The following is a 57,671-nucleotide window of genomic DNA, read 5'->3' as shown; positions in this document are numbered from 1 at the left end:
AGGGGTACGCCCAGGGCCAGTACCCCGCAACCGGCGGGTACGGCGGCGAGACCCCGGCCAGTGGCGTGTGGGTCCCCCAGCAGCGCACCGACGAGTCCTACGGCGGCGAACTCCCGCCGGAGCAGTCCTACCCGTACCAGGGCAACGGGCAGGGCCAGACGCAGCACCAGACGCAGCACGGCGCGGGCTTCGACGAGCAGTACCGTTTCTGAACCAGCAGTACCGTTTCTGGAGCCGGGCACTTCCCCCGCCGTGGGCGCCGTCGGCCCCGGTGGACGCTCACTGCGAACCCCGGAACTGGGGTCCCTCCACGATCAGTCCCGCGACCAGGGCGCCCGACATGCCGGCGTGCGGGAGGCCGCCGCCGGGGTGCGACCAGCCGCCGACGGTGAACAGGCCGGGCAGTCTCGTGACGTTCGACGGGTGCAGCAGGCGCCCCGCTGCCGCGGCGAGCGACGGCCCGGGAACGGCTCCGCCCTCCGCTCCGGTCACCTCCGCGATGTCGACCGGGGTCCTGACCTCGTGCCACAGCAGCCGGTCACGGAGTCCGGGCAGCGCCCGCCCGGCGGCGGTGATCAAGCGGTCGGCCTGCGCGTGCAGGGCCTCCTCTTCCGCTCCTTCCCGCCCGGACGTCAGTGCCGGAACCGTGGCCGTGAGCGTGACCGCCTCATGGTCCGCGTCCGGGGTGAGCGCCGGGTCGTCGGGACGCAGCACAGTGACCGTGGGGTCCGCCGGCAGCCCGGGTGCCGGGCCGAACAGCGCGTCCAGCTCTGCGGCGCGGTCCCCGGTGTGCACCACAGTGCGGTGCGCCGCCCCCTCGGGACGGCCACCGCGCAGCGCCAGCAGCACCGTCAGCCGGCTGAGCGCTCCCGGCTGCGGGGGCACCTCACCCTCGCCACGCAGCGCGGTGCCACGGGTGGCCCGCCCGAGGGCGCCGGGGCAGATCCCGGCGACCACGAACTCCGCCTCCGCCACCGTCCCGTCGGCGAGCTCCACTCCCGCCGCCCTGCCGTCCTTCTCCAGCACCCGCGTGACCTCGGCACCGAAGACGAACTCCACCCTGCGGGCCACGCACCGCTCGTACACCGCACGGGCCAACTCACGTAGGCCGCCACGGACGTACCAGGTGCCGAAGGCATGCTCCAGGTACGGCAGCACGGCCGCGCTCGCCGGGGCGGTCCGCGGATCGAGACCGTGGGCGAGGGCGTGGCTCTCCAGGAGCGCCGCGAGGCGCGGATCGCGCAGTTCCCAGGCACCGACCTCGGCGAGCGTGCCGGCCCGGCGGGTGCGCAGCAGGCGCTTGTGCGGCACCGCCGGATAGGGCTCGCGTTCGGCCAGCACCGGCCAGTTGGGCCACAGGGGCTCCTCCAGCAGCGGCCGGCGGGTGCGGTCCCAGGCCTCCCGCGCCCGCACCAGGAAGTCGCCCCAGCGCTGCCCGGCGCCCGCCCCGAGGGCCTCGTCCAGGGCCGCGACCACACCCGCGCGGGAGGCGTTCGGCAGCGACACCCGGGTGCCGTCCGCGAAGACGTGCGCCGACGACGGGTCGACCTGGACCAGCTCGACGCACTCCTCCAGCGGCTCCTTGCCGGTCTTGACGAACAGGTCGCGGTAGACCGCGGGCAGCGGGAGCAGCCCGGGGCCGGTGTCGAAGGCGAAGCCGTCCCGCTCGAAGCGGCGCACCGCTCCGCCGTACGTCTCCGTCCGCTCGTACACCGCCACCCGGTGGCCCGCGACGGCCAGCCGGGCAGCGGCCGCCATCGCGCCCGTGCCGGCGCCGATCACCGCAATCCGTGCCATGTCTGCGACTTTATCGATCCCCACCGACAATCCCGATCGCGGGGCTGCGACCTGTGGTTTCCCCATCCGGGCGCGGCGGGGACACCTCGTTTGCGCTCTTGACCCGGGGATGAGCGCGCAGGCCTGAGTATCCGTACCTAGTCGGTGAGATGAGTACGCGCGCGGATGGGGCCCGTCCGCGCGGACGAGAGAGTGGAGGCACGGGAAGGGGCACGGCGCCGGCACCGCCGACACGGGGCGGCGGAACGGCGTGGCCCTCGACCGCTCCTTCCGCCGGCCGGCGTCGGCGGGAGCGAGACACGGGGGGACCCGGGGGAACGACCGTACGGGGGCCCGACAGGGGAAAACCGGGGGAGTACCCGGGAGGCGCCGGTGCGCGGTGCCCTGCGGGGGCAGGGACACGGCGCACCGGCGCTTTCCGGTGCCCGGCCGCCGAAGGCGACCCGTGGCACGGCGGGACCGGCACCGGCTCAGCGGACGCCGCTCACCCGGCCCTGGAGCAGCCGGGACAGTGCCGCGTGCACATCGTCCAGGGAGCGCTCCGGCTGGAAGGACTTCCAGTCCAGCGCAGCCACCAGCACCATGCCGACCAGCGCGGCCGCGGTCAGCTGGATGTCGATCTCCGGACTGAACTCGCCGTTCTCCACGCCGTCCCGCAGCACGCCCTCGACGACCGCGACCGCCTGCTGCCGGACCACCATGAGCGTGGACTGCCAGGCCCGGTTGGTACGCCACAGCTCGGCCACGTACAGCTGGGTGAAGGCCGGGTAGCGGTCGATGAAGACGAGCCCGGCCCGGACCATCGCGTCCAGGGCGTCGACCTTGCTGCCGCCCTCCCGCGCGGTCCGCTCGCCGGCCTCCCTGAGGGAGGCGGTCAGCAGGCCCACACCGTGCCGCAGCAGCTCCTCGAAGAGGACGGACTTGCTCGCGAAGTTGTAGTAGACCGTGCCCTTGGCGACGCCGGCCCGCTCGGCGATCTCGTCGACCGTGGTGGCGGAGAAGCCCTGCTCGGCGATGAGCGTGACGGCCGCCTCGTAGAGCTTCTGCCGGGTGGCCTCGCGGCGGGTGCGGCCACCCGCCGTGGCGCTGCTGCTTTCCATGGCCCCGATTCTCACAGGAACGGGCTCCCCGCAGTGGGTGGAGGGGAGCGAGGGCACGGACGGGATCACAGACTCAGCTCCGGATGCAGCCGGTCCAGCGTCCACACCTGCCGACGGCGGGCCGACAGCGCGGTCAGTGCGAGGGCCGCCGCGGTGAAGCCGGAGAGCACCGCACAGGCCAGCCAGACCGGGCCGAGACCGCCGCCCGTGATGAGCCTCCTGAGGGCCTCGACGATGTAACTCATCGGCAGGAAGGGGTGGATGGCGTTGAAGAAGCCCGGACTGGTCTGCACGGGGTACGTACCGCCCGCCGACGTCAACTGCAGCATCAGCAGCGCGAGGACCAGGATGCGGCCCGCCGGCCCGAAGCGGGCGTTGAGCCACTGCACGATCGCCCCGAAGCACGCCGCCACCAGGAAGAGGAAGCCCATCGTGCCGGCGGCGCGGGTCATCTCCAGGCCGATCGCCCAGTGCAGCACCGCCATCAGGGCGGCCGTCTGCAGCACCCCGACCGCCGCCACCGGCAGCCAGCCCGCCAGTGCGATCCGCCAGGACGAGGCACCCGCGGCGAGGGCGCGCCGGTTCATCGGCGGGATGAGCATGTACGCCACCATGGCGCCCACCCACAGGGACAGCGGAATGAAGTACGGCGCGAAGCCGGTGCCGTAGTTGGGCGCGTGGTGCAGGTCCCGCGCCGCCAGCTGCACCGGGTCGGCCATGACGCCGGTGCGCTGGTCGCGGTCCTTCTTGCCGTAGTCGGGGATCTGCCGGGCGCCGTCGTGCAGCCCGCCGGCGAGCTTTCCGGAGCCGTCGACCAGCTTGAACATGCCGCCGTTGAGGTCCTGGGCACCCGTCTCCAGCGCGCCGACGCCGTCGTCGAGGTCCGCGGCGCCCTTCGTTGCCGTGCCGATCCCCGTGTGCAGCTTCTTCGCGCCCGCGGCGACGTCTCCCGCGCCCTTGTTCAGCTTGTTGATCTTCTTGACGGCGTCGTCGAGGTCCTCGGACAGGCGCGGTGCGCGGGCGGCGAGCGCCTCGGCCTGCGTCTGGAGGGTGCCGAGGTTCTTCTTGAGCGTTTTCAGATCGCCGTTCTGGTCCGCGATCAGCGTGTTCACGTCATCGGCGACGGTGGCCACGTCGGCCGCGGCCTGCTTGGCCTTCTTCAGGTCGGCGCAGGCGGTGTCGGGCAGCACCGGCTGCTCGCAGCGCCGGGCGTAGATGTCGTCCAGCGCGGCGGAGGCCAGGTGGGCGCCCTCGGCGGCGATCGGCGCGTTCTTGACCAGGGTGTCGAGGTTGTCGCGGACCGCCTTCGCCGAGTCGGCCACCAGCTGGGCGGTGTCCCCGATGCTCTTCTCGTTGTCCTTCACGAACGGGCCCGCCGTGCCCGCGACCCCGTTGACCCGGTCGGCCAGCGCCTGCGTGCCGTCGGCGACCTGCTGCGAGCCGTCCTCCAGGGTGCCCGCGCCGGTGTTGAGCTTATTCAGGCCCTTGGCCAGCTTGCCGCTGCCCTTCTTGGCCTCCGCCAGCCCGTCGGCGAGGTCCTTGGAGCCCTTCTCCGCCTTGCCGATGCCGCCCTTGAGCTGGTCGGCGCCGTCGGCGGCCTTGACCGTCTGGCCGTGGATGTCGGAGAACGAGATGAAGATCTTGTCCAGGAAGGACCGGGACGCCTTGGTGGACGCGGCGGTGCGCACCTCGTTGAAGACCGTCTTCGAGATCTGCCCGACGATGTAGTTGTTCGCGTCGTTGGTGCGGACCTGCAGGGCGCTGGTCTCCGGGGAGCCGCCCGCGCTGGAGGCGATCCGCCTGCTGAAGTCGGCGGGCATGGTCAGCGACAGGTAGTACGTGCCGTCCTCGACGCCCTTGCGGGCCTCCGCGGCGCTCACCCGGTGCCATTCGAAGACCTTGCTGTCCAGCAGCCCCTTGGTGAGGTCGTCGCCGGCCGTGATCCTTCTGCCGTCGGCGGTCGCGCCCCGGTCGTCGTTCACCAGCGCCACGGGGATGCGGTCCAGACGGCCGTACGGATCCCAGAAGGACCACAGGTACAGGGCGCCGTACAGCAGCGGCAGCACCAGCAGTGCGACCAGGGCGGCGCGCGGCAGCTTCCCCCTGCCGAAGCGCCTCAGCTCAAGCGCGGCCAGTCTCGGCGAGCGCATCGGCCGCCTCCTTCGCTTCGTCGTCTGCCTTCTTCAGGCGGGTGTCGTGACCTTCGGCGTTCGTGCCGGGGGCGTCGGCTGCGGCGTTCGTGCCGGGGGCGTCGGCTGCGGCGTTCGTGACGGGGTTGTCGCCCGGCACCTCCGCGTGGGGTGCGTCGCCTTCGGACTCCGTGCGGGGTGCGTCGCCTTCGGACTCCGCGCAGGGTGCGTCGCCCGTGGCCTCCGCACCGGGTTCGTCGCCGGCGGTGGTCTGCGTGCCGGCCTCGTCCCGGGCCCTCTTCTCGGCCGGTTCGTTCTGGGTGGTGTTCGGTTCGGGGGTTCTGGTGGACACCACCACCGCTCCCTCCGGCGCCTCGCTGCAGACCGCGACGACGGTCGTGCCCGACGCGGCGACGGACTTCAAGAGAGCCCAGATCCGGGCCCGTTCGGCGTCCGAGAGCTTGAAGTCGGCGTCGTCGACGGCGAGCAGCCGCGGGCGTGCCATGAGCGCCAGAGCGATGGACAGGCGCAACGTCTCCGTGCGCTCCAGGTCGCGCACGGCGGTGCGGGAGCCCTTGGGCAGGGCCGCCAGGTCGAGACCGGCGGCGCGCAGGGCCGTGTCGATCAGCAGCTTCCCCTCGGCTCTCCGCTCGGCACGCGGCCGCAGCAGCCCGCGCAGGGAGCTGCCGAACCTGCGCTGCAGCAGTGCCCGTTCGCGCAGGTGCTCCGCGACCGTCAGGGCCGGGTCGAGGTCGGTGACCCCGGCGACGTTGGCGAGCGCGCTGACCCGGCGCAGGGCGGACATCTGCCGGGGCGGTTTGAAGCCGCCCACATCGGCCACTCCCTCGGTGGGCCGCATCCGGCCGGTGAGCGCGAGCAGCAGGCACGTCCGGCCCGACCCGGACGGGCCCACCACCGCGATCAGCGAACCGGGCTCCGCATCGAGGCGGATGTCCCGGAACGCCCACCCGCGTGGCCCCCGCAGCCCGAAGTCGCGGGCCGTGACACCGAGGCCGGATGCCGGGTCGTGAGGGCTCTCCTGCGGGCCGTCCACGGCTTCCCCTCCCCCTGAATTTTTTTGAACTGACTGGTCAGTGCAAAAGCTACCGTGAACCTTCGATCGAAGCAAAAGGCCAGGTCAGAACGGATTGTCAGTGCCATACCTCACGATGGGCACATACGGCACCTGTGCCGTCACACAGACGACAGGAGGTTTGTCATGGCCAACTCCTCCGCAGCTGCCGCCCGTCGGCGCCGCGCCACCGGCCCTGCCCCCTCACTGACCGGCCCGGCGAGCGACGTGCACCCCGTGCTCCGCCGGGCCACGGCCCCGCCCGCCGCCCTCGAACTGCTCGCCCAGGCCCGTGCCGGACTCGACGAGGCCGCCGTCCTGGAGACGCCCAACGAGCGGTACGCCACGGCCCACCTCGCCGCCCTGCGCACCGCCGCCGCCGTACTCGCCGCCCGGGGGCGCCCGGAGACCACGCCCCGACGCCGGGCACGCATCAGGAGCGCCTGGGAAGTGCTACCCGAGATAGCGCCCGAACTCGCCGAGTGGAGCGCGCTGTTCGCCGCGGGTGCCCGGCGCCGCGCCCTTGCCGAGGCCGGCATCCAGGGCGCGGCCGGCCGCCGGGACGCCGACGACCTGATACGCGACGTGGCGATGTTCATCCGTCTCGTCGAGCGCATGCTGGTCCTCCAGCCGGTGCTGCCGCAGCCGCGTCGGGACGCGGGCGAGGCGGAGGCCTCCCGCTCGTCCGGCACTCCGCGCGACATGCCGGACGCGGGCTGAGAGGTCCGCGGCCGGGAAGCCACGCCGACGGGAGGCGGCCGGGTGCCGCGACGGGAGCCGGCCGGGATTTTGCGACGGCAGTCGGCCGAGTGCCGCGACGGGAGCCGGCCCAGTGCCGCACGAGTACCGTGACGGACGCGTGCGCAGGCGGGGCCCCGTGCCACGGCCGTGAGGCGAGGGGCAGGCCGGGCCCCGGAGGCAATAGGGTGGGGGGCGCCTGAAGCCTTCCCACTTCCGCAACCGGGCCGGGGAGGCAGCCCGATCGCTCCGCCGCGCAAGAGGCGGTGCCGCGCCGAGGAGTCAACTGCCGTGTCGGACCCGATGCGCCCCCGCGCTTCTCTCCGTACCGCCGTGGTCTGGGAGGTCCTCCAGGACGCCCTGGACCGCCGGGTCAAGGCCACGGGCCGGGAGTCACTGGACGTCCTCGACACCGGTGGCGGCAGCGGCAACTTCGCCGTGCCCGCCGCCCGCCTCGGCCACCGGGTCACCGTCGTCGACCCCAGCCCCAACGCCCTGTTCGCCCTGGAACGCCGGGCGGCCGAGGCCGGGGTGGCGGACCGGGTGCGGGGCGTGCAGGGCGACGCCCACGGGCTCTTCGACGTGGTCGAGCGCGGCGGCTACGACGTGGTGCTGTGCCACGGCGTACTGGAGTACGTGGACGACCCGGCCGAGGGCGTCCGCAACGCGGTGGCGGCCCTGCGCGCCGAGGGCGTCCTCAGCGTGCTCGCCGCCGGGCTCGGCGGCGCCGTGCTGGCGCGTGCCCTGGCCGGGCACTTCAAGGAGGCCAAGCAGGCCCTGGACGATCCCGACGGGCGCTGGGGCGCGGGCGACCCGATGCCGCGCCGCTTCACCGCCGAGCAGCTCACCGCGCTCGTCGAGGGCGCCGGTCTGCGGATCGGCGCGGTGCACGGCGTGCGGGTCTTCGCCGATCTGGTGCCCGGTGTACTGGTGGACACCGAGCCCGGCGCCCTCGACGCGCTGCTGAAGCTGGAGGCCGCGGCGGCCGAGCTCCCGGCGTTCCACTCCGTGGCCACACAGCTCCATGTCCTCGGCGAGACCCAGGGAGCCGCCGAGGCCTGAGCCGCCCTTCGGGGCGGCCCGTTGGCCGGCGTCCCGGCCGGGGATGGAGTGCGCCACAGGCCCCCCGGCCGGAGACTTTGCGCCGTATGATCGAGGGAGATGGCCCGGCATGACGGGCCGGCCGCCGGGGAATGGAAGCCTCAGCGACCGGGTCGGCCATGGCGGATCCGGTTGGCCAATTGGCGCAGAGGGGCGGGTTTCACGGGGGCGATTCCCTGCCTATCCTGAAGGGACCCCCCGGGTCGCCCCCCGGCGACTGCACGATGAGGAGGACTCCGTGCCGCTCTCGGAGCACGAGCAGCGCATGCTCGAGCAGATGGAGCGAGCGCTGTACGCCGAAGATCCCAAGTTCGCGTCGGCGCTTGAGGGAAGCGGGCTGCGTACGTACACCCGGCGGCGGGTCTACCAGGCGGTCGCGGGCTTCCTCGTGGGAATCGCGCTCCTCATGGCAGGTGTGATCGCCCAGCAGATCTGGGTGAGTGTGGTCGGCTTCCTCGTGATGCTGGGCTGTGCCGTGCTGGCCGTGACCGGCTGGCGCAAGGCCCCCAAGCCGGGTGAGCAGCCCGTCGGCGGCCCGCATGTTCGCCGTCAGGCCCGGCCGAAGCGGTCCGTGATGGACCGTATCGAGGAGCGCTGGCAGCGCCGCCGCGACGAACAGGGCCACTGACCCGCCGAGCGGCTCCCCAAGACATGATCGAGGGGGTGACCACCCCAAGGTGGTCACCCCCTCGATCATGTCCGCACTCCTGCTCCCGTGCTCTCGCCGGAGCGGGCCCCGCGCGGCCGTCCGCGCGCCGAGGGTGCGTGCCTGCCCCCGCGGAGGCACCCCCTGGGACCTGTCCGGCGGATCATGCCGCAGGGAAGTGACGGCATCCGATCGGCCCCCGCGTCTGCGGCATGATCCAACGACACCCCCTAGCCCTGCTGCCCCGACGGTCTGCGCAGGCTCGGCCGGGTGGCCGAGGCGTGTGCCTTCAGCGAAGCCCACCGGGCCGAGAGCGCCCAGGCCAGCCGCGCCGTCGAGCGCGGGACGAACGTGGCGCGCAGCCGGGCGCCGCGGCCGGCCGTGCCGCGCAGGCCCGCGGTGACGCGGCGGACCTCCTCGGCGAGCCCTGCCACCGGGCGTGGGCGCGGCGCGTAGAGCACCTGCTCCACGGCGTCCGCCAGCCGGTGCACCGATGCCGCGGTCACCGGGTCGAGGTGCCCGAGGCGGACGATCCGGGCGGCGGCCTTGCGCGGGGTCTGCGACTCGTCGGGCGGGATACCGAAGTCCCAGGCCGTGTCGGTCAGTTCCTGCCACACGGCGAGGGTGTGGGCCGCCGCGTCCGCCTCGCCGCGCCCGTGTGGGCCGAGGCGGACCGACCGGACGCGGGAGCGCCACAGCAGCGGCGACAGCGGAAGTACGAGGACGGCCAGGCCGCCCAGCGTCCACGTCAGGACCGCGTACCACTTCGGGCCCTTGTCGTCCCGGTGCGGCGCGGCCTGGGCGGCCGGGCTCGCGCACTCCTGCAGTTTCCTCATCACCGGCGTGCAGCCCTGGCTCGCCGAGGGCGCGGTGGACGGCGCCGCGCTCGCCGCATGGGACGGCACCGTCTGGTCCGGCAGCGTGCTGCCCGGGATGTCCGACCGGGTGTAGGACGGCACCGTGCCACGGCTCGGAGTCGGCTCGAACCGGGTCCAGCCGATCCCCTCGAAGTACAGCTCGGGCCAGGCGTGCGCGTCCTTCAGGCCCACCGACACAGTGCCGTCGCCCTGCGGCGCCCCGGGCGCGAAGCCCACGGCGACCCGGGCCGGGATGCCGAGCGTGCGGGCCATCGCGGCCATCGCGAAGGAGTAGTGCACGCAGAAGCCGCGCTTGTCCTTCAGGAACCGCGAGATCGCCTGCGGGCCGCTGCCCACCTCCACCTGGGTGTCGTACTGGAAGCCGCCGGTCGCGGCGAACCAGTCCTGGAGCTTGACCGCCTGCTCGTAGTGGTTCGCCGACCTCGCGGTGACCCGGCGGGCGGTCCTGGCGACGTCCGCCGGAAGTGACGAGGGCACCTTGGTGTACTCGGTCTTCAGGGCGGGCGGCGGCTCCGGTGCCGCGGCGAGCTGGCCCGGCGTCGGCTGCACGTCCAGGCTCTTCACCGTGTACGTCAGGCCGCGCGTGTTCTGGCCGTGATCGCCGACGAGCGTCATGCCGACGGGTTCGTAGCGCCAACTGCCCTTGATGCGAACGCCGCTGGGCGGGTACGGCATCGGCAGCCAGTCCTGGGCGTACCAGTCGGCCGCCGCGATGACGGTGGTGGTCTCCGTGCGTTTGACGTCGCGCCCGAGGCCGGGCGGCGTGGGGAACGAGTCGGGCACGCCGATGATGTGCCGCTGGGACGGCCTCCAGGTGGTGCCGTCGAAGTCGTCCAGGGACACTATGCGCAGATACAGGTCCGAGGTGTTGCCGTTGTCGGTGCGCAGGCTCATGACCGTGCGGTCCTCGTCGACGTTCAGGCTGTCGCGCAGCGACACCAGCGGGTTCACCGCCGAGATCGTGCCCCCGTCGCCGACGCCCGCACCGACGCCGGCCCCGGCCGCGTTCAGCAGGCCGCCCCGCATCGCCGGCAGCGCGAGCGGCACCACCAGGGCCACGCCGAGCGCGACCGCGCCGATACGGCGTCCGGTGCGCGCCGGGGCGACCGCGCTGCTCGGCTCCCCGCCGGCCGCGCGTGACGTCCCGCCGAACACCCGGCCCCACTGGGAGAGCCGGTCCCGCCCCTCGGCCAGCAACAGCATGAGATAGCCGGCGGCCGCGACCAGGAACCACAGCCAGTCGGCGCCGCCGCTGGACAGTCCCGCGGCCACGGAGTACAGCGCGAGCAGCGGCAGTCCCGCCGGAGCCGCGCTGCGGAACGTCACCGCGAGGGTGTCCACGATCAGCCCGATCACCAGGACGCCACCGACCAGCATCAGCCGGATGCCCCCGGTCAGCGGTGCCGGGATCGCGTACCGCCCGACGTCGTCGGAGCCCTGCTGGAGCAGGTCGGCGAAGTGACGGAAGGCGTCCGGGCCGGGGACCAGCCCGGCCAGGGCCTGGCCGCGGGCGAAGACCAGGGTCAGCAGCAGGAGGGTGACCAGGGCCTGCGCCGCCACGGTCAGGGGCCGGGCCAGAGGTACCCGCCGCGCCGCCGCGCCCACGCCCGACTGCACCGCCAGCAGCAGGGTGGCCTGCAGGATCCAGGTCGCCGGGGAGACCAGTGGCAGCAGGGAACACGCCGCCATCAGCGTGGCCGCGGCGGCACACAGCGACAGTCGAGTCCGCCCGCTCATCCCTGTCCCTCCCCAGGGCCCGACGCGCCCACCGCGCCCAGGCCGACCGCGCGGAGGCCCGACGCGCCGACCGCGTCGAAGCCTGCTGCGCCGACCGGGCCGAGGTTCGTGCGCTCCCGGTCCGCCTGGCGCCACACCTCGTCCAGCGAGATGCCCCGCGGCACGCCCACGGCCGTCCAGCCCGCCTCGCGCAACATCCGCAGCCGCTCCTCCGTCCTGTTGCCCGCACCCGGCACGTCGGTCGGCTCCCGCACCCATGCGTCGCTGTCCAGCACGAGGGCGACCGCGCCGCCGCTGCGCTGGCGCATCCTGGCGGCGATGGCCGCCTGCTGCTCGTCGAGATCGCCGAAGAAGGCCACCAGCAGCCCCTCGTTGCCGCCGCGCAGCACGTCGTACGCGCGCGACAGGCCCGCCCCGTCCGAGTGGTCGATCACCGCGAGGGTGTCCATCATCAGACCGGCCGCGTCCGCCGACTCCTGGCTGGCGCCGGCGAACCCGTCGGCGCCCTCGCCGGGCACCGAGCTGCCGGTGTCGGTCAGCAGCCGGACCGAGAAGCCCCGCTCCAGCATGTGCACCAGGACGGACGCGGCGCCGGAGACGGCCCACTCGAAGGCCGAGTCCGGACCCGCACCCCGGAAGGCGAGGCCCCGGGTGTCCAGGAGCACCGTGCAGCGGGCGCGCTGCGGCTGCTCCTCGCGGCGCACCATCAGCTCGCCGTAGCGCGCGGTGGAGCGCCAGTGCACGCGGCGCAGGTCGTCGCCGTAGCGGTACCCGCGCGGGATCACGTCGTCCTCGCCCGCCAGGGCCAGGGAGCGATGCCTGCCGTCCCCGTACCCCTTGGCCTCGCCGCTCAGCCGTACCGGCGGCAGCGGCTCCACCCGCGGGATGACGGTCAGGGTGTCGAACGTCGAGAAGGACCGGGTCAGTTCGCACATCCCGAACGGGTCGGTCAGGCGCAGCTGGAGGGGGCCCAGCGGATAGCGGCCGCGCAGGTCCGAGCGGACCCGGTAGGACACCTCGCGGCGGCCGCCCGGCTCCACCCGGTCGAGTACGAAGCGGGGCCGGGGCCCCAGCACGTACGGAACCCGGTCCTGGAGCATCAGCAGGCCGGTGGGCAGCCGCGAGACGTTGTCCATCCGCAGATGGACCCGGGCCTCGCTGCCCGCCGGCACGCGCGCGGGGGAGAGGCGGCGGCTGCCGGCGACCCGGTAGCGCGTGCGGTAGAGCACGGTCGCGCACACCAGCGGCAGCACCGCGAGCAGCAGGCCCACGCGGAGCAGATCGGGCTGCCCCAGGACGTAGGAGCAGACCGCGGCCGCGACTCCGGCGGCGAGGAAGGAGCGTCCGCGGGTGGTCAGCCCGGTCAGCGCGGTGCGGACGCCGCCCTCCTCGCGCCGGTCGTCCTCCGCGTGCGGCGCGCCCGCGATGGTCATCACAGCCTCCGCGGCGGCTGCTGGCCGAACGCCGGCGTGCCGGTGCCGAGGCCGAAGCCGCCCTGCTGCTGCGGCCCGGCGGGCACCGGGGTGCGCTGCAGGATCTCCTGGACGACCTGCTCCGACGTGCGGCGGTTGAGCTGGGCCTGGGCGGTGGGCAGCAGCCGGTGGGCCAGGACGGCCACGGCGAGGGCCTGCACGTCGTCCGGCAGCGCGTACTCCCGGCCGCTCAGGGCGGCGGACGCCTTCGCCGCGCGCAGCAGGTGCAGCGTCGCGCGCGGCGAGGCGCCGAGTCTGAGGTCGGGGTGGGTACGGGTGGCGGCGACCAGGTCCACCGCGTAGCGCCGGACCGTTTCGGCGACGTGCACGCCTCGTACCGCCTCGACCAGCTTGACGATCTCGTGCGCGTGCGCGACCGGCTGAAGGTCGTCCAGCGGGTTCACCCCGCCGTGGATGTCGAGCATCTGCAGTTCGGCGTCCGGGCTCGGGTAGCCGATGGAGACGCGGGCCATGAAACGGTCGCGCTGCGCCTCGGGCAGCGGGTAGGTGCCCTCCATCTCGACCGGGTTCTGCGTGGCCACCACCATGAACGGACTGGGCAGTTCGTACGTCTGCCCGTCGATGGTGACCTGGCGTTCCTCCATCGACTCCAGCAGGGCCGACTGGGTCTTGGGCGAGGCGCGGTTGATCTCGTCGCCGATCACGATCTGCGCGAAGATCGCGCCCGGCTTGAACTCGAAGTCCCGGCGCTGCTGGTCCCAGATGGACACACCGGTGATGTCCGACGGGAGCAGGTCGGGCGTGAACTGGATGCGCCGCACCGAACAGTCGATGGACCGCGCCAGCGCCTTGGCGAGCATCGTCTTGCCCACGCCGGGGACGTCCTCGATCAGAAGATGTCCCTCGGCGAGCAGCACGGTCAGCGAAAGCCGTACGACCTCGGGCTTGCCCTCGATCACTCCTTCCACCGAACTGCGGACCCGCTCCACAGTGGCAGTCAGATCACTAAGGCTCGCTCGATCGTCATAGGTCGTCACCCGGCCCTCCTCGGCCCGTTCTTTCCGGGCCGACGCTCTGCGATGCGGACCGGCCCACCCCGAAACACGGACACCACGCGGGAATAGTTCCGCGTGACGCCACACCCCGCATTCTTGCTGCCGTTACCGATTCGTGTCACTCGCCTGTGGACAACTGGCCGCGATATGTCGGGTCTTACGGCCTTTTGCGGGTGATGAGGGCGCGAACTGTGCGGGTTTTCCGGGGTGGGTACGGCGGTCAGGCGGGGTCGATCTCGCGCAGCCGGCCCGTCTTCACATCGAAGACGAAACCACGCACGTCGTCGGTGTGCAGCAGGAACGGCGAAGTGCGCACCCGCTGCATCGACTGCCGCACGTCCTGGTCGACGTCCCGGAAGGCCTCCACGGCCCATGCCGGACGCTGGCCGACCTCCATCTCCAGGTCGTGCCGGAACTCCTCGGTGAGGGACTCCAGGCCGCAGCCGGTGTGGTGGATGAGCACGACGCTGCGCGTGCCCAGGGCCCGCTGGCTGATGGTCAGCGAGCGGATCACGTCGTCGGTGACGACACCGCCCGCGTTGCGGATGGTGTGACAGTCACCGAGCTTCAGGCCGAGCGCGGCGTGCAGGTCGAGGCGGGCGTCCATGCAGGCCACGACGGCGACGCCCAGGACGGGGCGGGCGTCCATGCCGGGGTCGGTGAAGGCGGTGGCATAACGCTCGTTGGCTTCGACCAGGCGATCCGTGACGCCGTCCGTTATGGCGCCTTCGGACCCGGTGGGAACTGCTGCAGAAGTCGTCATACTCATGACGTTACTGGTCACCGGTGGTCCAGTCCTGCTGTGAAGGGGGACAAAGAACGCGGGCGTGGCTTGTTGTGAGCGACTCCACACCCTGGGCAAACCGCATCCGTACGGGTGAATGTTTTCGATTCGCGGTGTCGCGGACACTCCGGCGGGCGACGCGCAGGCCGGTTGATTGACCGGGAGACAGGGTGGACTAAAGTGACGCGAAGCGGGAGGCGCGTGCTCTCCCTGCTGGACTGCAATTTCCGGAGACCCCGGCACGCGCCCGGACGGTCTCCCCACGTGCGCGGCGCGTACGTACGGCTCGGCCTCCTCCCGCTCCCGGTCGGCTGACGCCTCCGGCGCCGGCAGGCCTCCCCTTCACCGGGGACACCTTCGGCGTCAGCCGGGGACGGGCGGGGACCCGGCGGTGCGTACCGCCCGCGCCGGACCTGAGAGGCCCCCTTGAGCCAGAGTCGACACGTCCCGGTGATGCTCCAGCGGTGCCTGGATCTGCTGGCTCCCGCCCTGGAGCGGCCGGGAGCGGTGGTCGTCGACTGCACCCTCGGCCTCGGTGGTCACAGCGAGGCGCTGCTCACCCGCTTCCCCGAGGCGCGGCTCGTCGCCCTGGACCGCGACAAGGAGGCGCTGCGCCTGTCCGGCGAGCGCCTCGCCCCGTTCGGTGAGCGCGCCACCCTGGTGCACGCCGTCTACGACGAGTTGCCCGAGGTGCTCGACAGGCTCGGCACCCCGCGCGTGCGGGGCGTGCTGTTCGACCTGGGCGTCTCCTCCATGCAGCTCGACGAGGCCGACCGCGGCTTCGCCTACGCCCAGGACGCGCCCCTGGACATGCGCATGGACCAGACGACCGGCGTCAGCGCCGCGGAGGTCCTCAACACCTACCCGGCCGGCGAACTCGTCCGGATCCTGAGGCAGTACGGCGAGGAGAAGCAGGCCAAGCGGATCGTGGCCGCGATCGTGCGCGAGCGGGAGAAGGAGCCGTTCAGCAACAGCGCCCGGCTGGTGGAGCTGATCCGGGACGCACTGCCGCAGGCCGCCAAGCGCACCGGCGGCAACCCGGCCAAGCGCACCTTCCAGGCGCTGCGCATCGAGGTCAACGGCGAACTCGCCGTCCTGGAGCGGGCCGTCCCGGCCGCGGTCAAGGCGCTCGACGTGGGCGGGCGGATCGCCGTGCTGTCGTACCACTCGCTGGAAGACCGCCTGGTGAAGCAGGTGTTCGCGGCCGGTGCCACCTCGACCGCGCCGCCCGGGCTGCCGGTTGTCCCCGAGCGCTACCAGCCCCGGCTCAAGCTGCTGACGCGTGGTGCCGAACTTCCCACCGAGGAAGAGGTCGCCGAGAACCGGCGGGCGGCACCGGCCCGGCTGCGCGGGGCCGAGCGCATCAGGGAGGACGTCGAGTGAGGCAGGTGACGGGGCGGCCGTGCGGGTTCGGCGGCGCCGCTCCCGCGCGGTGGGTGAGTGGGAAGAGCGGACTCGGGGGGGATGGGTGAACGGGAAACCCGAACTGAGGGGCCGTGCCGCCCGGCTCGCGCGGCTGCTCCCGGCCGGCCGGGGACAGGCCGCCCGCGCCCCCTTCGTCCTCCTCGTGGTGCTTCTGCTCGGCGGCGGCCTGATCGGGCTGCTGGTGCTGAACTCCGCGCTCAGCGAAGGCGCGTTCCAGCTCGACGACCTGCACAAGGACGCCAAGAACCTCACCGACGAGCAGCAGGCCCTGCAGCGGGACATCGACTCCTACTCCGCCCCGGACGCCCTCCAGCGCCGCGCCCGTGCGCTCGGCATGGTGCCCGGCGGCGACCCGGCCTTCCTCAACCCCGACGGCACCGTCAAGGGCGTCCCCTCGGCCGCCCCCGCCGAGCAGTCCGCCCTGGAGGACGTCCCGGTGTCCCTGCGGCCGCCCGAGGCGCTCGAGACCCCGCCGCCCGCCACGGACGGCACACGCCCGAGCGCGCCGCAGACCACGACGCCGACGTCCCCGCAGACCGCGACACCGACCGCCCCGCAGACCGTGCCCCCGGCCCTTCCCCAGGCCGCGCCGCCGGCTCTCCCGGGGAGTGCTCCACCCCCCTACCCGGCCGCTCCGGCCGCCCCGCTGACGACCCAGCCCGCCACGACCCCGACCCCCGGCAGGTGACGGAAGTGTCCGACAGGGAACCGCCGCGCCGCCGCGTGCCCGGACCCGCCAGGCCCGCACGCCCCGGCAGCCGACAGCGCCCCGGCCCCGGCGCCCGCCCCGCCTACCGGCCGACCCCGCGCCGTCCCCCGCCCCCGCGCGTCATCCGGCTCGGCAGCCCGCGGCCGCGCCTGCGCATGGTCGCCCTCGCGCTGACGCTGGTGCTGCTCGTCTTCGTCGTACGGCTGCTCCAGGTGCAGGCCGTCGACGCGAGCGCGTACGCCGCCAAGGCCGACGAGAACCGCTACGTCGTGCACACCCTCGCCGCCGAGCGGGGCGGGATCACCGACCGCAACGGCGTGGCCCTCGCCACCAGCGTCGACGCAGACGACATCACGGCCGACCCCACCATGTTCACGCGCGAGCAGCTGAAGGTCGGCGACGGGCCGGAACAGGCCGCCGCGCTGCTCGCCCCGATCCTCGGCCAGGACCAGGCCGCGCTCGCCAGGAAGCTGCGGACGCGGAACACCCGGTACGTCCTGCTCGCGCGCCGGCAGACCCCGCAGGTCTGGAAGCAGATCAAGGACCTGAAGGCCGCGCTCGTCAGGAAGGCCCAGACCGACAAGACCACGGTCAACGTCCTGGCCGGTGTCTTCGCCGACCCCAGCAGCAAGCGTGTGTATCCCAACGGCGCCCTCGCCGCCGCGATACTGGGCTGGGTCAACGCCGACGGCCGGGGCGGCGGCGGGATCGAGCAGCAGCTGAACAAACAGCTGTCCGGCAAGCCCGGCAAGATCCGCTACGCGCAGTCCGGCGGACGCGAGGTGCCCACGGCCGGTTCCACGGAGACGCCCGCGGTGCCGGGCTCCGACGTCGAGCTCACCATCGACCGCGACATCCAGTGGGCCGCCCAGAACGCCATCACCGAGCAGGTGGAGAAGTCCGGCGCGGACCGTGGCTACGTGATCGTCCAGGACACCCGGACCGGGGAGATCCTCGCCATGGCGAACGCCCCGGGCTTCGACCCCAACGACCTGGCGCACGCCAATGCGGCGGCGCTGGGCAACGCCGCCGTCCAGGACGCCTACGAGCCCGGCTCCACCGCCAAGGTCATGTCGATGGCCGCCGTCCTGCAGGAGAACGCGGCCACGCCGCTGACACATGTCGTCGTGCCCAACCGGCTGCACCGCGGCGACCGGCTGTTCCACGACGACGTCGACCACGACACCTGGTACCTCACGCTCAACGGCGTGCTCGCCAAGTCGAGCAACATCGGCACCATCATGGCCACCGGCCAGCTCGGCAGGACCCAGGCACAGGCCAACCAGGTCCTCTACTCCTACCTGCGCAAGTTCGGCATCGGCAGTCCCAGTGGACTCGGCTTCCCCGGCGAGACCAGGGGCATTCTCGCGCCCCCCGGCCAGTGGTCCACCTCGCAGCAGTACACGATTCCTTTCGGCCAGGGCGTCTCCATCAACGCCATGCAGGCGGCGTCCGTCTACTCGACGATCGCCAACGGCGGCGTCCGCATCCAGCCGACGCTGGTCCGCGGCACCAAGGGGGCCGACGGCCGCTTCACGCCCGCCGCCAAGCCCGCGAAGACGCGGGTGGTGAGCGCGTCGACGGCGAAGACGCTCGCGCAGATGCTGGAGTCCGTGGTGGACGACGAACAGGGCACCGGCATCAAGGCGCGCATCCCCGGGTACCGGGTGGCGGGCAAGACGGGCACGGCCAACCGCGTGGATCCGGCCACCGGCAGGTACCGCGGCTACACCTCGTCCTTCGCCGGGTTCGCCCCCGCCGACAACCCCCGGATCACCGTCTACTGCGCGATCCAGAACGCCACCAGGGGCAGCTACTTCGGCGGCCAGATCTGCGGCCCGATCTACAAGCAGGTCATGGAATTCGCGCTGAAGACGCTCCAGGTGCCGCCGACCGGGGCGCAGCCGGCGAACCTGCCCGTCGACTACAAGCCGTGACCCACCAGCCCTGACCGGCACCGCGCCCCGCACCGCCGGAAGCACCGACCAGGAACCAGCCAGTGACAACGATCACCCCGGACCCCGGGAACAGCACCCCCCTCCCGGGCTCACTTCGCCCGCAGGCGGGTACGCCCGGTACGCTCACCGCCGTGCCACACGCTGATCAGTCCCAAACCACCCAGAAGGGCGCTTCCGTGACATATCCGGGACCGCCGCGACCGGATCGGGTCTCCGCCACACCCCTCGCGGAGCTCGCCGGTCAGCTGGGCGTGACCGCACCGGAGAGCCCGGAGAACGCCGTCGAGGTCACGGGCATCACCCACGACTCGCGCGCCGTGCGCCCCGGCGACCTGTACGCGGCCCTGCCCGGCGCCCGCGCCCACGGCGCGGACTTCGTCACGCAGGCGGCCGGCCTCGGCGCCGTCGCCGTGCTGACGGATCCCACCGGCGCCGACCGGGCCGCCGCGACCGGCCTGCCGGTCCTGGTCGTCGACGACCCGCGCGGACGGATGGGTGAGCTGGCGGCCACGATCTACGGCCGTCCCGGCCGTGAGCTGCTCCAGATCGGCATCACCGGCACCTCCGGCAAGACCACCACCGCCTACCTGGTCGAGGGCGGCCTGAAGACGGTGCGGCCGACCGGACTGACCGGGCTGATCGGCACCGTCGAGATGCGCATCGGCGAGGAGCGCATCAAGTCCGAGCGCACCACCCCCGAAGCCACCGACCTGCAGGCCCTGTTCGCGGTCATGCGCGAACGCGGTGTCGAGGCGGTCGCCATGGAGGTCTCCAGCCACGCCCTGGTGCTCGGGCGCGTCGACGGCTGCGTCTTCGACATCGGCGTATTCACCAACCTCAGCCCGGAACACATGGAGTTCCACTCCGACATGGAGGACTACTACCGGGCCAAGGCGCAGCTGTTCACGCCGGAACGCAGCAAACTCGGCGTGATCAACCACGACGACGAGTACGGACGCCGGCTGGCCGGCGAGGCCACGGTCCCCGTCGTCACCTTCTCCGCCGGGGGCCACCCCGACGCCGACTGGCGCGCCGAGGACGTCCAGGTCGGGCCGATGGACTCGACGTTCACCGTGCTCGGCCCCGAGGGACAGCGGATCAGCGCCAAGTCGCCGCTGCCGGGTCCCTTCAACGTCGCCAACACGCTCGCCGCGATCGTCGCCCTGGCCGCCGCCGGGCTCGACCCGCAGGCCGCAGCCGACGGCATCGCCGCCGTGCCGGGCGTGCCGGGCCGGCTGGAGCGCGTGGACGCCGGACAGCCGTACCTCGCGGTCGTCGACTACGCCCACAAGACGGACGCCGTCGAGTCGGTGCTCAAGGCGCTGCGCAAGGTCACCAAGGGCCGGCTGCACGTCGTGCTCGGCTGCGGCGGCGACCGCGACAGGACCAAGCGCGCGCCGATGGGCGCCGCCGCGGCCCGGCTCGCCGACACGGCCGTACTGACCTCCGACAACCCCCGCTCCGAGGACCCGCTCGCGATCCTCGCGACCATGCTCCAGGGTGCGGCGTCCGTGCCCGCGCACGAGCGCGGCGAGGTGTTCCTCTTCGAGGACCGGGCCGCCGCGATCGCCGCCGCCGTCGGCCGCGCACACCCCGGGGACACCGTGCTGGTCGCGGGCAAGGGCCACGAGCAGGGCCAGGACATCGCCGGAGTGGTCCGTCCCTTCGACGACCGCCAGGTGCTTCGCGAAGCTATCCAGAAGACCCAGGGATGAACTTGTGATCGCCCTCTCTCTCGCCGAGATCGCAGCAGTCGTCGGCGGGCAGACGCACGACATACCGGATCCGTCCGTCCAGGTCACCGGACCCGTCGTCCGGGACTCCCGCGAGACGGTGCCGGGCAGTCTCTTCGTCGCCTTCGTCGGTGAGCGCGTGGACGGCCACGACTACGCGTCCGCGGTGGTGGAGGCGGGCGCGGTCGCCGTGCTGGCGTCGCGCCCCGTCGGCGTGCCCGCGATCGTCGTCGAGGACGTCCAGTCCGCCCTCGGCGCCCTCGCCCGCCACGTCGTACGACGGCTCGGCGCGACCCTCGTGGCCCTCACCGGCTCGGCCGGCAAGACCAGCACCAAGGACCTCGTCGCCCAGGTGCTGCGGCGCAAGGCGCCGACCGTGTTCACGCCCGGCTCCCTGAACAACGAGATCGGGCTGCCGCTCACCGCGCTCAGCGCCACCGAGGAGACCAGGTTCCTCGTGCTGGAAATGGGCGCCCGCGGCATCGGCCACATCCGCTACCTCACCGAGCTGACCCCGCCGCGGATCGGCCTCGTGCTGAACGTCGGCACCGCGCACATCGGTGAGTTCGGCGGTCGCGAGCAGATCGCGCAGGCGAAGGGCGAGTTGGTCGAGGCGCTGCCTGCCGCGGAGGACGGCGGTGCGGCGATCCTCAACGCCGACGACCCGTTGGTCCGGGCCATGGCCTCCCGAACGAAGGCCAAGGTGATCCTTTTCGGAGAGTCCGGCGAAGCGGACGTACGCGCCGAGAACGTGAGACTCACGGACAGCGGACAGCCCGCATTCAGGCTCCACACACCCTCCGGTGCAAGCGATGTGACCATGCGCCTGTACGGTGAGCACCACGTGTCGAACGCGCTCGCCGCGGCCGCCGTCGCTCATGAGCTGGGCATGTCCGCGGAAGAGATCGCCACCGCGCTCTCCGAGGCGGGCTCCCTCTCCCGCTGGCGGATGGAGGTCACCGAGCGCCCGGACGGCGTGACCATCGTCAACGACGCCTACAACGCCAACCCCGAGTCCATGCGGGCCGCCCTCCGGGCGCTCGCGGCCATGGGCAAGGGGCGCCGCACGTGGGCGGTGCTCGGCAAGATGGCCGAGCTCGGGGACGAGGCGCTCGCCGAGCACGACGCGGTCGGGCGGCTCGCCGTCCGGCTCAACGTCAGCAAGCTCGTCGCGGTCGGGGGGATCGAAGCCTCCTGGCTGCAACTGGGCGCATATAACGAGGGTTCGTGGGGTGAGGAGTCGGTGCACGTGTCCGACGCACAGGCGGCGATCGACCTGTTGCGCAGCGAGTTGCGCCCGGGGGACGTCGTACTCGTGAAGGCGTCCCGTTCGGTCGGCCTGGAAAGCGTCGCCCAGGCGCTCATCGAGACCGGTGCCGAGGGTGAGGTCGCCGCCCGATGATGAACCAGATCCTGTTCTCGGGAGTCATTGGCCTCTTCCTGACGCTGGTCGGCACCCCGCTGCTGATCAAGCTCCTGGCCCGCAAGGGCTACGGCCAGTACATCCGTGACGACGGCCCGCGCGAGCACGCCAGCAAGCGGGGTACGCCGACCATGGGTGGGATCGCCTTCATCCTGGCGACGATCGCCGCCTACTTCCTCAGCAAGGTGATCACCGGCAAGCCGCCGACGTACTCCGGCGTGCTGGTCCTCGGCCTGATGTTCGGTATGGGCCTGGTCGGCTTCCTGGACGACTACATCAAGATCGTCAAGCGCCGGTCACTGGGTCTGCGGGCCAAGGCCAAGATGGCCGGCCAGCTGATCGTCGGTATCGGCTTCGCGGTGCTGTCGCTGATGTTCTCCGACGCGCGCGGCAACACCCCGGCGTCCACGAAGCTGTCGTTCATCACGGACTTCGGCTGGTCGATCGGCCCGGTGCTGTTCGTGCTCTGGGCGCTGTTCATGATCCTCGCGATGTCGAACGGCGTGAACCTGACGGACGGCCTGGACGGTCTGGCCACCGGCGCCTCCGTGCTCGTCTTCGGCGCCTACACCTTCATCGGCGTGTGGCAGTTCCAGGAGTCCTGCGCCAACGCGCAGACCCTGACCAACCCGAACGCCTGCTACGAGGTGCGCGATCCGCTCGACCTCGCCGTCGTCGCCTCCGCGCTGATGGGAGCCTGCCTCGGCTTCCTGTGGTGGAACACCTCACCCGCCAAGATCTTCATGGGTGACACCGGTTCGCTCGCGCTCGGCGGTGTCCTCACGGGCCTGGCCATCCTCTCCCGCACGGAGCTGCTGGTGGCCATCATGGGCGGTCTGTTCGTCCTCATCACCATGTCGGTCGTCATCCAGGTCGGCTCCTTCCGGCTCACCGGAAAGCGGGTCTTCCGGATGGCGCCACTCCAGCACCACTTCGAACTCAAAGGCTGGTCCGAGGTTCTGGTGGTGGTCCGCTTCTGGATCATCCAGGGCATCTGTGTGATTGTCGGACTGGGCCTCTTCTACGCGGGATGGGCAGCGGAAAAATGACCTCCTCGGTGCCTTCCGGGCCTCGTGAGCCCTCCGAGTTCCAGGGCAGGCGCGTCACCGTCGCCGGCCTCGGCGTCTCCGGCGTCCCGGCGGCCAAGGTGCTGCACGGGCTCGGCGCGGCGGTCACCGTCGTCAACGACGGCGACGACGAGCGCGCCCGGGCGCAGGCCGCCGAACTGGAGGCCCTGGGCATCACGGTGCGCCTCGGCGACGGGGACACCCTGCCCGAGTTCACCGAGCTGATCGTCACCGCGCCCGGCTGGAAGCCGGACAAGCCGCTGTTCCACGCCGCCGAGAAGGCCGGCGTGCCGGTCTGGGGCGACGTGGAACTGGCCTGGCGGCTGCGCGGCCCCGACGCCCCGCCGTGGCTGGCCGTCACCGGCACCAACGGCAAGACCACCACCGTGCAGATGCTCGCCTCCATCCTGAGGGCGGCGGGCCTGCGCACGGCGGCGGTCGGCAACATCGGTGTCTCGCTGCTCGACGTGGTGCTCGACGAGGAGCGGTACGGAGAGCTCGACGTACTCGCCGTCGAGCTCTCCAGCTACCAACTGCACTGGGCGCCCTCCCTGCGGGCGCACTCCGCGGCGGTGCTCAACCTGGCCCCCGACCACCTCGACTGGCACGGCTCCATGGAGGCCTACGCCGCCGACAAGGGCCGTGTCTACGAGGGCAATCGGGTCGCCTGCGTCTACAACGTCGCCGACCGGGCCACCGAGGACCTGGTCCGCGAGGCGGACGTCGAGGAGGGCTGCCGGGCCATCGGCTTCACCCTCGGCACCCCCGGCCCCTCCCAACTCGGCGTGGTGGACGGCATCCTGGTCGACCGTGCCTTCGTGGAGAACCGGCAGAAGAACGCCCAGGAGCTCGCCGAGGTCTCCGACGTCAACCCGCCGGCCCCGCACAACATCGCCAACGCCCTCGCCGCGGCCGCCCTCGCCCGGGCCTTCGGCGTCCCGCCGCAGGCCGTACGGGACGGCCTGCGGGCCTTCACCCCGGACGCCCACCGCATCGCGCACGTGGCGGACGTGGACGGCGTCGCGTACGTCGACGACTCCAAGGCCACCAACACGCACGCGACGGAAGCCTCGTTGGCGGCATACGAGTCGATCGTATGGATTGCGGGCGGTCTGGCGAAGGGCGCGACCTTCGACGAGCTGGTCGCCAAGTCGGCGAAGCGACTTCGGGGCGCGGTGCTCATCGGTGCCGATCGAGCGCTGATCCGCGACGCCCTCGCGCGACACGCCCCGGAAGTACCCGTCGTCGACCTCGACCGGACCGACACTGGGGCGATGCTCCAGGCCGTCCAGGAGGCACAGCGGCTCGCACAGCCCGGTGACACCGTGCTGCTGGCCCCGGCCTGCGCCTCCATGGACATGTTCGCCAACTACAACAGGCGCGGTGACGCGTTCGCCCAAGCGGTGCGCGAACTCGGCGCCTGACCCGGCCGCCTGCCGGGCGACCTTGGGAGGGACGCGTGCGACGCGCGAGTGAGCCGGAGGGGCGTGTCTGCGCCGAGAGGGAGAGCGGGCGCAGGCCGCGAAGCGGTCGAGCGCGGTCGGCCGTCTGCGCGGGCCGTCGCGCTCCGGAGGCGGAGCGAGCCGGAAGAGCGCGGCCCCGGCCGGCGTACAGGGGAGGTGCCGATGCCCGGTAGCCGTACCCGCCGGCCGCCCGTCCAGCGGGCCGTCGGGCGGCCCGCGGCTGCCCGGCCGCCCCGGCAGGACTCCGCACGGCGGCTGGTCATCCGGGCGCGCAAGGCCTGGGACCGGCCGCTGACCGCGTACTACCTGGTCCTCGGCGGCAGCCTGCTGATCACCGTGCTGGGCCTGGTGATGGTCTACTCGGCCTCCCAGATCACGGCGCTGCAGATGGCACTGCCGGGCTCGTACTTCTTCCGCAAACAGCTGCTCGCGGCCGTGATCGGCTCGGGGCTGCTGTTCGCCGCGTCCCGCATGCCGGTGAAACTGCACCGGGCCCTCGCCTACCCGATCCTCGCGGGCGCCGTGTTCCTGATGGCACTGGTGCAGGTGCCGGGGATAGGGATGTCGGTCAACGGCAACCAGAACTGGATCTCCGTGGGCGGCTCCTTCCAGATCCAGCCCAGCGAGATCGGCAAGCTGGCGCTGGTGCTGTGGGGCGCCGACCTGCTCGCCCGCAAGCAGGAGCGGAAGCTGCTCACGCAGTGGAAGCACATGCTGGTACCGCTCGTGCCGGCCGCCTTCATACTGCTCGGTCTGATCATGCTCGGCGGCGACATGGGCACGGCGATGATCCTCACCGCGATCCTCTTCGGCCTGCTGTGGCTGGCGGGTGCGCCGACGCGGCTGTTCGTGGGCGTACTGTCGATCGCCTCCGCGATCGGTGCGCTCCTGATCAAGACGAGCCCCAACCGGATGGACCGGCTCGCCTGCATCGGCGCCACCGACCTGGGCCCGGGCGGCACCTGCTGGCAGGCGGTGCACGGCATCTACGCCCTCGCCTCGGGCGGTATCTTCGGCTCCGGGCTCGGCGCCAGTGTGGAAAAATGGGGGCAACTTCCCGAGGCCCACACCGACTTCATCTTCGCCGTCACCGGTGAGGAGCTGGGTCTGGCGGGGACGCTGTCGGTGCTCGCCCTGTTCGCGGCTCTAGGCTATGCGGGCATTCGCGTGGCCGGTCGCACGGAGGACCCCTTCGTGAGGTATGCCGCGGGAGGTGTGACCACCTGGATCACCGCGCAGGCGGTGATCAACATCGGTGCGGTGCTCGGTCTGCTGCCGATCGCCGGCGTCCCGCTCCCGCTGTTCTCCTACGGGGGCTCCGCCCTGCTGCCGACCATGTTCGCCATCGGGCTGCTGATCGCCTTCGCGCGCGACGAGCCCGGTGCGCGGGCGGCGCTTGCCATGCGGCAACCTCGCTTTGGTAGAAAGCGGGCAGGAGGTTCTGCGTCCGGTCGGGGTTCCGACCGAGGGCCTCGGAGATGGAACACGATGCGACGGCGTGCCTCAGCGGCGCGTTCGTCCGGAGAGCGGTGAATTTCGGTGCATGTCGTACTCGCCGGCGGGGGCACCGCGGGCCACATCGAGCCCGCGCTCGCCCTCGCGGACGCCCTGCGCAGGCAGGACCCGACCGTGGGGATCACGGCCCTGGGCACGGAGCGCGGCCTGGAGACCAAGCTGGTACCGCAGCGGGGCTACGAGCTCGCGCTGATCCCGGCGGTGCCGCTGCCGCGCAGGCCCACCCCCGAGCTGATCACCGTCCCGGGTCGGCTGCGCGGCACCATCAAGGCCGCCGAGCAGATCCTGGAGCGGACCAAGGCGGACGCCGTCGTCGGCTTCGGCGGCTATGTGGCCCTGCCCGGCTACCTGGCCGCCAAGCGGCTCGGGGTCCCGATCGTGATCCACGAGGCGAACGCCCGACCGGGCCTGGCCAACAAGATCGGTTCGCGCTACGCGGCCCAGGTCGCCGTCTCCACCCCCGACAGCAAGCTCCGGGGCGCCCGCTACATCGGCATCCCGCTGCGCCGCTCGATCGCCACCCTGGACCGGGCGGCCGCGCGGCCCGAGGCCCGTGCGCTGTTCGGGCTCGACCCCAACCTGCCGACGCTGCTGGTCTCCGGCGGCTCGCAGGGCGCCCGCCGCCTCAACGAGGTGGTCCAGCAGGTCGCTCCCTACCTCCAGCAGGCGGGGATCCAGATCCTGCACGCGGTCGGCCCGAAGAACGAATTGCCGCAGGTGCACCAGATGCCGGGCATGCCCCCCTACATCCCGGTAAGTTACCTGGACCGGATGGATCTCGCGTACGCCGCGGCCGACATGATGCTCTGCCGCGCGGGCGCGATGACCGTCGCCGAACTCTCCGCCGTCGGGCTCCCGGCCGCCTATGTCCCGCTGCCCATCGGCAACGGCGAACAGCGACTGAACGCCCAGCCGGTGGTCAAGGCCGGCGGCGGACTGCTGGTCGACGACGCGGAACTGACCCCGGACTGGGTGCAGCAGAACGTTCTGCCCGTGCTCGCCGACCCGCACCGGTTGTACCAGATGTCCCGTTCCGCCAGCGAGTTCGGGCGCCGGGACGCCGACGAACTGCTCGTCGGCATGGTGTACGAGGCGATCGCCTCGCACCGTTAGGACCGTATGCACGGAGGGCAGAGAGCGTGGCCGGACCGACGACCGCCGAGCGCGGTGAACGCCAGCAGCAGAGGTCCGGCCCGCCCCTGATCCGCCGGTTGAGACACCGCCGCTTTCGTGTGATCGTCATTTTGGCGGTTGTCGTACTACTTCTCGCTGCCGGCTCCCTCTGGTTGCTGTACGGCTCGTCGTGGACGCGGGTGGAGCGGGTGTCGGTCTCCGGCACCCGGGTTCTGACGCCCGCGCAGGTGCGTCAGGCCGCCGCGGTGCCGGTCGGGACGCCGCTGATTTCCGTGGACACCGATGCGATCGCGGCCCGGCTGCGACGTGAATTGCCCCGAATTGACTCGGTTGACGTCGTTCGCTCATGGCCCCGCGAAATCGGACTGAAAGTGGTTGAGCGCACTCCGGTCCTGGTGGAGGAAAAGGGCGGAAACTTCATCGAAGTGGACGCTCGAGGTGTCCGATTCGCCACGGTTTCGCAGGCACCGAAAGGCGTACCGGCCCTGGAATTGTCCCTTTCCCGCTCCAGCTCCGCGGCCGCGAGTCTGCGGCGCTTCGGCGAGGACGGGCTGGTGCGGGAGGCGGTCGGGGTCGCCGGGCGGATTCCCGCCGCGATCGCGCGCGACACCCGTGCCGTCAAGGTCCGCACCTTCGACGACATCTCGCTGGAGTTGGACGGCGGCCGCACCGTCGAGTGGGGAAGCGGCGAGAAGAGCTCGCAGAAGGCCCGTGTACTCCTCGCCCTGATGAAAGCGGCGCCGGGTGCGCGGCACTTCGACGTCAGTGTCCCCACCGCCCCGGTGTCATCAGGGAGTTGACGCACATCCGCGCAGGCCAGCACCCTGGTTGGGCACCGCTATGCCTGATCACATAGGGTGAAAAGAAAAACGGGAGGTTCGGCGTGTTCGTTGAACGGGCGCCACTTGTCGACTTAGTGTCCTGTTTCGAAGACTTCAGGGAACAGACACACTGGTAACCCTAAACTTCAGGGTTAGGGTTCGGGTCGGCGTTCGGACCGTCCCATTCGGCATCAGTCGTCGGATCGCGGAGTGCAAGGCACTCCGGGACCCGGCGACACGTAACTCGAGGCGAGAGGCCTTCGACGTGGCAGCACCGCAGAACTACCTCGCAGTCATCAAAGTCATCGGTGTCGGCGGCGGTGGTGTCAATGCCATCAACCGGATGATCGAGGTCGGTCTCAAGGGCGTCGAGTTCATCGCCATCAACACCGACGCGCAGGCGCTGTTGATGAGCGACGCCGACGTCAAACTCGACGTCGGCCGCGAACTCACCCGCGGACTCGGCGCCGGAGCCAACCCGGCCGTCGGCCGCAAGGCCGCCGAGGACCACCGCGAGGAGATCGAGGAAGTCCTCAAGGGGGCCGACATGGTCTTCGTGACGGCCGGTGAAGGCGGCGGCACCGGCACCGGCGGCGCGCCCGTCGTGGCCAACATCGCCCGCTCGCTGGGCGCCCTCACCATCGGCGTGGTCACGCGCCCGTTCACCTTCGAGGGACGGCGCCGCGCCAACCAGGCCGAGGACGGCATCGCCGAGCTCCGCGAGGAGGTCGACACCCTCATCGTGATCCCCAACGACCGGCTGCTGTCCATCTCGGACCGCCAGGTCAGCGTGCTCGACGCGTTCAAGTCCGCGGACCAGGTGCTGCTGTCCGGTGTGCAGGGCATCACCGACCTCATCACCACCCCCGGCCTGATCAACCTCGACTTCGCCGACGTGAAGTCGGTCATGTCCGAGGCCGGCTCGGCCCTCATGGGCATCGGCTCGGCCCGCGGCGACGACCGCGCGGTGGCCGCGGCGGAGATGGCGATCTCCTCGCCGCTGCTCGAAGCCTCCATCGACGGCGCCCGCGGCGTTCTGCTCTCCATCTCCGGCGGCTCCGACCTCGGACTGTTCGAGATCAACGAGGCCGCCCAGCTGGTCAGCGAGGCCGCCCACCCCGAGGCCAACATCATCTTCGGCGCGGTCATCGACGACGCCCTCGGCGACGAGGTCCGGGTCACCGTGATCGCGGCCGGCTTCGACGGTGGCCAGCCCCCGGCCCGGCGGGACAACGTTCTCGGCTCGGCCTCGTCCCCGGCCCGGCGCGAGGAGCCGGTCCCGGCACGCCAGGCCGAGAGCCGCCCGACCTTCGGCTCGCTGGGCAGCGTGACGCCGAAGGAGGAGCCGGAGCCCGCCGCGCCGGAGCCGGTGAACGACATCCCGGCCGCCGCCCCGCCGGTGACGCCCTCGCCGCGGACCTACACGGACAGCGGCGCCGAGGAACTGGACGTTCCGGACTTCCTCAAGTGATAGGACAGCGCGACACCGTGAACGGCGCGCACTTCGCCTTCACCGACCGGTGGGGCGGGGTGAGCGCCGTTCCGTACGAGGAGCTCAACCTCGGTGGGGCGGTCGGCGACGACCCAGCCGCCGTACGGACCAACCGTGAACTGTCCGCCGCTTCGCTCGGGCTCGACCCCGCCCGGGTGGTCTGGATGAAGCAGGTGCACGGGGCGGACGTGGCGGTCGTCGACGGGCCGTGGGGATCCGCGGCCGACATCCCGTCCGTCGACGCCATCGTCACCGCGCGGCGCGGCCTGCCGCTCGCCGTGCTCACCGCCGACTGCACTCCGGTGCTGCTCGCCGACCCGGTCGCCGGGGTCGCCGCCGCGGCCCACGCGGGCCGGCCCGGCATGGTCGCCGGAATCGTCCCGGCCGCCGTACGGGCCATGGTGGAACTCGGCGCCGATCCGGCCCGGATCCTCGCCCGCACCGGGCCCGCCGTCTGCGGGCGGTGCTACGAGGTGCCGGAGGCGATGCGCGCCGAGGTGGCCGCCGTCGAGCCGGCGGCGCACGCCGAGACGAGTTGGGGCACACCGGCAGTCGATGTGAGCGCCGGGGTGCACGCTCAGCTGGAGCGCCTGGGGGTGCACGACCGGGAGCAGTCGCCGGTGTGCACGCTGGAGTCGGGCGACCACTTCTCGTACCGCCGTGACCGCACCACCGGGCGGCTCGCGGGCTATGTGTGGCTGGACTGATGGGGCATGAAGGACCGTAAGGACGAACTCGCCGGAAACCTGGCGAAGGTGGAGCAGCGCATCGCCGCCGCGTGCGCGGCCGCGGGCCGCCGGCGGGAGGAGGTGACCCTCATCGTGGTCACCAAGACCTATTCCGCGGCGGATGTGCGGATCCTGTCGGAACTCGGCGTGCGCCACGTCGCCGAGAACCGCGACCAGGAGGCGGCCCCCAAGGCCGCCGCATGTGCGGATCTGCCCCTTACTTGGCATTTTGTTGGTCAACTTCAGACCAACAAGGTGCGGTCGGTGGTCGGTTATGCGGACGTCGTGCAGTCCGTGGACCGCTCCCGGCTCGTTGCGGCCCTGTCGAAGGAGGCTGTGCGCGCGGAGCGCGAACTCGGCTGCCTCCTCCAGGTCGCGCTCGACGCGGGCGAGCGCGCGCGGGGGGAGCGGGGAGGCGTGGCGCCCGGTGGAATCGAAGAGTTGGCCGCCCTTGTCGCCCGGGCCCCGGGGCTGCGGCTCGACGGACTGATGACCGTCGCCCCGCTCACCGGGGAGTACGCCGGGCGTCAACAGGCGGCGTTCGAGCGGCTCATGGATTTGTCGACCGACCTGCGCAGGGCCCATCCGGCTGCCACCATGGTCTCTGCAGGGATGAGCGCGGATCTCGAACAGGCCGTGGCCGCCGGGGCGACACATGTGCGCGTCGGCACCGCGGTACTCGGAGTCCGCCCCAGGCTCGGGTAACGTCGCCAGGAAGTCGGACCACAGCAGAAAATATGGTCAGTACCGCCGAACGCGGCGCAACGACCTCGTGGATCGCGGGACTTGGCAGTCGTCAGCCGATCCACCACAGAGCGGAGGACTCAGAGCATGGCCGGCGCGATGCGCAAGATGGCGGTCTACCTCGGCCTCGTGGAGGACGATGGGTACGACGGCCGGGGATTCGACCCCGATGACGACTTCGAACCCGAACTTGACCCGGAGCCCGAGCGGGACCGCCGACGGCACGAGCCGTCGCACCAGCCGCACGGAACACATCAGCCTCAAAGGGATGAACCGGTACGAGTGGTGCAGCCTCCGGCACCTCGTGAGCCGGTCTCCCACTCCGCTTCGCTCCCGGCGGAATCGGGCCGCCCGGCGCGCATCGCGCCCGTGGCATCCATCACACAAGAACGCCAGTCCCTGGAGAAGAACGCACCGGTGATCATGCCCAAGGTCGTGTCGGAACGAGAGCCGTACCGGATCACCACGCTGCACCCCCGGACCTACAACGAGGCCCGTACCATCGGGGAACACTTCCGTGAAGGTACCCCGGTGATCATGAATCTGACTGAGATGGACGACACAGACGCCAAGCGACTTGTCGACTTTGCGGCCGGTTTGGTGTTTGGTCTTCACGGCAGCATCGAGCGGGTGACGCAGAAGGTGTTCCTGTTGTCGCCTGCTAACGTCGATGTCACGGCGGAGGACAAGGCCCGCATCGCAGAGGGCGGGTTCTTCAACCAGAGCTGAGACGCACCACCGGACGACGCACGGAACAGGGGAGAGGGAAGCACGGATCATGAGCGTGTTCCTGGACGTGATCTACATCGCGTTGATGTGCTTCCTCATCGTGCTCATCTTTCGGTTGGTCATGGACTACGTCTTCCAGTTCGCCCGCTCGTGGCAACCCGGCAAGGCGATGGTGGTCCTACTGGAGGCCACCTACACTGTCACCGATCCACCGCTCAAGCTTCTGCGGCGGTTCATTCCGCCGCTGCGTCTCGGAGGCGTGGCGCTCGACCTGTCCTTCTTCGTGCTGATGATCATCGTCTACATCCTGATCTCGATCGTGAGCCGGCTGTGAGCGATGTGAACTACCGTCTTGCCGAACGCCGACGACTACGTTGAGGTGAAGAGATGCCGTTGACCCCCGAGGACGTGCGGAACAAGCAGTTCACGACCGTCCGCCTCCGAGAAGGCTATGACGAGGACGAGGTCGATGCCTTCCTCGACGAGGTCGAAGCCGAGCTGACCCGCTTGCTCCGCGAGAACGAGGACCTGCGCGCCAAGCTGGCCGCGGCCACGCGTGCCGCTGCCCAGAACCAGCAGAACATGCGCAAGCCTCCGGAGCAGCAGGACCAGCCTCAGGGCATGCCGCAGCAGGGCATGCGAGGTCCCGGCGCTCCGGTACCCGCCGGCATATCGGGCCCGCCGCAGCAGCAGATGGGTGGCCCCATGGGTGGTCCGCCCCAGCTGCCGAGCGGTGCCCCGCAGCTGCCCGCCGGCCCCGGCGGTCAGGGTCCCCAGGGTCCGGGCCCGATGGGTCCCGGTCCGATGGGGCAGGGCCCGATGCAGGGCCAGATGGGGCAGGGCCCGATGCAGGGCCAGATGGGGCCGGGCCCGATGGGCGGCCCGATGGGTCCCGGTCCGATGGGCCAGGGTCCCGGCGGCGACAGCGCCGCGCGTGTGCTGTCGCTGGCTCAGCAGACCGCCGACCAGGCGATCGCCGAGGCACGTTCCGAGGCCAACAAGATCGTCGGCGAGGCCCGCAGCCGTGCCGAGGGTCTGGAGCGGGACGCCCGCGCCAAGGCCGACGCCCTGGAGCGGGACGCGCAGGAGAAGCACCGGGTCGCGATGGGCTCCCTGGAGTCCGCCCGCGCCACGCTGGAGCGCAAGGTCGAGGACCTGCGCGGCTTCGAGCGCGAGTACCGCACGCGGCTGAAGTCGTACCTGGAGTCGCAGCTGCGCCAGCTGGAGACCCAGGCCGACGACTCGCTGGCTCCGCCGCGCACCCCGGCGACCGCGTCCCTCCCGCCGTCCCCGGCGCCTTCCATGGCCCCGGCCGGTGCGAGTGCCCCGTCGTACGGCGGCAACCAGACGATGGGTGGCGGCCCCGGCCCGTCCGCCCCGTCCTACGGCGGTCAGCAGCAGATGTCGCCGGCGATGACCCAGCCGATGGCACCGGTGCGTCCGCAGGGTCCGTCCCCGATGGGCCAGGCTCCCTCGCCGATGCGTGGGTTCCTGATCGACGAGGACGACAACTGACGGCCGCCACGGCCGGTAGTACGCGGTAGGCGTCGGCAGCGTTCAAGGGCGGGACCCCGGATCACGTATCCGGGGTCCCGCCCTTTTTACGCGTGTTGACGAACGGGTCTTCGCGGCCGGGCGCTGCCGGGTGAAAAAGGAGTGGGACCGCGGGCGCCGGTTCGGACAGCGTTCCGGCAGCGCCGGGGCGCGTAGCGCAGTTGGTCGTCGCGCCTCGACAGCATCTGGCAGGACGCCGGTTCGAATCCGGCCCGCTCCGGCGCATCCGTCGCCCTTCCGTGACGCCGAAGGCCCGGCCCCGCTGCGGGGACCGGGCCTTCGGGCTGCTCGGCGGCTACGCCTTGCGCAGGCGGAAGCTCAGCGACAGTCCCTCGTCGGTGAACGGCGCGCCATATGTGTCGTCCGCCTCCCCCTGGGCGAAGTCCGTGGCGAGCACCTCGTCGGCGATGAGCGCGGCATGCTCGGTCAGCGCGGCGATCACCGCCGGGTCCGTCGAGGTCCAGCGCAGCGCGATGCGGTCGGCGACGTCGAGGCCGCTGTTCTTGCGGGCCTCCTGGATCAGGCGGATCGCGTCCCGGGCCAGGCCCGCACGGCGCAGGTCCTCCGTGATCTCCAGGTCCAGTGCCACCGTCGCGCCCGCGTCGGAGGCCACCGACCAGCCCTCGCGCGGGGTCTCCGTGATGATCACCTCGTCCGCCGCGAGGGCGACCGTCTCGCCGTCGACCTCGACCGACGCCGTGCCCTCGCGCAGCGCCAGGGACAGTGCGGCCGCGTCCGCGTTCGCGATGGCCCTGGCGACGTCCTGGACCCGCTTGCCGAACCGCTTGCCCAGGGCGCGGAAGTTGGCCTTGGCGGTCGTGTCCACCAGGGACCCGCCGACCTCGCTCAGCGACGCCAGGGAGGAGACGTTCAGCTCCTCCGTGATCTGCGCATGCAGCTCCGTGTCCAGGTACTCGAAGCCCGCGGCCGCGACCAGCGCGCGGGACAGCGGCTGGCGTGTCTTGACGCCCGACTCCGCGCGCGTGGCACGGCCCAGCTCCACGAGCCGGCGCACCAGCACCATCTGCTGCGACAGTTCAGGATCGATGGCGGAGAGGTCCGCCTCCGGCCAGGACGCCAGGTGCACCGACTCCGGCGCGCCCGGGGTCACCGGCACGACGAGGTCCTGCCAGACCCGCTCGGTGATGAACGGGGTGATCGGCGCCATCAGCCGGGTGACCGTCTCCAGCACCTCGTGCAGCGTGCGCAGCGCCGCCTTGTCGCCCTGCCAGAAGCGGCGGCGCGAGCGGCGGACGTACCAGTTCGACAGGTCGTCGACGAACGCCGACAGCAGCTTGCCGGCGCGCTGGGTGTCGTACGCCTCCAGCGCCTGCGTCACCTGGTCGGTCAGCGCGTGCAGCTCGGACAGCAGCCAGCGGTCCAGCAGCGGACGGTCGGCCGGGGCCGGGTCGGCCTCGCTCGGCGCCCAGTCCGACGTACGGGCGTACAGCGCCTGGAAGGCGACCGTGTTCCAGTACGTCAGGAGCGTCTTGCGGACGACCTCCTGGATCGTGCCGTGGCCCACGCGGCGGGCCGCCCACGGGGAGCCGCCGGCCGCCATGAACCAGCGGACCGCGTCCGCGCCGTGCTGGTCCATGAGCGGGATCGGCTGGAGGATGTTGCCCAGGTGCTTGGACATCTTCCGGCCGTCCTCGGCGAGGATGTGGCCCAGGCACACGACGTTCTCGTACGACGACTTGTCGAAGACCAGCGTGCCGACGGCCATCAGGGTGTAGAACCACCCGCGCGTCTGGTCGATGGCCTCGGAGATGAACTGTGCCGGGTAGCGGGACTCGAACAGTTCCTTGTTCTTGTACGGGTAGCCCCACTGCGCGAACGGCATCGAGCCCGAGTCGTACCAGGCGTCGATGACCTCCGGCACGCGCGTGGCCGTCTTGCCGCACTGCGGGCAGCCGAAGGTGACCTCGTCGATGAACGGACGGTGCGGGTCGAGCTCCGACTGGTCGCTGCCGGTCAGGCCGGTCAGCTCGGCCCGGGAGCCGACGACGGTGAGGTGGTCGTCCTCGCAGCGCCAGATCGGCAGCGGGGTGCCCCAGTAGCGGTTGCGGGACAGCGCCCAGTCGATGTTGTTGTTCAGCCAGTCGCCGTACCGGCCGTGCTTGACGGTCTCCGGGAACCAGTTGGTCCGCTCGTTCTCCTCCAGCAGCCGGTCCTTGATCGCCGTGGTGCGGATGTACCAGGACGGCTGCGCGTAGTAGAGGAGCGCGGTGTGGCAGCGCCAGCAGTGCGGGTAGCTGTGCTCGTACGGCAGGTGCTTGAAGAGCAGCCCGCGGGTGTGGAGGTCCTCGGTGAGCCTTTCGTCGGCCTTCTTGAAGAAGACGCCGCCGACCAGGCGGACGCTCTCCTCGAAGGTGCCGTCCGGGCGGACGGGGTTCACGACCGGCAGGCCGTAGGCGCGGCAGACCTTCAGGTCGTCCTCACCGAAGGCGGGGGACTGGTGGACCAGACCCGTACCGTCCTCGGTGGTGACGTACTCGGCGTTCACGACGTAGTGGGTACCGCCCGGGGTGTCCGGGAACTCCACCAGTTCGAACGGACGTTGGTACGACCAGCGCTCCATCTCGGCGCCGGTGAAGGTCTGGCCCGTCGTCTCCCAGCCCTCGCCCAGGGCCTTGCCGACGAGCGGCTCGGCGACGACGAGCTGCTCCTCGCCGTTCGTGGCGACGACGTAGGTGACCTCCGGATGCGCGGCGACCGCCGTGTTCGACACCAGGGTCCAGGGAGTCGTCGTCCACACCAGGAGCGCGGCCCGGCCGGCGAGCGGACCGGAGGTGAGCGGGAAACGGACGTACACGGACGGGTCGACGACCGTCTCGTAGCCCTGGGCCAGCTCGTGGTCCGACAGGCCGGTGCCGCAGCGCGGACACCACGGCGCGACGCGGTGGTCCTGGACCAGCAGGCCCTTGTTGAAGATCTCCTTCAGCGACCACCAGACGGACTCGATGTACTCGGGCTCCATCGTGACGTACGCCTCGTCGAGATCGACCCAGTAGCCCATGCGGGTCGTCAGCTCGGAGAACGCGTCGGTGTGGCGGAGCACGGACTCCCGGCACTTGGCGTTGAACTCGGCGATGCCGTACGCCTCGATGTCCTTCTTGCCGCTGAAGCCGAGCTCCTTCTCCACCGCCAGCTCCACCGGGAGGCCGTGGCAGTCCCAGCCGGCCTTGCGCGCCACGTGATAGCCGCGCATGGTGCGGAAGCGGGGGAAGACGTCCTTGAAGACGCGCGCCTCGATGTGGTGGGCGCCCGGCATGCCGTTGGCCGTGGGCGGGCCCTCGTAGAACACCCACTCGGGGCGGCCCTCGGACTGCTCCAGGCTCTTGGCAAAGATCTTCTGCTCGCGCCAGAAGTCGAGCACCGAGTGCTCAAGCGCGGGCAGGTCGACCTGGGCGGGCACCTGGCGGTACTGCGTCATCGATCTTCCTCCGGCGGACGTGCTGCCTTCCGTCGGAGGGACGAGAGCCTTCGTGCTGCCTACGCCGTGTGCGGCGCGCTCCCGCGGTACCACCCTCCTTGGCTCCCCGGTACGCCGTACGCGCCGGTGAGCCCCCTCATTGGGGTCGCGATGCCGGTTCTACTGGCCCCTGATCCTGCGCTGGGGCGTTCTTCCGGCGGCTCCGGGGTGATCTTCACGTCGCGCTCGCCCCCGGGCTCACACCGTCCCCGGGTCGCTCTGGGCTGCCTACGCCGCTACTCGTCCCCATCCACGCTTCTCGCTCCGCCCAGTGTACGGCGCCAGGGGGACAGTGGCCGACCGGTTTCCGGACCGCACGGTCCGGGGACCCGGCGGGGCGCACGGTGAACCGGCGGGGCGCACGGTGACCCGAACGGTGAGGTACGGGTGTTCGGATCGCGGGACGGCGGCTGGTCGGATTACCTGGCGAAGAGCTGGGCACAACGCATGCATGCCGGCCGAGCGGGAGTCGCGAGCCGGGCGAATCGGGCGGCGTGCCCCGTTGCCGCGGGACTCAAGTCGATTTATCGTCCCAGCACGATTCGCGCGCAAGATCACAAAATGTGAAGGGGCCGCGGCCATGGTGGCGAAGAAGACCGCCGAGCAGTCGGCGCCCGGCAGGCCCACAAGGACCTCCGGCGGCGCGGCCAAGGACGTGAACGGGAAGAAGAGAACCCTGGGAGGGGGCGCGGTCCGTGCCTCGGAACCGGCGAAGCCGGTGAGGACGGTGCGGTCGTCGGCGGCGGGTGCCAAGGAGAAGGCGAAGGGGACGGCGGGGACCGAGCGGTCGACGGCCGGGGCGCCGACCGGGAACACGGCCGCGAAACCGGCCACGCGGTCGGCTGCGCAGACTGCGGCACGCGGGAAGACGGCCACTTCCGTGAATGCGGCCGCGAAGGAGGCGGCCATGAAGAAGGCGGCCACGACGAGGACGGCGGGGGAGCCGGACGGCGGGAGGCAGCGGGCGAAGAGCCCGGACGGCGGGAAGAAGCCGGCGAAGCCGTCGGCCACCGCCCGCGCCCCGAAGGAGAAGGCCGAGGTCACGGCCGCGGCCGGCCGGCGAAGGGCGACCCCGGCGAAAGCGGCCGGCTCGAAGAAGTCCGCAACGGCGAAGCCGGCGGTGACCGCCGGGGCAGACGCACCCGCCAGGCCGGCCGCCGCCGCGAAGCCCGCCGCCGAGAAGAAGACGGTGACGAGGGCGAACGCGAAGAAGCCCGCGGTTCAGGAGACGGCTGCCAGGGGGAAGGCCGCGGAGACGGGAGCGAAGGAAAGGGCTGCGGAGGCGGCGGCGAGGGGGAAGACCGCGGAGACGGCGGGGAAGGGGAAGGGGAGGGCTACGGAGACGGAGACTGCGGCGAAGGGAAGGGCTGCGGAGACGGGGACCGTGGTGAAGGGAGAGGCCGCGGAGAGGGCGGCGGGGAAGAAGACGGCGCAGACGGCCGTGAAGGGGAGGGTCACGGAGACGGCGGCGAGGGGCCCCGCAGCAAGGGAGAAGGCGGTGGACAAGGCTGCTGTCGGCAAGGCCGGGCCCGGAGGGACTACGGCGAAGGAGAGCGCGTCGCGGAAGACCGTGGTGAAGGAGAAGAGGGGCCGGAACACCGCGGCGAAGACCAGCGCGGCTCAGGCCGACGCGGTCAGGAGCAGCGCGGCTCAGGCCGGCGTGGCCGAGGACATCGCCATGGGCACGGCAGCTCGGCGATACCCCGGTCGGGAAGCCGCGGGTCAGCGGGCCGCCGGTCAGGAGCCCGCCGGTCACGCAGTCGCCGAGGTCGGGGCTGCCGGGGCCAAGGCTGCCCATCACGGGGCTGCCGGGGCCAAGGCTGTCCATCACGGTGCTGCCGGGGCCGAGGCCACCGGTCAGGAACCCCCCGGTCAGGAGCCCGCCGGTCAGGAACCCCCCGGTCACGTAGTCGCCGGTCAGGAGCCCGCCGGGACCAAGGCCGCCGATCACCAGCCCGCCAAGTCCAAGGCCGCCGGAGTCAAGGCCACCGGGACCAAGGCCGACCGGCCCAAGGGCGCCGGGGCCAAGTCCGTCGGTAAGAAAGTGGCGGATGGTGGGAAGACCGCTGTTGGCGAGGGCGCCGCAGGTGAGGGTGGCGTCGGTGGGGGACGTGCCTCCTCCAAGAGGGCCGCCAAGAAGAGCACGGCCAAGAAGGTGGGCGCGGCGCAGGCCGCGAAGCAGACGGGAGCCACGACAGTGGTTGCGAAGAAGACTCCTGGCCCGGCCACGGCGGCGCAGACGGCCGTCCCCAAGGCACGGATCGCAGCGGCGGAGCCCGGCGACCTCGCGGTGCGCCCGGGCGAGGACCCCTGGACCCCGGAAGAGGTCGCCGAGGCCCGCGCGGAGCTGCAGTCCGAGCTGGAGCGGCTGCGCGCCGAGATCGTCTCGTCGGAGGAGTCACTGGCGGGCCTGATGCGGGACTCGGGAGACGGCGCGGGCGACGACCAGGCCGACACCGGCACCAAGAACATCGTCCGCGAACACGAGATGGCGCTCACCGCCAACGCGCGCGAGATGCTCATCCAGAGCGAGCGCGCCCTGGACCGGCTCGACGCGGGCACCTACGGGCTGTGCGAGAACTGCGGCAAGCCCATCGGCAAGGCCCGCATGCAGGCCTTCCCGCGGGCCACACTGTGCGTGGAGTGCAAGCAGAAGCAGGAGCGCCGGTACTGACCGGCACCACCGCCGGCGCCGGACGGTTCCGCCCGGCGCCGCCCGAACGCCGTAAGCCTCCTGAGCACCTGGGTTCGGGGAGGCGTGCCGTAGTCTCGTCCTCAGTCAGGCACCTAGGTTGAGGGACTCACGTGGCAGAGGCGGAGCGCATCATCGGTACGCCGGGCACCCCGGACGCGGCGCGGGCCGAGCAGGAGGGACCGGGCCGGAGCGCGGCCCCGGGCGGGGGGTCCGGTGCCGAAGGGGCGCAGGCCCCGGTCGGCGGGCCCGGCACGGAAGGGACGACCGGGCCGGCGTCGGCGCCCGGAGACAGCGGCGTGCCAGGGGGTTCCGGGGCGTCCGGTGCGCCTCGCGCGGGCGACCAGGAGGTTCCGGCGGACCGGGCCCGGGGCAGGCGCCGGATCGCCGTGCTGTTCGTGGTCGCGGCCATCGCGTACGCCCTCGACCTGGTCAGCAAGATGATCGTGGTCGCCCACCTGGAGCACCACGCGCCGATCCAGATCGTCGGGGACTGGCTGAAGTTCGAGGCGATCCGCAACGCGGGCGCGGCCTTCGGCTTCGGCGAGGCCTTCACCGTGATCTTCACGATGATCGCGGCCGCGGTGATCCTGGTGATCGCCCGGCTCGCCCGCAAGCTCTACAGCCTGCCCTGGGCGATCGCGCTCGGACTGCTCCTCGGCGGCGCCTTCGGCAACCTCACCGACCGGATCTTCCGCTCCCCGGGTGTCTTCGAGGGCGCGGTCGTCGACTTCATCGCGCCCAAGCACTTCGCCGTGTTCAACCTCGCCGACTCGGCGATCGTCTGCGGCGGCATCCTGATCGTGCTGCTGTCCTTCCGGGGCCTCGACCCGGACGGCACCGTCCACAAGGACTGAGCCCACCGGCCAAGTCCGCAAGGACTGAACCCACCGGCCACGGCCCACGAGGACTGAACCCACCGGCCACGGCCCACGAGGACTGAACCCACGGTCCACGAGGGCTGGAACCCGGAGCTCATCCACAGGCTCGTTCGGTGCCGTCGGACCCGTCCGGCATACTCGACGGGTGAGCACGATTCCCGAGATCCGTACCCTGCCCGTGCCCGACGGCCTGGAGGGCGAGCGCGTCGACGCCGCCATCTCCCGCATGTTCGGCTTCTCCCGTACGAAGGCGGCGGAGCTGGCCGCCGCGGGCAAGGTGCTGGTGGACGGCACGGTGGTCGGCAAGTCCGAGCGGGTGAGCGGCGGCGCCTGGCTGGAGGTCGAGATGCCGCAGGCGGCCGCCCCGGTGCAGGTGGTCGCCGAGCCCGTCGAGGGCATGGAGATCGTGCACGACGACGAGGACGTGGTCGTGATCGTCAAGCCGGTCGGCGTGGCCGCGCACCCGTCGCCGGGCTGGACCGGCCCCACCGTCATCGGAGGTCTCGCGGCCGCCGGCTACCGGATCTCCACCTCCGGCGCCGCCGAGCGGCAGGGCATCGTGCACCGCCTCGACGTCGGCACCTCCGGCCTGATGGTGGTCGCCAAGTCGGAGCGCGCGTACACGTCGCTGAAGCGCCAGTTCAAGGAGCGCACGGTCGACAAGCGCTACCACGCCCTCGTCCAGGGCCACCCCGACCCCACCAGCGGCACCATCGACGCCCCCATCGGCCGCCACCCCACCCATGACTACAAGTGGGCGGTCACGGCGGACGGCAAGCCCTCCGTGACCCACTACGACCTGATCGAGGCCTTCCGCGCCGCCTCCCTCCTCGACGTCAAGCTGGAGACCGGGCGCACCCACCAGATCCGCGTCCACATGGCCGCCCACCGGCACCCGTGCGTCGGCGACCTGACCTACGGCGCCGACCCGACGCTCGCCCGGCGCCTCGGTGTGAACCGCCAGTGGCTGCACGCGGTCCGGCTCGGCTTCGAGCACCCGGGCGACGGTCGGTGGGTGGAGTTCACCTGCGACTACCCCGAGGACCTGCAGAAGGCCCTGGACCAGGTCCGCGAGGAGACGTACGGATGAGCCGGTCCGCCGTGGCGTACGACGTGCGCGTCGCCGAGGACCCGGCCGACCGCGAGGCGTGCTTCGCGGTGCGCAAGCAGGTCTTCGTCGTCGAGCAGGGCGTCCCCGAGGACATCGAGTACGACGCCTACGACGCCGTTGCCGTGCATGTGCTCGCCGTCCGGGACGACGGGGTGCCGCTCGGCGCCGGACGGCTGCTGTACGGCGAGGCGGCCGCGGGCAGGACGGGCGGCGACCCCACCGTGGGCGCGCTGGGGCGGCTCGCCGTGGGCAGGCAGGCCCGCGGGCTGGGCATCGGCGTGGCCCTGGTCCGGGCCATCGAGGACGCGGCACGCGCGCTTGGTCTGGCGGCCGTGGACCTGCATGCGCAGACGCACGCCCTGGGCTTCTACGAGCGGCTGGGCTACGCGGCGTACGGGCCCGAGTTCCCGGACGCGGGCATCCCGCACCGGTCCATGCGGCGCTCGCTGTAGTCGGCCACGCCGATCACCCCGCACGCCGATCCCGCCCTTGCACGCCGGTGCCCCCTCGGCTCGCCGCGGGCTCGTACACGTCGTGGGTGCGCCGTGGCCGAGCGGGGCGGACACCACCGCCGGTGTCGTGCCCACGCACGTGGGGCGGGTGACGTGGCAGGCTTGAGGTCTGCCGTGAGTACGTCTGGACCACCGGAGCGCTGACCGTGGATCAGTTGGCCCTGTTGTTCGTGTTGTTGCTCGGGGCCGTGGTGAGCGTCCCCGTCGGCGACCGGTTCGGGTTGCCGGCGCCGGTGCTGATGACGCTGCTCGGGATCGTGCTCGCGCTGCTCGACTTCGTACCGAACGTCGACATCCCGCCCGACCTGATCCTGCCCGCGCTGCTGCCCCCGCTGCTCTACGCCGCCGTACGGCGTACGTCGTGGCGGCAGTTCGCGGCCAACAGACGGCCGATCTTCCTGCTGGCCGTGGCGCTGGTGTTCGTCACCATGGTGTGCGTCGCCGCCGTCGCCCACGCGATCGTGCCCGGACTGCCCGTCGCCGCCGCCCTGGCCCTCGGCGCGCTGGTCGCCCCGCCCGACCCCGTGGCCGCCACCGCGGTCGCCGGGCAGCTGGGCCTGCCGCGCCGTCTGGTGTCGATCCTGGAGGGCGAGGGGCTGTTCAACGACGTCACGGCCATCGTGCTCTACCACGTCGCCATCGCCGCCGCCGTCAGCGGGAAGTTCTCCCCGTGGAAGGCGGGGCTCGACCTGGTGCTGTCCGCGGTCGTGGCGGTCGCCGTCGGGCTGGTGCTCGGCTGGGGCGCCACCAAGCTGATGGACCTGCTGGAGGACGCCACCCTGCAGATCGGGCTGTCGCTGCTCGTGCCGTACGCGTCCTACGTACTCGCCGAGGAACTGCACGGCTCCGGCGTCCTCGCCGTGCTCACCACCGCGCTGTTCCTCGCCGAGTACGGCGTCGGCGCGGACGACGTGATGAGGCGGCTGGCCGGGCACACCGTCTGGGACGTCGTCGACACCCTGGTCACCGGGGTCGCCTTCGGACTGGTCGGGCTCGAACTGCACAACGCCGTCCGCACGGCGTCCGGGCGGTGGGGCGAACTGCTCGGATGGGCGGCGGCGGTGGTGGCCGTGGTGGTGCTGGTACGGCTGCTGTGGCTGCTGCCCGCGACCTGGCTCACCAAGCGGCTGCACGCACGGCGGGACCTCGACGAGGAGATCCCGCTGAGCTGGCGGGAGACCGTGGTCATGTGGTGGTCGGGGATGCGCGGGGTGGCTTCCGTGGCGCTCGCGCTGGCCATTCCGTTGAAGACGGACACCGGGGCGCCGTTCCCGAGCCGGAGCGAGATCATCTTCATCGCGTTCGGGGTGATCATGGCGACGCTGGTGCTGCAGGGGCTGACCCTGCCGGGGCTGGTGAAACGGCTCGGAGTGCGGGCCGACACGGAGCGGGAGAAGGAGTTCGAGAAGCACCTGGCGGTGCGAGCGGCGAAGGCGGCCAAGCGGCGGCTGAAGGAGATCGAACAGGTCGAGGACCTGCCCGAGGATCTCTACGAGCAGATGCAGCGGCGGGCCTACGACATCGGGGTGCGGATCAGCCCCGACATCGGGGACGAGGAGCGGCGCGAGGCGCACGAGCACCGGGTGAGGCGGCTGAAACGGGTGCGGCGGATCCAGAACGAGATGCTGAGCGCGGCCCGCCACGAGGTGCTGGCGGCACGGAACGAACCGGGCGCCGATCCGGAGATCGTGGACCGGGTGCTCCGGCACCTGGACGTCCGCAGCATGCGATGACCTGCCGCCCGCGGTACCGGACCGGGCGGGACCGTCTCGGTACGCTCGGATCATGACTCGCAACGTCGTGATCAGTGGTGGCGGTACGGGAATCGGGCTTGCCGCGGCGCAGGCCTTCGCGGCCGACGGCGATCAGGTCCTGCTGATCGGGCGGCGGGGCGACGTGCTGGAGAAGGCGGGCGTGCCGGGCGCGCTCACGTACGCCGCCGACGTCGGGGACGTCGCGGGCGTGCGGGGAGTGGCCCGGTACGTGGCCGACGAGATCGGCGCCGTGGACGTGCTCGTGCACAGTGCCGGAGGCTCCAGACAGCTGGAACCGCGGGTGGAGCGGGACGACCCGCTCGACCTCGTCGCCGACAACTGGATCGTCAACTTCCGGCTCAACACCCTGACCGCCGTGCTGCTCACGGAGGCCCTGAAGGACCGGCTCGCCCAGCCGGGCGGCAGGGTGCTGTTCCTCGGCTCGATCGCCGCCTACCGGGGATCCGGCAGCGGTGCCTACGCCGCGTCCAAGGCCGCCCTGCACCCGTACGCCCACGACCTGGCCCGGCAGCTGGGGCCGCGCGGCATCACGGTGAACGTGGTCGCTCCCGGTTACGTCGAGGACACCGACTTCTTCGGGAACGCGATGGACGAGGCACGGCACCGTCGGCTCGTCGCGGAGACCTCCACCGGGCGTGCCGCAACGCCCGGCGATGTCGCCGCCACGCTGCACTGGCTGGCCTCCCCGGCCGCCGGTCACATCACCTCGCAGATCATCCAGGTCAACGGCGGCGCCGAACGCGGTCATTGAGGCATCCGCGACACCAGGAGGTGCCGCGGCACACGCGGGGAGTCACCCGCGGCCCGTGGCGGGCTTGTCGAAGGTGTGCCACGCGACGCCGTCCCGCGTGCCGCGGTGGCCGTCGGCGCGGCCGGGCGGCGGCACCGCGTCCGCAGTGTTGACCCGCGGCAGCGCGTACGGGTACTTCTCGCCCAGCCAGCGGATCATCTCCTCGCGCACCGTGACCCGCACCGTCCAGATGTCGTCCGAGTCCTTCGCCGTCGCCAGCGCCCGCACCAGGATGGTGTTCGGCGTCGAGTCCGTGACCTGGAGACCGTAGGCGCGGCCGTCCCAGGCCGGGCACTCGCGCAGGATGTCGCGCAGCTTTTCGCGCATCGCCTCGACGGGGGCGCTGTGGTCGAGGTGCCAGAAGACGACGCCGGTCATCTGCGGGGTGCCGCGGGACCAGTTCTCGAACGGCTTGGACGTGAAGTACGACACCGGCATGGTGATCCGGCGCTCGTCCCAGGTCCGCACGGTCAGGAACGTCAGGGTGATCTCCTCGACCGTCCCCCACTCGCCGTTCACGACCACCGTGTCACCGATGCGCACCATGTCGCCGAAAGCGATCTGCAGCCCGGCGAACATGTTGCTCAGTGTCGACTGCGCGGCGACACCGGCGACGATGCCGAGGATGCCGGCCGAGGCCAGCAGCGAGGCGCCGGCCGCGCGCATCGCCGGGAACGTGAGCAGCATCGAGGCGGCCGCGACCACGATGACCACCGCCGAGACCACCCGCATGATCAGCTCGACCTGTGTGCGCACCCGGCGCACCCGGGCCGGATCCCGCTGGGCGCGGGCGTTGGCGTAACGCGTGTACGACATCTCGACTATCGCGGCGGCGATCCGGATCACCAGCCAGGCCGCCGACCCGAGCAGCACCAGGGTGAGCGTCCGGCCGATGCCGACGCGGTGTTCCCCCAGCACCTTGGCCTGGTCGTAGGAGCCTCTGAGCAGGGCGGCGCACAGCACCAGTTGGTAGGGGACGCGGGCGCGGCGCAGCAGCCCCCACAGCGGCGTCTCGTGGTGCCGCTCGTCGGCCTTGCGGAGCAGAAGATCGGAGACCCAGCCGACGGCCAACGTGAGCACGACCGAGCCGCCGATCACGATCAGCGGGCGGAGTACGTTCTCCATGCCTGCGAACCTAACCGGCGGCGGGCGCGCATGAACATGTGTCTTCCCGGCGATCGTGGGTAGGGCCCGGGCGGTGTGGCGAGGCTCTCGTGGCTCGGCTGGCACCATGGCCCTCATGCACATCATGCTCTTTCACTCGACCTACGGCCTCAGACGCGCCGTGCGCCAGGCCGCCGACCGGCTGCGTGCCGCCGGGCACGAGGTGTGGACGCCGGATCTCTTCGAGGGCCGCACGTTCGACACGGTCGAGGAGGGCATGGCCTACTACGACGAGGTCGGCAAGGACGAACTGCTCCGGCGGGCCGTGCTGGCCGCCGCTCCCTACTCGGAGCGCGGGCTCGTGTACGCGGGGTTCTCGCTCGGCGCCTCGATCGCGCAGACCCTGGCCCTGGGCGACGACAGGGCCCGCGGCCTGCTGCTCCTGCACGGGACGTCCGACATCGCGCCCACCGCCACGGTGGACGACCTGCCCGTCCAGCTGCACGTGGCCGAGCCCGACCCCTTCGAGACCGACGACTGGCTGAACGCGTGGTACCTGCAGATGGGCCGGGCCGGCGCGGACGTCGAGGTCCACCGGTACGCCGGGGCGGGTCACCTGTACACCGACCCCGACCTGCCGGACTACGACGAGGAGGCCGCCGAGGCCACCTGGCGGGTGGCGCTCGGCTTCCTCGGCACCCTGTGACCGGCGGCTACACCGGGTCGTACGTCCGCTCGACCTTCTGCGTGCCGCTGCGCGTGCGGTAGGAACGGGTCCAGGTGGAGCCCGCGTTCGGGTCCGTGCGGTCGGACAGGACGTAGTAGTCCATCTGGGCCCGGTCGGCGGTGATGTCCAGGACGCCGTAGCCGTGGCGGTCGGTGTCGACCCAGTGGACGTGCCGGTTGGCGGCCCGGATCACCGGCGAGGCGATCGCGCAGACCGTGCCCTCCGGAACCTTGACGATGTCGTCGAGGTTGTCGGAGGTCACCGAGGTGACCACGAACTCTGTTGCGGCCGACGCCGACAGCGGATAGGTACCGGCGTCCACCGGCACGTCGTTCGCCCACGCCATGTGGATGTCACCGGTCAGGAAGACGGTGTTGCCGATCCGGTTCGAGCGCAGGTGGGCGAGGAGTTCCCGGCGGTCGTCGGTGTAGCCGTCCCACTGGTCGGTGTTGGCGGCGATGCCTTCCTGCGGCAGCCCGAGCAGCTTGGCCAGCGGCTTGAACAGATCCGCGGGCAGGGAGCCGAAGGAGAACGGCGAGATCATCACCGAGTTGCCGACCAGCCGCCAGGTGGTGTCGGACGCCCTCAGCCCGGCCTTGAGCCAGTCGAGTTGGGCGCGCCCGGTGATCGTACGGTTCGGGTCGTCGACCGAGCCGCTGCCCGGGGACGCCTGCTGGGAGCGGAAGGAGCGCAGGTCGAGCAGGGAGAGGTCGGCGAGCCTGCCGAAGCGCAGCCGCCGGTAGGTGGTGCCCTCGATGGCCGGCCGCACCGGCATCCACTCGAAGTAGGCCTGCTTGGCGGCCGCCTTGCGGGCGGTCCAGGTGCCCTCGGCGCCCTCGGTGTGGTTGACCGCGCCGCCCGACCAGGCGTTGTCGGCGAACTCGTGGTCGTCCCAGATCGCGATGACCGGCGCCTTCGCGTGCAGGGCCTGCAGGTCCGGGTCGGTCTTGTACTTCGCGTGCCGGGTGCGGTAGTCGGTGAGCGTGATGATCTCGTTGGCCGGCGCGTGCGGCCGTACGACCGTGCCGCGGGCCGCGTACTCGCCGGACTTGTACTCGTAGATGTAGTCGCCCAGGTGCAGCCAGGCGTCCAGGTCGCCCCGGGCCGCCAGATGGCGGTAGGCCGCGAAGTAGCCGGCCTCCCAGTTGGCGCACGAGACCACGCCGAAGCGGAGATTGGCCAGGGCCGCGTCGCCCGCGGGCGCGGTGCGGGTGCGGGCGGCGGGCGAGTCGGTGCCGCCGGCCGAGAAGCGGAACCAGTAGTCGGTGGCCGGCTGCAGGCCGCGGACGTCGGCCTTGACGGTGTGGTCGGAGGCGGCGGTCGCGGTGGTGGAGCCCTTGGCGACCACGTTCGTGAACGCCTTGTCCTTCGCCACCACCCAGCTCACCTCGGTGTCCGGGCCGAGCCCGGAGCCGGGTATCGCCTCGGAGGTGGGCGTCACGCGGGTCCACAGCAGGATGCCGTCCGGCAGCGGATCGCCGGAGGCGACGCCGTGCAGGAAGGCGGGAGCGCCGGCGGCGGCGCGGGCGGGCAGCGCCGCCACGAGGGGTCCCGCCAGGACAGCAGTGGCCGCCGCGGCCTTGACGACCGTACGGCGGCGCGGGGCAAGCGAGTTGGAGGCGTCCGAAGGGGTCTGCGCGCCCTTGGGGAGTCTGTGTCGACTGGTCACGGGCGGTCAGATTACTGGCCAGTACGCACGAAGAGCAGGCGAACCGCCAAAAGTTCGCCCGCTCTTCAGCGCCAGTACGTCCGGCGGCTGCCGGAGGGGATCAGCCGGTTGCCGGAGGGGGTCAGCCCTTGAGCGCCGCGCCCACCACGGAGTTGAACTGATCCACCGTCATCGGCGGGTTCTGGGTGCCGGGGGCGGTGAGCATCTTGCCGTCCATGACGAAGCTCGGAGTGCCCTTCACGCCGTCCTTGTTGTCGTCGAAGGTCTTCGACATCGCCATCGCCCAGGCGTCGTAGGTGCCGTTCTTCACCGCGGCCTGGAACTTGGCGTTGTTCTTCAGCGCCGGGACGGTGTTCGCGATCTGGATGAGGTAGTCGTCGCTCTTGAACTTGTCGGTCGTCTCGTCCGGGTGCCACTTCGTCGAGTACAGCGCCGTCTTGTACTCGAGGAACGCCTCCGGGCCGACGTTGAGCGCCGCGCCCAGGGCGCTCAGGGCGTTCTTGGAGCCCTCGCCGTTGTCGTGGGCGTCGATGAACGTGGCACCGATGTACTGGATCTTGAACTTGCCGTCGTCGAGGTCCTTCTTCACGGTCGAGCCGACGACCTGCTCGAACTGGGCGCAGACCGGGCAGCGCGGGTCCTCGTAGACCTTCAGGGTCTTCGGGGCGGTGCTCTTGCCGAGGGTCACGGTCGTGCCGTCGGTGCCCGTGGTGTTGGCCGGGGCGACGACCTTCTCGTCCTTCACGGCCTCCCAGTGGCCGGGCTTGTTGGCCTGGACGACGGCGTAACCGATGCCGCCCGCCGCCGCCAGCACGGCGACGACCGAGCAGGCGACGATGATCTGCCGCCTGGTCTTGGCCCGCTTGGCCTCGCGCTCGCGTTCGGCGCGCAGCCGCTCCCGGGCCGCCGTCTTCGCGGACTGGCTGTTGCGCTTGCTCATGATGGTGTTCTCCTGTGGGACGCGCAGCTGTCGTGCGCGGGGTACGTGTGTGGGACTGCGGACTGGTCGTGCTCAGCGGGTCGCTCGCGCGAGTGACACGATGCCGCTCGGACGGGGCCGGTGGACGGACCGCTCGGACGTTTCCGACGGACGGACCGCTCGGACGTTTCCGGCGGACGCCCGCCGGGACCGGGGCCGGTGGACGGGCCGCTTCGGGTCGGGGCAGCGGGATGTCGCTCAGGCGAGGGCGGCCGGGCACGGCGGTCCGCGCCGTCCCAGGGCGTGCACGAGGAGGCGGGAGCGCAGGACGAGGGGCCGTGGCGCGGGCCGCGTCGGCCGGCTGACCGCCGGTGCCGTGCGCACCTCGACCGCCGCGACCGCGAGCAGCAGAGGCCGGACCGCTGTCGCGGCCGTCGCGGCCACCGCGCGCAGCAGCTGGGTCAGGGCCCGCTCGCCGCGGCGCAGCCAGCAGGCCGCGAGGAGGCCGATGCCGACGTGCGCGGCGAGCAGCAGCCAGGTCGCCGCCGGGTCGACGTGGGCGAGCAGGGCCGCGAGCCGGTCGGTTCCCGTCCCGGTCATGTGGGCGAGCGGAGTGCCGAGGTCGGTGCCGCCGCCGCACAGCACGTCGAAGCCGACGGAGCGCAGCGGGCCGGTCACCGGGCCGCCCGCGGGCCCGTAGCAGACGTGCTGGCCGGTGGTGAACACGGTGTCGGCGGCCAGCTCCAGCGGGACCAGCAGGGCCGCGATCCCAACGAAGCCGCGTTCGCGCCCGGCCAGCGCGTAGGCGAGCAGGAACACGGCGACCGCGACCGCGGCCACGGTGTTCAGCGGCAGCGGGACCCGCGACAGCAGGACGTGCGACGCGGTGCTGAGCGTCACGACCACGGCCGTGAACAGCGCCGCGCGTACGGCTCTGAGCTGGGTCCCGGATATGTCCATAGTGAAAGGAAAGTGTGTCACGCCGCCCCGTAAGGGACCCTTAAAGGGTCCCTGTGTGCGGCCCTTCCGTCACAGACCCGGAATCCGGCCGTTGCGGAACAGGTCCAGGAAGATCTGGTGGTCGCCGCGCGCGCGTGCCCCGTAGTCGTGGGCGAAGTCCACGAGCAGGGGCGCGAAGCCCTCCTCGTCGGCCGCGATCGCCGCGTCGATGGCGCGCTCGGTGGAGAACGGCACCAGGGACTCGCCGGACTGGTCGTCGGCCGCCGCGTGCATCGTCGCCGTGGCCCGGCCCAGGTCGGCGACGACCTGGGCGATCTCCTCCGGGTCGTCGATGTCGCCCCAGTCCAGGTCGACGGCGTACGGCGAGACCTCGGCGACGAGCTGGCCCGCGCCGTCCAGCTCGGTCCAGCCCAGCCACGGGTCGGCGTGCGCCTGCAGGGCGCGCTGGGAGATCACCGTGCGGTGGCCCTCGTGCTGGAAGTAGTCACGGATCGACGGGTCGGTGATGTGCCGGGAGACGGCCGGGGTCTGGGCCTGCTTGATGTAGATCACGACGTCGTTCTCCAGGGCGTCGCTGTGACCCTCCAGCAGGATGTTGTACGACGGCAGCCCGGCCGAGCCGATGCCGATGCCGCGGCGGCCGACGACGTCCTTGACCCGGTAGGAGTCCGGACGGGCCAGGGAGGTCTCCGGCAGAGTCTCCAGGTAGCCGTCGAAGGCGGCCAGTACCTTGTAGCGGGTGGCCGCGTCCAGCTCGATGGAGCCGCCGCCGGGAGCGAAGCGGCGCTCGAAGTCCCGGATCTCGGTCATCGAGTCCAGCAGCTCGAAGCGGGTCAGGGAGCGGGCGTCGCGCAGGGCGTCGAGGAGGGGGCCCTGGGCGGAGTCCAGGGTGAAGGGCGGTACCTCGTCGCTCTTGGCGCCGGTGGCCAGGGCGTGGATCCGTTCGCGGTAGGCGGCCGCGTAGATGGTCACCAACTCGGTGATCTGGTCGTCGCTGAGCGCCTTGGCGTACCCGACGAGCGCGACGGAGGCGGCGAAGCGCTTCAGGTCCCAGGTGAAGGGGCCGACGTAGGCCTCGTCGAAGTCGTTGACGTTGAAGACCAGGCGGCCGTTGGAGTCCATGTACGTGCCGAAGTTCTCCGCGTGCAGGTCGCCGTGGATCCACACGCGCGAGGTGCGCTCGTCCAGGTAGGGTCCGCCGCGCTTCTCGGCGTCGAGGTCGTGGTAGAAGAGGCAGGCCGTACCCCGGTAGAACGCGAAGGCCGAGGCCGCCATCTTCCGGAACTTCACGCGGAACGCGGCCGGGTCGGCGGCCAGGAGCTCGCCGAAGGCGGTGTCGAAGACGGCGAGGATCTCCGCGCCGCGCTGCTCCTCGTTGAGCTGGGGGACCGACATCGCTGGGTGCCTCCTGGTACAGGTGGTGCGTGACGTGTGGGACGGATTCCTCCGCGGATCTTCCCTCACACCAACGTCCGACGGTGCGGGGGAGTGCCCGCATTCTCTTCGCATGAAGGTACGCGGGGAATCCCGCCGAGTGTCAGTGCCGGGGCATAGACTTCGACGCTGTCCCCCAGACTGTCCGCAGCCCGTCGCCCACTGTTCCTCCCGGAGGCCGCACCGTGTCAAAGCCGCCGTTCACGCACCTGCACGTCCACACCCAGTACTCGCTGCTGGACGGTGCCGCGCGGCTGAAGGACATGTTCAACGCGTGCAACGAGATGGGCATGACGCACATCGCCATGTCCGACCACGGCAACCTCCACGGGGCGTACGACTTCTTCCACACCGCGCAGAAGGCCGGAATCACCCCGATCATCGGCATCGAGGCCTATGTCGCCCCCGAGTCCCGGCGCAACAAGCGCAAGATCCTCTGGGGCCAGCCGCACCAGAAGCGGGACGACGTCTCGGGCTCCGGCGGTTACACCCACAAGACGATGTGGGCGGTGAACAAGACGGGCCTGCACAACATCTTCCGCCTGTCCTCGGACGCGTACGCGGAGGGCTGGCTGCAGAAGTGGCCCCGCATGGACAAGGAGACCATCGCGCAGTGGTCCGAGGGGATCGTCGCCTCCACCGGCTGCCCCTCCGGCGAGGTGCAGACCAGGCTGCGCCTCGGCCACTTCGACGAGGCCCTGAAGGCGGCCGCCGACTACCAGGACATCTTCGGCAAGGACAAGTACTTCCTGGAGCTGATGGACCATGGCATCGACATCGAGCGCCGGGTCCGCGACGGCCTGCTGGAGATCGGCAGGAAGCTCGGCATCCCCCCGCTGGTCACCAACGACTCGCACTACACGTACGCGCACGAGGCGGGTGCCCACGACGCCCTGCTGTGCATCCAGACCGGCAAGAACCTCTCCGACCCGGACCGCTTCAAGTTCGACGGCACCGGCTACTACCTGAAGTCCACGGACGAGATGTACGCCATCGACTCCTCGGACGCCTGGCAGGAGGGCTGCGCCAACACGCTCCTGGTCGCCGAGATGGTCGACACCACCGGCATGTTCGAGAAGCGCGACCTCATGCCCAGGTTCGACATCCCCGAGGGCTACACCGAGGTCACCTGGTTCAAGGAGGAGGTCCGCCGCGGCATGGAGCGCCGCTTCCCCGGCGGCATCCCCGAGGACCGCCAGAAGCAGGCCGACTACGAGATGGACGTCATCATCTCGATGGGCTTCCCGGGCTACTTCCTCGTGGTCGCCGACTTCATCATGTGGGCCAAGAACAACGGCATCGCGGTCGGCCCCGGCCGAGGCTCCGCGGCGGGCTCCATCGTCGCCTACGCCATGGGCATCACCGACCTCGACCCGATCCCGCACGGCCTGATCTTCGAGCGGTTCCTCAACCCCGAGCGCATCTCGATGCCCGATGTCGACATCGACTTCGACGAGCGCCGGCGCGTCGAGGTGATCCGGTACGTGACGGAGAAGTACGGCGCCGACAAGGTCGCCATGATCGGCACCTACGGCACCATCAAGGCCAAGAACGCGATCAAGGACTCCGCGCGCGTGCTGGGCTACCCGTACGCGATGGGCGACCGCATCACCAAGGCCATGCCCGCCGACGTGCTCGGCAAGGGCATCCCGCTGTCCGGCATCACCGACCCCCAGCACCCGCGTTACTCGGAGGCGGGCGAAGTCCGCGCGATGTACGAGAACGAGCCGGACGTGAAGAAGGTCATCGACACCGCGCGCGGTGTGGAGGGCCTGGTCCGGCAGATGGGTGTGCACGCCGCCGGCGTGATCATGTCCAGCGAGACCATCACCGAGCACGTACCGGTCTGGGTCCGGCACACCGACGGCGTGACCATCACACAGTGGGACTACCCGAGCTGTGAGTCGCTCGGCCTGCTGAAGATGGACTTCCTCGGCCTGCGGAACCTCACGATCATGGACGACGCCGTGAAGATGGTGAAGTCCAACAAGGGGATCGACATCGATCTCCTCAGCCTCCCGCTGGACGACCCCAAGACCTTCGAACTGCTCCAGCGCGGCGACACCCTGGGCGTCTTCCAGTTCGACGGCGGCCCCATGCGCTCGCTGCTGCGCCTGATGAAGCCCGACAACTTCGAAGACATCTCCGCCGTGTCGGCTCTGTACCGCCCGGGCCCCATGGGCATGAACTCCCACACGAACTACGCGCTGCGCAAGAACGGGCAGCAGGAGATCACGCCCATCCACCCCGAGCTGGAGGAGCCGCTCAAGGAGGTCCTGGACGTCACCTACGGCCTGATCGTCTATCAGGAGCAGGTGCAGAAGGCCGCCCAGATCATCGCGGGCTACTCGCTCGGCGAGGCCGACATCCTCCGCCGCGTCATGGGCAAGAAGAAGCCCGAGGAACTGGCGAAGAACTTCGTCCTGTTCCAGGAGGGCGCCCGGAAGAAGGGCTTCAGCGACGAGGCCATCCAGGCCCTGTGGGACGTGCTGGTCCCCTTCGCCGGCTACGCCTTCAACAAGGCCCACTCCGCCGCGTACGGCCTGGTCTCCTACTGGACCGCCTACCTCAAGGCGAACCACCCCGCCGAGTACATGGCCGCGCTGTTGACGTCCGTCAAGGACGACAAGGACAAGTCGGCCGTCTACCTGAACGAGTGCCGCCGCATGGGCATCCGGGTGCTCCCGCCGAACGTCAACGAGTCCGAGTCGAACTTCGCCGCCCAGGGCGACGAAGTGATCCTCTTCGGCCTGTCCGCCGTGCGCAACGTCGGCACCAACGTGGTCGAGTCGATCATCCGGTGCCGCAAGGCCAAGGGGAAGTACGCCTCATTCCCGGACTACCTCGACAAGGTCGAGGCGGTGGTCTGCAACAAGCGCACCACGGAATCGCTGATCAAGGCCGGCGCGTTCGACACCATGGGCCACACCCGCAAGGGCCTGATGGCGCAGTACGAGCCGATGATCGACAACGTGGTCGCGGTCAAGCGCAAGGAGGCCGAGGGCCAGTTCGACCTCTTCGGCGGCATGGGCGAGGAGCAGAGCAGCGAGCCCGGCTTCGGCCTCGACGTGGTCTTCGGCGAGGACGAGTGGGAGAAGACCTATCTGCTCGCCCAGGAGCGGGAGATGCTCGGTCTGTACGTCTCCGACCACCCGCTCTTCGGCCTGGAGCACGTGCTCGCCGACAAGGCCGACGCGGGCATCGCCCAGCTCACCGGCGGGGAGCACGCGGACGGCGCGGTCGTCACCATCGGTGGCATCATCTCGGGCCTGCAGCGCAAGATGACCAAGCAGGGCAACGCCTGGGCCATCGCCACCGTCGAGGACCTCGCCGGCTCCATCGAGTGCATGTTCTTCCCGGCGACGTACCAGCTGGTCTCCACCCAACTCGTCGAGGACGCCGTGGTCTTCGTCAAGGGACGCCTCGACAAGCGCGAGGACGTGCCGCGCCTGGTCGCGATGGAGCTGATGGTCCCCGACCTGTCCAACGCGGGCACCAACGCGCCGGTGATCCTCACCATCCCGGCCGTGAAGGTCACCCCGCCCATGGTCAGCCGCCTCGGCGAGATCCTCAGCCACCACAAGGGCGACAGCGAGGTCCGGATCAAGCTCCAGGGGCCGCGCAAGACGACGGTGCTGCGCCTGGACCGGCACCGGGTGAAGCCGGATCCCGCACTCTTCGGCGACCTGAAGGTGCTCCTCGGCCCGTCCTGCCTGGCGGGCTGAGCCGGCCGGGGAATTGAACGAGGGACGTACCCGCAAGCGGTACGCCCCTCGTCCGTGCCTGGGCTCAACTGCCCGCGCGCCGACCTCAGTTGTGGCCGAAGCGCTTCTGCCGGCCCTTGCGGGCCATATCAGTGGGAGTCACCTGCGGCGCGTGGTGCTCGGGCTGGTGCTCCACCAGGGACCGCTGCTCCTGCGGGCGCTCGGCCACCGCGGTCTTCTGCTGGCTGCGGTCCTGCTTCCGGTTCTTGGCCATGGTGATCTGCCTCCTGTGGGGGATCTAGGGGCCAGGGCCGGGATCAGATTCACATACGCTGATAATGAACGCATGTCGGATAATTACCGTACGTAACAGGGAAGGTCGGGGCGCGCGGCCCCGAAACGCCACGCCGAAGATCGAGTTCGGGCCGTTAACCCCCGCGAGGTCGGGCAGACTCGAAGCAAGCCCGAAGCAAACCTCCCGGAAAGAGGGTGGATCGCGTGGACCGCTGCATCGTCCTGGTGGACGCCGGGTATCTGCTGGGGGCCGCCGCCAGTCTCCTCGCCGGGGAGCCGTCGCGGTCCCGCATCACGGTCGACCACACCGCCCTCGTCCAGGGTCTGCGTGAGCAGGCCGAGTCCGACACGCAACGGCCTCTGCTGCGCATCTACTGGTTCGACGGCGCCCCCGACCGCGTGCCGCAACCCGAGCACCGGCGACTGCGCGTGATGCCCCGGGTCACGGTCCGGCTCGGCGCGCTGACCCGCAGCGACGGCCGCTGGGCGCAGAAGGGCGTGGACGCCGCCATGCACGCCGAACTGACCGAGCTGGCCCGCAACCGCGCCTGCTCCGACGTCGTACTCGTCACCGGCGACGGCGATCTGCTGCCGGGCATGATGGCCGCCAAGGAGCACGGCGTCGCCGTCCACCTGTGGGCCGTGCAGGCCGCCGACGGCGACTACAACCAGTCCGAGGACCTGGTCGCCGAGGCCGACGAGCGACGCGTCCTGGACCGCACCTGGATCACCAAGGCGGTCCGGGCCAAGGAGCTGAAGGAGCTCACCGGCATCTGCGCGCCGCCCTCCGTGCCCCGCCCCGAGATCGCCGCGATCCTGTCCGCACCGCTGCCCGAATCCGCCCTCACGGCGGCCGAGCGCGCCGCCGACGAGCGGCAGCACCGGGCGGCCGCCGCGCGCAACGGCGCCGAGGAGCGTGGGCCGGCCGGCAAGGGCGTGCCCACCCCGAAGGACCTCGCCGCCCTGCGCGCCCCCGGCGCTCAGCCCGTCCAGCCCCCCGCCACGGCGACCCTGCGCTGGTCCTCCGACAAGGGCTGGGTGGACCGCCCGGGCGTCGCCGCCGAGCCCTCCGAGGCCGCCTCCATGCCGACCCTCGCCCAGCTCACCACGGCCGAGCAGCGCTGGGCCGACCGGGAGGAGGACATCACCACCGTCGGCGGCGACCCGTTCGAGGTGGGGCAGGTCTTCGCCCGGCGGTGGGTGGAGCGGCTCGGTGACCAGCCCCACCTGCAGAAGCTGTCGTCGATGTATCCGCGGATCCCGCACCGCATCGACGGGGAACTGCTGCGTTACGCCGCCCGCTTCGGGCTGCTCGCACACAAGGACGACCAGATCGACGAGCACGACCGCTATGCCATCCGGGCCGGGTTCTGGCGGGAGATCGACGTACGGACGGCGGCGGAGCAAGCGCCGGCCGGCGACTGAGCCCGCGCGGACGCCCTGGTACCGGCGGCGCATGCCGCCCCAAGGACGAGTAAAGGCCCCGGACCCCGTACTCTCGTCCTTTGTGAGTACGCGCGCGGCACAGGCACTTCGGCACGGGGGCGACGTCGTGTGCGCGGTGCGCGGACTGACCAAGACCTATCCCGCGACGCGCGGTCGGCGGGGCGCCCCCGGCAGCCCCGAGGTGCGGGCCACCGACGAGGTGGAGCTCGACGTGCGGCGCGGTGAGATCTTCGGACTGCTCGGGCCGAACGGCGCCGGCAAGTCCACCCTGGTACGCCAGCTCACCGGTCTGATGCGGCCGGACCACGGCACGGTGGAGATCCTCGGCCACGACATCGTGGCCCACCCCGAACGGGCCGCGCGCATCCTCGCCTACCTCGGGCAGGAGTCCAGCGCCCTGGACGAGCTGACCGTCTCGCTCGCCGTCGAGACCACCGGGCGGCTGCGCGGACTGGACGCCCGGCAGGCGCGGGCCGAACGGGACGCGGTCCTCGACGAACTGGGTCTCACGCCGATCGCCGGGCGCCCGCTGAAGAAACTGTCCGGCGGTCAGCGGCGCCTGGCCTGTTTCGCCGCCGCCCTGGTCGGCGAACGTCCGCTGCTCGTGCTCGACGAGCCGACCACCGGCATGGACCCGGTGGCGCGGCGCGCGGTGTGGTCCGCGGTCGACCGGCGGCGCGCCGAGCGGGGCACCACCGTGCTGCTGGTCACCCACAACGTCATCGAGGCCGAGACCGTCCTGGACCGGGTCGCCGTCCTCGACCGGGGCCGGGTGATCGCCTGCGACACCCCGGCCGGCCTCAAGGAGCGGGTCTCCGGCGAGGTGCGGGTCGAACTGGTGTGGCGGGACCGGCCGCCGCTGGAGGTCACGGAGGTCGCCGCGCTCAGGGAACGGGCCCTGGAGGCGGGCCGCCGGTGGACGCTGCGGCTCGCGCCCGACGAGGCCCGCGCGGCCGTGGCCACAGTGACCGGCGGGGCCGCCTTCGCCGCCCTGGACGACTTCACCCTCGCCACGCCCAGCCTGGAGGACGTCTACCTGTCCCTGGGCGGCGCGACCCGGCAGGGACTGGTGAAGACATGACACCGCGAGCGGAGGGCCGGAGCCTGAGCGTGCGGGCCGGTCGTCCCGGCCTGAGCACGGCAGCTGGTCTCCTCGGCCTGAGCGTGCGGGCCGGTCGTCCCGGCCTGAGCACGGCAGCTGGTCTCCTCGGCC

45 protein-coding genes (1 of these 45 only partly in view) are annotated in these 57,671 nt (G+C 71.5%); 30 read left to right on the top strand and 15 right to left on the bottom strand.

What is annotated here, in order from left to right; genetic code table 11:
- Positions 1-212 carry the 3' portion of a hypothetical protein gene (locus AB0A61_RS06855; protein ID WP_361287214.1) on the top strand. It extends 790 nt beyond the left edge of the window, so only the last 212 of its 1,002 coding nucleotides appear in the window; the start codon falls outside the window, past its left edge; the stop codon is at positions 210-212.
- Positions 213-279: 67 nt separating this feature from the next.
- Here the strand turns inward: AB0A61_RS06855 and AB0A61_RS06850 are convergent, their stop codons facing one another.
- The 4 genes from AB0A61_RS06850 to AB0A61_RS06835 all read right to left on the bottom strand — a co-directional run bounded on the left by AB0A61_RS06850 (position 280) and on the right by AB0A61_RS06835 (position 6,011).
- On the bottom strand, positions 280-1,797 hold the full coding sequence (locus AB0A61_RS06850; RefSeq protein ID WP_361287211.1) for an NAD(P)/FAD-dependent oxidoreductase: 1,518 nt from the start codon (positions 1,795-1,797) through the stop codon (positions 280-282).
- A gap of 470 nt (positions 1,798-2,267) precedes the next feature.
- Entirely contained in the window at positions 2,268-2,897 is a 630-nt protein-coding gene (locus AB0A61_RS06845) for a TetR/AcrR family transcriptional regulator (RefSeq protein ID WP_361287208.1), read from the bottom strand.
- Between the two features lie 65 nt (positions 2,898-2,962).
- Positions 2,963-5,047: a YhgE/Pip domain-containing protein gene (locus AB0A61_RS06840; RefSeq protein ID WP_361287205.1), complete on the bottom strand. Its 2,085-nt coding sequence runs from the start codon at positions 5,045-5,047 to the stop codon at positions 2,963-2,965.
- The gene (locus AB0A61_RS06835) at positions 5,019-6,011 is read right to left on the bottom strand and encodes an ATP-binding cassette domain-containing protein (RefSeq protein ID WP_361287351.1); all 993 of its coding nucleotides are present in this window, start codon (positions 6,009-6,011) and stop codon (positions 5,019-5,021) included. Before AB0A61_RS06835 ends, AB0A61_RS06840 begins: the two co-directional genes overlap by 29 nt.
- A gap of 234 nt (positions 6,012-6,245) precedes the next feature.
- Here AB0A61_RS06835 and AB0A61_RS06830 point away from each other — a divergent pair, with 234 nt between their 5' ends.
- The 3 genes from AB0A61_RS06830 (at position 6,246) to AB0A61_RS06820 (ending at position 8,565) form a co-directional block, all read left to right on the top strand.
- On the top strand, positions 6,246-6,818 hold the full coding sequence (locus AB0A61_RS06830; protein WP_361287202.1) for an SAV_6107 family HEPN domain-containing protein: 573 nt from the start codon (positions 6,246-6,248) through the stop codon (positions 6,816-6,818).
- Positions 6,819-7,127: 309 nt separating this feature from the next.
- Positions 7,128-7,898 (top strand): methyltransferase, encoded by a 771-nt coding sequence (locus AB0A61_RS06825; RefSeq protein WP_361287199.1) that lies wholly within the window; start codon positions 7,128-7,130, stop codon positions 7,896-7,898.
- Positions 7,899-8,175: 277 nt separating this feature from the next.
- Positions 8,176-8,565, top strand: a complete 390-nt coding sequence (locus tag AB0A61_RS06820; protein WP_361287196.1) for a DUF3040 domain-containing protein — start codon at positions 8,176-8,178, stop codon at positions 8,563-8,565.
- Between the two features lie 248 nt (positions 8,566-8,813).
- Here AB0A61_RS06820 and AB0A61_RS06815 read toward each other — a convergent pair whose 3' ends face one another.
- The 4 genes from AB0A61_RS06815 to AB0A61_RS06800 form a co-directional block, all read right to left on the bottom strand.
- Positions 8,814-11,198 carry a DUF3488 and transglutaminase-like domain-containing protein gene (locus AB0A61_RS06815; RefSeq protein ID WP_361287193.1) on the bottom strand — a complete coding sequence of 795 codons (2,385 nt, stop codon included), beginning with the start codon at positions 11,196-11,198 and terminating at the stop codon, positions 8,814-8,816.
- Entirely contained in the window at positions 11,195-12,631 is a 1,437-nt protein-coding gene (locus AB0A61_RS06810; RefSeq protein ID WP_361287190.1) for a DUF58 domain-containing protein, read from the bottom strand. The genes AB0A61_RS06815 and AB0A61_RS06810 overlap by 4 nt, the downstream gene beginning before the upstream one ends.
- On the bottom strand, positions 12,631-13,668 hold the full coding sequence (locus AB0A61_RS06805; RefSeq protein ID WP_361287187.1) for a MoxR family ATPase: 1,038 nt from the start codon (positions 13,666-13,668) through the stop codon (positions 12,631-12,633). Before AB0A61_RS06805 ends, AB0A61_RS06810 begins: the two co-directional genes overlap by 1 nt.
- Before the next feature lie 238 nt (positions 13,669-13,906).
- Positions 13,907-14,449: a carbonic anhydrase gene (locus AB0A61_RS06800; protein ID WP_361287184.1), complete on the bottom strand. Its 543-nt coding sequence runs from the start codon at positions 14,447-14,449 to the stop codon at positions 13,907-13,909.
- A 447-nt stretch (positions 14,450-14,896) separates the two neighbouring features.
- Between AB0A61_RS06800 and rsmH the strand changes: the two genes are divergently transcribed.
- From rsmH to AB0A61_RS06720, 16 genes are all read left to right on the top strand, one after another.
- Positions 14,897-15,853, top strand: a complete 957-nt coding sequence (gene rsmH, locus AB0A61_RS06795) for a 16S rRNA (cytosine(1402)-N(4))-methyltransferase RsmH (RefSeq protein ID WP_361287181.1) — start codon at positions 14,897-14,899, stop codon at positions 15,851-15,853.
- Positions 15,854-15,938: 85 nt separating this feature from the next.
- The gene (locus AB0A61_RS06790) at positions 15,939-16,583 is read left to right on the top strand and encodes a septum formation initiator family protein (RefSeq protein ID WP_361287178.1); all 645 of its coding nucleotides are present in this window, start codon (positions 15,939-15,941) and stop codon (positions 16,581-16,583) included.
- 5 nt (positions 16,584-16,588) lie between these two features.
- Complete coding sequence (locus AB0A61_RS06785; protein WP_361287175.1) at positions 16,589-18,541, top strand: penicillin-binding protein 2; 1,953 nt, start codon at positions 16,589-16,591, stop codon at positions 18,539-18,541.
- A gap of 62 nt (positions 18,542-18,603) precedes the next feature.
- Entirely contained in the window at positions 18,604-20,277 is a 1,674-nt protein-coding gene (locus AB0A61_RS06780) for a UDP-N-acetylmuramoyl-L-alanyl-D-glutamate--2,6-diaminopimelate ligase (protein WP_361287172.1), read from the top strand.
- Positions 20,278-20,281: 4 nt separating this feature from the next.
- The gene (gene murF, locus AB0A61_RS06775) at positions 20,282-21,697 is read left to right on the top strand and encodes a UDP-N-acetylmuramoyl-tripeptide--D-alanyl-D-alanine ligase (RefSeq protein WP_361287169.1); all 1,416 of its coding nucleotides are present in this window, start codon (positions 20,282-20,284) and stop codon (positions 21,695-21,697) included.
- Positions 21,694-22,767 carry a phospho-N-acetylmuramoyl-pentapeptide-transferase gene (mraY, locus tag AB0A61_RS06770; protein WP_361287166.1) on the top strand — a complete coding sequence of 358 codons (1,074 nt, stop codon included), beginning with the start codon at positions 21,694-21,696 and terminating at the stop codon, positions 22,765-22,767. The genes murF and mraY overlap by 4 nt, the downstream gene beginning before the upstream one ends.
- On the top strand, positions 22,764-24,209 hold the full coding sequence (gene murD, locus AB0A61_RS06765; RefSeq protein WP_361287348.1) for a UDP-N-acetylmuramoyl-L-alanine--D-glutamate ligase: 1,446 nt from the start codon (positions 22,764-22,766) through the stop codon (positions 24,207-24,209). Before mraY ends, murD begins: the two co-directional genes overlap by 4 nt.
- Before the next feature lie 201 nt (positions 24,210-24,410).
- Positions 24,411-25,781, top strand: a complete 1,371-nt coding sequence (gene ftsW / locus AB0A61_RS06760) for a putative lipid II flippase FtsW (RefSeq protein WP_361287163.1) — start codon at positions 24,411-24,413, stop codon at positions 25,779-25,781.
- A 6-nt stretch (positions 25,782-25,787) separates the two neighbouring features.
- Complete coding sequence (gene murG / locus AB0A61_RS06755; RefSeq protein ID WP_361287160.1) at positions 25,788-26,876, top strand: undecaprenyldiphospho-muramoylpentapeptide beta-N-acetylglucosaminyltransferase; 1,089 nt, start codon at positions 25,788-25,790, stop codon at positions 26,874-26,876.
- Between the two features lie 26 nt (positions 26,877-26,902).
- Complete coding sequence (locus tag AB0A61_RS06750; protein WP_361287157.1) at positions 26,903-27,697, top strand: FtsQ-type POTRA domain-containing protein; 795 nt, start codon at positions 26,903-26,905, stop codon at positions 27,695-27,697.
- A 286-nt stretch (positions 27,698-27,983) separates the two neighbouring features.
- Positions 27,984-29,189: a cell division protein FtsZ gene (gene ftsZ / locus AB0A61_RS06745; protein ID WP_361287154.1), complete on the top strand. Its 1,206-nt coding sequence runs from the start codon at positions 27,984-27,986 to the stop codon at positions 29,187-29,189.
- Positions 29,186-29,917 (top strand): peptidoglycan editing factor PgeF, encoded by a 732-nt coding sequence (gene pgeF / locus AB0A61_RS06740; protein WP_361287151.1) that lies wholly within the window; start codon positions 29,186-29,188, stop codon positions 29,915-29,917. Before ftsZ ends, pgeF begins: the two co-directional genes overlap by 4 nt.
- 6 nt (positions 29,918-29,923) lie before the next feature.
- Positions 29,924-30,643, top strand: a complete 720-nt coding sequence (locus tag AB0A61_RS06735; protein ID WP_361287148.1) for a YggS family pyridoxal phosphate-dependent enzyme — start codon at positions 29,924-29,926, stop codon at positions 30,641-30,643.
- A 126-nt stretch (positions 30,644-30,769) separates the two neighbouring features.
- Complete coding sequence (gene sepF, locus AB0A61_RS06730) at positions 30,770-31,411, top strand: cell division protein SepF (RefSeq protein ID WP_361287145.1); 642 nt, start codon at positions 30,770-30,772, stop codon at positions 31,409-31,411.
- A gap of 49 nt (positions 31,412-31,460) precedes the next feature.
- Complete coding sequence (locus AB0A61_RS06725) at positions 31,461-31,745, top strand: YggT family protein (protein WP_361287142.1); 285 nt, start codon at positions 31,461-31,463, stop codon at positions 31,743-31,745.
- A gap of 53 nt (positions 31,746-31,798) precedes the next feature.
- Positions 31,799-32,926 carry a DivIVA domain-containing protein gene (locus AB0A61_RS06720; RefSeq protein ID WP_361287139.1) on the top strand — a complete coding sequence of 376 codons (1,128 nt, stop codon included), beginning with the start codon at positions 31,799-31,801 and terminating at the stop codon, positions 32,924-32,926.
- A gap of 334 nt (positions 32,927-33,260) precedes the next feature.
- Here the strand turns inward: AB0A61_RS06720 and ileS are convergent, their stop codons facing one another.
- Positions 33,261-36,401, bottom strand: a complete 3,141-nt coding sequence (gene ileS / locus AB0A61_RS06715) for an isoleucine--tRNA ligase (RefSeq protein WP_361287136.1) — start codon at positions 36,399-36,401, stop codon at positions 33,261-33,263.
- 619 nt (positions 36,402-37,020) lie between these two features.
- On the opposite strand from ileS, the gene AB0A61_RS06710 reads away from it, so the two are divergent.
- The 6 genes from AB0A61_RS06710 to AB0A61_RS06685 all read left to right on the top strand — a co-directional run bounded on the left by AB0A61_RS06710 (position 37,021) and on the right by AB0A61_RS06685 (position 44,162).
- Positions 37,021-39,114, top strand: coding sequence for a TraR/DksA C4-type zinc finger protein (locus AB0A61_RS06710; RefSeq protein WP_361287133.1), 2,094 nt, complete (start codon positions 37,021-37,023; stop codon positions 39,112-39,114).
- A 131-nt stretch (positions 39,115-39,245) separates the two neighbouring features.
- Positions 39,246-39,989 (top strand): signal peptidase II, encoded by a 744-nt coding sequence (gene lspA, locus AB0A61_RS06705; protein ID WP_361287130.1) that lies wholly within the window; start codon positions 39,246-39,248, stop codon positions 39,987-39,989.
- 169 nt (positions 39,990-40,158) lie between these two features.
- Positions 40,159-41,103 carry an RluA family pseudouridine synthase gene (locus tag AB0A61_RS06700; protein ID WP_361287127.1) on the top strand — a complete coding sequence of 315 codons (945 nt, stop codon included), beginning with the start codon at positions 40,159-40,161 and terminating at the stop codon, positions 41,101-41,103.
- Positions 41,100-41,576 carry a GNAT family N-acetyltransferase gene (locus AB0A61_RS06695; RefSeq protein ID WP_361287124.1) on the top strand — a complete coding sequence of 159 codons (477 nt, stop codon included), beginning with the start codon at positions 41,100-41,102 and terminating at the stop codon, positions 41,574-41,576. The genes AB0A61_RS06700 and AB0A61_RS06695 overlap by 4 nt, the downstream gene beginning before the upstream one ends.
- A 206-nt stretch (positions 41,577-41,782) precedes the next feature.
- A complete protein-coding gene (locus tag AB0A61_RS06690; protein ID WP_361287121.1) occupies positions 41,783-43,369 on the top strand; it encodes a Na+/H+ antiporter in 1,587 nt (528 codons plus the stop codon).
- A gap of 52 nt (positions 43,370-43,421) precedes the next feature.
- Positions 43,422-44,162: an SDR family oxidoreductase gene (locus AB0A61_RS06685; protein WP_361287118.1), complete on the top strand. Its 741-nt coding sequence runs from the start codon at positions 43,422-43,424 to the stop codon at positions 44,160-44,162.
- Between the two features lie 42 nt (positions 44,163-44,204).
- On the opposite strand, the gene AB0A61_RS06680 is transcribed toward AB0A61_RS06685, so the two are convergent.
- On the bottom strand, positions 44,205-45,326 hold the full coding sequence (locus AB0A61_RS06680; protein ID WP_361287115.1) for a mechanosensitive ion channel domain-containing protein: 1,122 nt from the start codon (positions 45,324-45,326) through the stop codon (positions 44,205-44,207).
- Between the two features lie 115 nt (positions 45,327-45,441).
- On the opposite strand from AB0A61_RS06680, the gene AB0A61_RS06675 reads away from it, so the two are divergent.
- Positions 45,442-46,011 carry a dienelactone hydrolase family protein gene (locus AB0A61_RS06675; protein ID WP_361287113.1) on the top strand — a complete coding sequence of 190 codons (570 nt, stop codon included), beginning with the start codon at positions 45,442-45,444 and terminating at the stop codon, positions 46,009-46,011.
- Positions 46,012-46,018: 7 nt separating this feature from the next.
- Here the strand turns inward: AB0A61_RS06675 and AB0A61_RS06670 are convergent, their stop codons facing one another.
- The 4 genes from AB0A61_RS06670 to AB0A61_RS06655 form a co-directional block, all read right to left on the bottom strand.
- Positions 46,019-47,701, bottom strand: a complete 1,683-nt coding sequence (locus AB0A61_RS06670; protein ID WP_361287110.1) for an alkaline phosphatase D family protein — start codon at positions 47,699-47,701, stop codon at positions 46,019-46,021.
- 121 nt (positions 47,702-47,822) lie between these two features.
- Positions 47,823-48,641 carry a thioredoxin domain-containing protein gene (locus AB0A61_RS06665; RefSeq protein WP_361287107.1) on the bottom strand — a complete coding sequence of 273 codons (819 nt, stop codon included), beginning with the start codon at positions 48,639-48,641 and terminating at the stop codon, positions 47,823-47,825.
- A 237-nt stretch (positions 48,642-48,878) separates the two neighbouring features.
- Positions 48,879-49,580, bottom strand: a complete 702-nt coding sequence (locus tag AB0A61_RS06660; protein ID WP_361287104.1) for a hypothetical protein — start codon at positions 49,578-49,580, stop codon at positions 48,879-48,881.
- A 69-nt stretch (positions 49,581-49,649) separates the two neighbouring features.
- Complete coding sequence (locus tag AB0A61_RS06655; RefSeq protein WP_361287102.1) at positions 49,650-50,975, bottom strand: DUF2252 domain-containing protein; 1,326 nt, start codon at positions 50,973-50,975, stop codon at positions 49,650-49,652.
- Between the two features lie 224 nt (positions 50,976-51,199).
- Between AB0A61_RS06655 and dnaE the strand changes: the two genes are divergently transcribed.
- A complete protein-coding gene (gene dnaE / locus AB0A61_RS06650; protein ID WP_361287099.1) occupies positions 51,200-54,739 on the top strand; it encodes a DNA polymerase III subunit alpha in 3,540 nt (1,179 codons plus the stop codon).
- Positions 54,740-54,824: 85 nt separating this feature from the next.
- On the opposite strand, the gene AB0A61_RS06645 is transcribed toward dnaE, so the two are convergent.
- Complete coding sequence (locus AB0A61_RS06645; protein ID WP_361287096.1) at positions 54,825-54,992, bottom strand: hypothetical protein; 168 nt, start codon at positions 54,990-54,992, stop codon at positions 54,825-54,827.
- 224 nt (positions 54,993-55,216) lie between these two features.
- On the opposite strand from AB0A61_RS06645, the gene AB0A61_RS06640 reads away from it, so the two are divergent.
- Both AB0A61_RS06640 and AB0A61_RS06635 read left to right on the top strand, forming a co-directional pair.
- Positions 55,217-56,437: an NYN domain-containing protein gene (locus AB0A61_RS06640; protein WP_361287093.1), complete on the top strand. Its 1,221-nt coding sequence runs from the start codon at positions 55,217-55,219 to the stop codon at positions 56,435-56,437.
- A gap of 127 nt (positions 56,438-56,564) precedes the next feature.
- The gene (locus AB0A61_RS06635; protein ID WP_361287345.1) at positions 56,565-57,539 is read left to right on the top strand and encodes an ABC transporter ATP-binding protein; all 975 of its coding nucleotides are present in this window, start codon (positions 56,565-56,567) and stop codon (positions 57,537-57,539) included.
- The last annotated feature ends 132 nt before the right edge of the window (positions 57,540-57,671 follow it).

Origin of the sequence: Streptomyces sp. NPDC046197 (assembly GCF_040646295.1) — a bacterium.
Classification (GTDB): Bacteria; Actinomycetota; Actinomycetes; order Streptomycetales; family Streptomycetaceae; genus Streptomyces.
The sequence above is the reverse complement of the archived record's forward strand: the minus strand, read 5'-3'. Positions and strand labels throughout refer to the sequence as shown.

What these genes read in the sequence shown, in the direction of transcription:
- AB0A61_RS06645 (WP_361287096.1), bottom strand. Translation starts at nt 54,992, where the DNA reads ATGGCCAAGAACCGGAAGCAGGACCGCAGCCAGCAGAAGACCGCGGTG.
- ftsW (WP_361287163.1), top strand. Translation starts at nt 24,411, where the DNA reads ATGCCCGGTAGCCGTACCCGCCGGCCGCCCGTCCAGCGGGCCGTCGGG.
- AB0A61_RS06800 (WP_361287184.1), bottom strand. Translation starts at nt 14,449, where the DNA reads ATGACGACTTCTGCAGCAGTTCCCACCGGGTCCGAAGGCGCCATAACG.
- AB0A61_RS06660 (WP_361287104.1), bottom strand. Translation starts at nt 49,580, where the DNA reads ATGGACATATCCGGGACCCAGCTCAGAGCCGTACGCGCGGCGCTGTTC.
- AB0A61_RS06725 (WP_361287142.1), top strand. Translation starts at nt 31,461, where the DNA reads ATGAGCGTGTTCCTGGACGTGATCTACATCGCGTTGATGTGCTTCCTC.
- AB0A61_RS06735 (WP_361287148.1), top strand. Translation starts at nt 29,924, where the DNA reads ATGAAGGACCGTAAGGACGAACTCGCCGGAAACCTGGCGAAGGTGGAG.
- AB0A61_RS06850 (WP_361287211.1), bottom strand. Translation starts at nt 1,797, where the DNA reads ATGGCACGGATTGCGGTGATCGGCGCCGGCACGGGCGCGATGGCGGCC.
- AB0A61_RS06685 (WP_361287118.1), top strand. Translation starts at nt 43,422, where the DNA reads ATGACTCGCAACGTCGTGATCAGTGGTGGCGGTACGGGAATCGGGCTT.
- AB0A61_RS06695 (WP_361287124.1), top strand. Translation starts at nt 41,100, where the DNA reads ATGAGCCGGTCCGCCGTGGCGTACGACGTGCGCGTCGCCGAGGACCCG.
- AB0A61_RS06840 (WP_361287205.1), bottom strand. Translation starts at nt 5,047, where the DNA reads ATGCGCTCGCCGAGACTGGCCGCGCTTGAGCTGAGGCGCTTCGGCAGG.
- AB0A61_RS06680 (WP_361287115.1), bottom strand. Translation starts at nt 45,326, where the DNA reads ATGGAGAACGTACTCCGCCCGCTGATCGTGATCGGCGGCTCGGTCGTG.
- ileS (WP_361287136.1), bottom strand. Translation starts at nt 36,401, where the DNA reads ATGACGCAGTACCGCCAGGTGCCCGCCCAGGTCGACCTGCCCGCGCTT.
- AB0A61_RS06810 (WP_361287190.1), bottom strand. Translation starts at nt 12,631, where the DNA reads ATGACCATCGCGGGCGCGCCGCACGCGGAGGACGACCGGCGCGAGGAG.
- AB0A61_RS06830 (WP_361287202.1), top strand. Translation starts at nt 6,246, where the DNA reads ATGGCCAACTCCTCCGCAGCTGCCGCCCGTCGGCGCCGCGCCACCGGC.
- murD (WP_361287348.1), top strand. Translation starts at nt 22,764, where the DNA reads ATGACCTCCTCGGTGCCTTCCGGGCCTCGTGAGCCCTCCGAGTTCCAG.
- AB0A61_RS06655 (WP_361287102.1), bottom strand. Translation starts at nt 50,975, where the DNA reads ATGTCGGTCCCCCAGCTCAACGAGGAGCAGCGCGGCGCGGAGATCCTC.
- AB0A61_RS06675 (WP_361287113.1), top strand. Translation starts at nt 45,442, where the DNA reads ATGCACATCATGCTCTTTCACTCGACCTACGGCCTCAGACGCGCCGTG.
- mraY (WP_361287166.1), top strand. Translation starts at nt 21,694, where the DNA reads ATGATGAACCAGATCCTGTTCTCGGGAGTCATTGGCCTCTTCCTGACG.
- AB0A61_RS06845 (WP_361287208.1), bottom strand. Translation starts at nt 2,897, where the DNA reads ATGGAAAGCAGCAGCGCCACGGCGGGTGGCCGCACCCGCCGCGAGGCC.
- AB0A61_RS06710 (WP_361287133.1), top strand. Translation starts at nt 37,021, where the DNA reads ATGGTGGCGAAGAAGACCGCCGAGCAGTCGGCGCCCGGCAGGCCCACA.
- AB0A61_RS06720 (WP_361287139.1), top strand. Translation starts at nt 31,799, where the DNA reads ATGCCGTTGACCCCCGAGGACGTGCGGAACAAGCAGTTCACGACCGTC.
- sepF (WP_361287145.1), top strand. Translation starts at nt 30,770, where the DNA reads ATGGCCGGCGCGATGCGCAAGATGGCGGTCTACCTCGGCCTCGTGGAG.
- AB0A61_RS06665 (WP_361287107.1), bottom strand. Translation starts at nt 48,641, where the DNA reads ATGAGCAAGCGCAACAGCCAGTCCGCGAAGACGGCGGCCCGGGAGCGG.
- AB0A61_RS06815 (WP_361287193.1), bottom strand. Translation starts at nt 11,198, where the DNA reads ATGAGCGGGCGGACTCGACTGTCGCTGTGTGCCGCCGCGGCCACGCTG.